Genomic DNA, 57671 nt, shown 5'->3' on the forward strand with positions numbered 1-57671 from the left:
AGAATCATAAGCACCGCAATGACCATGACCAACATTTTTTTCATTAGGCTAAAGCCTCCCTTTTAAATGACCTATCTATTATTCTTTGACGCCGCCTTCCATTACTCCGCTCGTGTAGTACTTCAGGATAATGGGGTACAGCATAAGAATCGGAACCATGGCAACCACGATTGTAGCCGCTTTCAATGAATTAAAGTCAAGCTGGGCGATACTGCTGTTCTTCAGAAGATCCGAGATTCCCACAAGGGTTGAGGTATCCCGCTCGACGACAAATTGTCTGAGGAGCACCTGCAGCACCGTCTTGTTCGGACTGGATAGAAAAATGCTCGATTTGAAAAATTCATTCCATTTGGCAATCGCATAGAACATTCCGATGGTGAGCAGCGGTATACGGGACAACGGCAAGACAATTCTCACAAACACCCGCATATGCCCTGCACCATCAATCCGGGCGGCTTCCATCAGTGATTCCGGAATATCCTCGATAAACCGCATCATGATGACGAGATAGAATACGTTGATCATCCGGTACATAACCATGGACCACAGACTGTCGAGCAGGTGCAGATCCTTCATCACGAAATATTCCTGAACGTAACCGGGCTCGAAAATCATGATAATAATCAGAAAAATCATAATCGGCGTTTTGCCGACCAGATTTTTACGTGTGAGCACATAGGCGGTAATCGTTGTGAAAAACAGGCTGAAGCAGGTGCCAACGACCGTGATAAACAGTGAATTTCCAATGGCCTGTCCGACGATCGGATTGCTCAGAACCACCTGAAAATTAATAAGAGAAAAGCCCTTAGGGATGACGCCAAGTCCTGTCAGCTCATGCAACTTGTCCGGATTGGAAAAGGCTCTGGCAAATATATTGATAACCGGGATAAACATCATGAGCGTTAACAAGGTTAAAGCAATGCCAATGGCCAGCTTCGGCAGTGTGAATTTTCTTCCTACCATTTCATTTCCTCCCTACCATGCGCCTTTGCCGGTCATTTTTTTCGATAAGAAATGGGTGGACAGAACCAGAATGACTCCGATCAGGCTCTTGAACAAATTCGCTGCTGTAGCAAGGGAATATTGACCATTGAGCAAGCCCATGCGGTACACGAAGGTATCGATGATATCAATATGGCTGGCGATAGAATCGTTCGTAAAGTTCAGGATTTGATCCAGTCCTGCGTTCATGATAAAGCCGATATTCAGGATAAAAATCGTTACCATCGGTATCAACAGATGCGGCAAGACAATCCGGGTCATGATATGCCAGCGGCTGGCTCCATCCACGCGGGCTGCTTCATAAAGGGCAGGATTAATGCCAATGATCGCCGCGAGGTAGATGATGGAATCCCAACCCATGCTGCGCCACGCTTCACTCGCCACGAGCACCCAGCGGATGCTGCTCTTGTCGGTCAGAAAGTCATGAGGCTGAAACCCGAAAAACTTAATGATTTCATTAATAGCTCCGGTTGATGGGGACAAAAATTCATACCATACACCGGCAATAACAACCCAGGAAAGAAAATGCGGAAGATAGGAAACGACCTGTACGGTCTTACGGAAGGCTCCATTCATGAACTCATTCAGAGCCAGGGCGAACAGAATCGGAATCGGGAAGAGCAGGAACATTTTCATCGCGCTGATAATCAGCGTATTCACGATGACTTTTGTGAAAATAGGCGTGCTGAACAGCTCTTTGAAGTATTTGAAGCCAACGAAGATATCGTCGCCAATGATGCGGTAATCATAAAAGGCGAGCTTCATCTCATAAATCGGCCAGATATGAAAAATGACATAGAAGAGGATGGCCGGCAGCAGCATCAGATACAGGATTTTGTCAGCACTGATCTGCTTGAGCTTGGAGGGCTTGGGAGCCGGGAGTGACCTCGTCCTGCTCATATCTCCACCTCCAGGTCCATTAGCGGCGCATGCTGCTGTGCTCCGTAAACGTCACGGTCCAAAAAAGAACCGGATGACACGCTACGGGCGAAGGTTATCTTGAAGCCCATGGCCTGATCAAAAAATACAATCTGCGTGATATGATCGGGCTCAATATTGTAAAGTCTGGACACGGTATCTTTGTTGATGATTCCGGACTGTTTGATCTTGTTGTATGTATCAAAATGATCAAACAGCGCATCTACAGTGATTTCAAATGGTCCGCTGTTCTTGCTGCGCAGTACGGCGGCAGCATCATAGAGCTTCATTTCGATCCCCCCTGAATGAATTCGCAGGTGAACATCTCAAGAGCGTCTCTCACTTCCATTAGATGATAGATGGAAAATTCATAGACAGCACCAAACGAAATGTCACTTGGGGCAAATGGAAAGGCAAGATTGCCAGCCGTGGACTTCCGTCCCTCGTAACCGTAATGCAGGAAGGTAGAACGGACCGAGCTGCATATCGTGTCGGCGAGCTCCTGCGTATCGGCAACCACCTCGATCACAATCCCAACCTCATGCCCCGGTATTGGAGTCGGCTCCAGCTGTCCCATCACACCGTTAAAACCGTAATTAATAAAATTAATTTGGTAAGCGTTTACAGGTATATCATCGTAGTATTCATGGACCTGCTGCTTGACGAGTTTTTCCACTTCCTCGATCTTGGAGATCAGAAGCGGATCGCGGACACCTGCCACAACAATCGTGCGGTAAGCGGTTTTCATGGCTCCCTCAAGCTTGATTTTATATACTGGCGTTTCATGGATTCTGCTGCCGCTTACCTCGACGCTGCCGTCTCCCAGCTCCTTGAATTCGCATTGCTCCAGATCCAGAATCGAGCCGGGACCGTGCAGCAAATACGGATGATCCTTTTCGTAAAAGGTATGCGCCGCCACTGAGATGGTCGTACATTTCCTCTTGTCGTTCAGTGGCTTCACAATAAAAGAATCCTTCTTCAGAATGCCAAGCATGCAATCTTTCGTAGTTCCGGGATCCGCACAAAGCGCCGCACATTCCAGGATTTTGCCGAGATGATAAGCGAGCGCCGTATCAAAGCCGTTATGAATGGCTGCCGCCGCGAACGGTGACGGATCATAGGCCCGGCCGCAGATAATAATGTCGGCACCAGCTTTCAGCGCTTTGACAATGGGCTCATGGCCCATTTGGGCCACGATGCGGCTCGTCTCTTCAAGGCGCTCCTCCGTTAATGGCTTTACCGTCAGGTTAAGGGGCTCACACTTGCCTGCCGCAAGACTTGCCTTCACCACTTCATGCGGAATGTCGGCCCAGATCACCGCGATATTCAGGTCGCTCAGCTGATGTTCCTTCACAATCTCCATCACGATAGACTGTGTCCATTCCACGTGAATCCGGGCACCGCTGCCGCCTGCAGATCCGATAATAACCGGAATGCCGGACGCAGCACCTGCCGTAATCATAAGCTCCAGATCTTTCTTGCATGCCTGTTTACTGACAATCGCCGTCCCTGCGCCCAGCTTATGCGGACCGGCATCCGTCGAACCCGCATCGACCACAATAGCGTCAGGCCTCTGCTCCATTCCCTTCTGGAATGAAGCCTTCGGAAATCCATAGCCCAGCATGCCGCAAGGTGCTAATATTCTGTATTCATCCATGCTCACCTTAGCCTCCATCTTATGCATTTACATATATATTCGGATTGTGTCCTGATCCGGCAGCGATGGCTGCGCACCTTCCCTGCTTACGGTAATGCCTGCCGCCAGCGAACCATAGCGGATGGCTTCAATCATGTCCTTTCCTTCGGACAACGCCACGGTCAGGCCACTGATGAACGAATCGCTTGCAGCCGTCGTATCGACAGCTCTGAAATCCGCAGCCGCGAAGTACTGCTTCGTGTCCCCGTTAATCAGCAAGCAGCCTCTTTCACCCAATGTCACAATCACGTTCTGATAGTTCATATTCAGCAGCCGGTACGCTTTCTCCTCAATGGACTGCTCGCCTGGTAACATCAGGGCCAGCTCAGTTTCGTTGGGAACGATCAGGAAGCCTTCCTCAAAGTTCTCGAAGTTGAAATTATGCGCGGGTGCGGGCTTGATGATGAGCTTTACGTTTTTACGCTTGCAGATGCTCGCGACATAACGGATCGTATCCGCTGGAATCTCCATCTGTACCAGACAGAATGACACTTCATCGAAGATCCATTCCACGTTCTGTACCTGCTCCAGATTCAGCCGGGAATTTGCCCCCGGGTTAACAACGATATTGTTCTCCCCTTTATCCGAGACATGGATATACGCATTGCCTGTGGGTAGAAGCTCATCGAAGATGACGCCACTTGCATCCACTCCATTTTTAATCAACCCGTTGTAGAGCTCCCGTCCATATAGGTCATTCCCGACCCTGCCAATCATGTAGACCTTGCCTCCGAGCTTGCCAGCCCCAACCGCCTGGTTCGCTCCCTTGCCGCCGGCAGCATTCTTGACGTCCTGCGCCAGAATGGTCTCTCCAACCTTGGGAATATGAGGCACCCGCATGATGATGTCCATGTTCAAGCTACCTACGATCGCGATTTTCTCCTTCGGTGTCAGATCGATATGAGGGGCATCTGATACACTGTCACGAACGACAACGGAAGGCTGAAATACCAGCTTCTTCCCTCTCTCCTGATGACGGATTTGGCCGAGCAAGGTCATGACCGCCGCGAACCCGCTTTCGTAAAGTGGATACTGAACCGAGCTTAGGGACGGGATGACCAGCTCGCAGATATCCGAATCACCGAAACCGATCACAGACAGCGCGTCCGGGATACGGACGGACTGCTCCGCCGCCGCAGTATAGACACCGCATGCGATAATATCGCTGCATGTCACGATCGCTGTCGCACCCATGGACAGAAGATACTTGGCTCCTTCGTAGCCGCTGGACTTTTGATTGCCCGATGCGCTTTCATAAACAAGATTTTTATCCAGGTTAATATGACTCTCATACAGCGCCTTCTTGTAGCCTTCCAGCTTGGCGAGCTCAGAAAGATTCGTTAATGGACCACCGATATAGCCGATTCGCTCATGTCTGCCTTCAATCAGACCTTGCACAGCCAGATAAATACCTTGCTCAACATCCAGTGTGATATGCGAAATATCCGCTTCATAGGTATGATGATCCACGATCACTACCGGCAGTTCCTCTTCCGTCTGAGCGGCCAGCGTATCTCCTCTGCGCTCTGGAGCAGGAACCAGCAGGATACCTTCTACATTGCGGTCCTGAAGGATTCTAAGATAATGCTTCTCCTTCGATTCAAGGCCTTCCGTATGGCAGATGATGAGGCTCATCTCTTCCTGGTAAGCCGCGGCTTCGGCACCCCGGATCCATTCTCTGCTTGCAACATCACCGGACGAGATCACAAGCCCGATCGTGTCGCTCTTCGCGCCCATCCGTTTGACAACTTTGCGGTAGGGAATATAGTTGTGATCACTGATCACCTTGTTTATCTTCGCCCGGGTCTCTTCGCTAATATCCTGGTCTTTGCTATTAAGCACTTTGGAAACGGTTGCAATAGAGACTCCGGCAAGTCTCGCAATATCTTTAATTGTCATTGTGCTGGAACCTGAAGATTCTGAAGGACTATACCATTTATCCATCCTACAACCTCTTTTTAATATACTTTGGGAACAATTCTGGTAATCTGCTTCTCATACTGGTGGAAGTTCTGGTGAGTAAAACTGATGAGTTTGACTGTGAGTTATGTGGAAAATCGCGGCGAAACTATTTTAGTAAAATGATTTCGTGACACAAACTTAGCATGAAATATTTCTCAAGTCAATTGTTTCCTTGGATAAAAATCCCGTATTTTTCACCTTGTAGGAATAGAACATTCCAGGTGATTTCCGAAGAAAAAAACTTATTCAAATTGGAATTACATCATACATTAATACAACAAAAAACTACATTCGACATGTGGTATAGGAGAAAATATCTACATGCCAATACATAAAATTTTAGTTATTTAAGCCCCTGTACAAGCAGATTATTCTCCTGTATGCTCTTGCTACATCATATGTAGATGGAGACAGACCTACAGATTTAAGAATCCATTCCTTCTGCATATTACGGACTCTTTTTCAGAAGCATAGGTGTGGTTTCTCTCGGCCCAAAAGTTTAGGCGCTTAAACTAATGTGAAAAATGGAAGGAGCTGATTCATCCTACAAATGTCATCTCAATATTTTCAGCCTGAGTCGGAAATTCAGCGGTGATTTATTTTCGCCTAAAAGTTAAAGCGCTTTTACTTAATTAAAATTCAGGAGGAATTTAATAATGAAAACAACGAATACTGGATCAACCACCACCAAAGGAAAATTCATTGCGATTTTGCTGAGCTTTGCTGTTCTTGGTTCGATTACCGTCATGTCCGGTCCTGTGCAAACAAAGGCTTTTGCTGATGAAAATAACGCTCCTGTTGAGTCCTTGGATGGAGCAGAGCTGAGCAGCGATCCGGAAATCGGAACCAGTGAGTCCTTGTCGGCCGAAAGCGCTGATTTCAGCGCTCAAGCTGTTGCAGCTGCTACAGATCATGATGCCAACTTCTCTCCGAGCACCCTTCAATTCCTGAAAACCAATACGGGACTTGACGGTGAACAATGGGATAACATCATGAAGCTCGTGAACAAGCCTGAACAGGATGACCTGAACTGGACAAAATATTACGGATACTGCGAGGATATCGGCGACAACCGCGGATACACGATCGGCATTTTCGGCGCGACGACCGGTGGTTCCAATGACACCGGCCCGGATGGTCCGGATCTTTTCAAAGAATATGACAGAATCAGCGGAGCAAGCAGTCCGTCGGTTGAGGGCGGTCTGAAGCGTATCGGGGTCAATGGGAAGATGAGCGGTTCGATTTTGAAAATAACGGATAGCAAAAGCGTATTTATCAAAAAAATTAACGGACTCCAAAACAACGCGGCCTGGAGAGAAGCCATGTGGCGCACCTTCTATAATGTATATATCAAATATAGTGTAGACCAAGCGAAGAAACGCGGCTTCACCTCGGCCCTGACCATCGGTTCTTTCGTGGATACTGCTTTGAACCAAGGCGCTGACGGGGATTCCGGCAGTCTGGAAGGCATTCTCTCCCGTTCCGGCAGCAGCAAGGACGAAAAGACCTTTATGACCAAATTCTATGCCGAACGCACCAAGATCGTGGACACGAACGACTATAACCAGCCACCCAACGGGAAAAACCGTGTAAAACAATGGAGCTCTCTCCTGAGCTCAGGAGAAACGGATCTGAAGAATGCCGATGCGGCTGTCAAAAAGGCTACCAGCTGGACCATGCAGTAATTTAGTATATTTGTACATCATCTGATAGCGAAAAATAAAACAGGAAGCATCTCTGGATGCTCCCTGTTTTATTGCTTCACCGGTTCAATCTTCCTTGCTCTCCTGCAATTCTTTCCACACCTTTTTATTGCTGTATTGCTTCTCGGTGCTGATATCCTTGCCAAACCATTCCGGCGGAATAAAGCTTTCTGCCTCCTCAACCGAGTCAAATTCCACTTCAAGCACCATGAGGCGGATCTGCTTGTAGTCGTCGATTTCAATCACTGTATCGCCCCACACAGCAGTAGTCCGTTTTTTGATCAGCGGAATTGCCTGATGCTTAGTTACCATTTGCTCATAGAGCCCCTCCGAGATCGAGTATTCCACCTCTTCACGCGCAATACCATGCCCTTTTTTGAATGTGTGGGTGAATTCCAGTTGATCATGGGTAAGATCTTTGATTTTGCGAACTCTCAGCTCCTGGTCTCCTGCCATGGCCAAATAGGTTTGCTCAATCAACTGCTCCTTTTTAATCTGGATGACATTTTCCTGAATGAGAGCTTCCGGATATTCCGGCAGCAGGAATTTACGTTCAATTTCAAGCGTCATATACTGTTCCTCCTGTTCGCTAATCTGGACCTTGTAACTTACATTATACGAATGAATACATAGGGGGACAATCACTTGAAATGGATTCAGAACAATATAAAAAGGCCGCTCAAGGATGATTCCTTGAAACGGCCCTTTGGATTACACCCTTAGGCAATAAATGATTCCTTACAGCTTCAACGCCTGACCGCATCGGCCGCAGTATCTGGAGCCCGCAGGTGAGACGGTTTTACATGCATCGCAGACCAGGGATTGAACGGCTTCCCCCTTCGCTTGATCATGGCTAACGGCTGCCTTCAATCTTTCTTCCAGCTGCTGTTCCGGATTGACGGCATACAGCATGTATTTCTCATCCCGGGAACCCCGGCGGATCAGCATATAAAGCAGTGCCACGCCTGCAACGGCGACAACCAGCATCCCGATCAGCTTCAACGCTCCGGTGTTATATTGAAAATCCCATAAGGCATGCAGCAGAATACTCATGAGCAGCAGAGTGATCATCGCCAGTATATTCTTCATCTGCATCCCGCGGGCACCGGATGAATTCAAGCCTCGTCCCATTGCATACCAAATCCCGGCGGCCGCAATCGCCGTCCATGTTCCGTGACCGAACGGGGATATAAGCGCTCGTACCCATAGTACAGCGAGCATGCCTGAAGTTGCATGATTTTGCAGAAAGGTTAGTCCGTAAAGAATGCTCTCGATCGCTGCGAAGCCCATGCCTGCAGCAGCGCCGAATACGATCGCATCCATGAGAAAACGCTGCTTGCGGCTGCGCAGGAATATCAAGCAGACCAGCAGCTTCGCGAATTCTTCAATAACAGCAATGAGAATGGCCGCTCTGACATGCCCGGCCGGATCAGACTGCATCCCGGTAATGTCCAGCCACTCATGCTCAAGCAGCCAAGCGATGGGCAAAGCTACAACTGCCGAAGCTGCAAAAATTATGACTACACGCATAACCCGAAAGCCCAGCAGCTGGGAGCTGCGCATATACGCCACAAAGGATACAGGACCTACAAATCCACCGGACAGAAGGGCCGCATAGATCCAGATGGGCTGCTTCAGCCAGGCTGCAAGTACCGTGAACACTATGAAAATCCCGCCGAGTCCGAGGAGAATATCCATCCAGCGTTCCCTTTTAGCAGATGGAGGTGCAGGGATAGCCGCATCCAGGCCCGTTCCGCTCTGTGCTGTTTGTTCCTTGGGCTCCTCTGAGAACTGCAGCTTGGATTTCACGGTCTCATTCAAGAGATCAGGCCGGCGGATGCGCAGCACCTCATGGAACTGCCGTCTGACCGGTTCATACTGCTGGAGGACAAAATGAAATTCATCCCTGCCCATCACCATCAGCTCACCATTTTCCAGTGCCGTGATGGTCCCTGTATTCGCTGCGCCTGTCAGCAAATCCATCTCGCCGAAATAATCCCCAGCTTCATATACGGCCTTCTTCCGGCGTCCGGAGCGGACCTCAAATCGGCCTTCCGCGATCATATAGAACCTGTCAGCCATCACGCCTTCCGTCACTATCACGTCGCCTTTATAGACCTTCCGCCTTACGGTGACTTCGGCCAGCCCGCGAAGCTCGGCATTCGGAATTGCAGCCCAGATCGTCGCTTTGCTGAGCATGGCATGCATCGTCCGGATCCGTGCCGAAAAGGATAAGCTTTCATGAAACATCGGGCTTGCCGCAGCCAGTCGGCTAAAGGCATTCTGTTCCAGCCGGAGCGCTTTAACCTCACCGATTGCTTGCACGCCTGAGGTTCTCTTTTCCTCGAGAAAAAGAGCCACCTCGCCGATCAGCGCGCCTTCGCCCAGAACATCCAGCGTAACCGATTGTCCGACCAAATTTCGGGAGACCACCTGAACCTGCCCGTCCATGACGAAATAACATGAGTTACCGTAGCTGCCCTCCACAATCAGGCTGTCTCCGTCGTGGAAGCTCTCTTCATGCATTGACATAGCTGCCCCTTCCAGCTCGGGAACGGGTACACCACGAAAAAGCGGGTGGCCTCGTAAAAAATCTACCGCCATCATTGTCATTTCCATCTCTCCATACACGAAAAGAATCCGCCGTACGGCAGATTCCTCTCTTTGATCATTAATGTTTTAAACTTCATTTTATCTCATATTACCAATAATGCTGTTTCGGGAATCCTGCATCTTCTTAACGAAATTTGTCATCGTGTCAAAAGCCTCATTGCGTTTGTTGCTCATCGACTGAAGACGCAGCATATCCATCTGCTGGCTATTCGATAACGAGTCTATTTTACCTTTTAAATCCTGACTCATTTTGTCCAGCTCGTCCTTCGTATAGCTTGTCTTGCTTCCGTCCCCAAGACCTTGTTCAGACAGTTTACTGTTAATGTCGCTCGGAAGATCGTACTGTCCGGTTGCATTATCCTGGGATCTGACGTCATTGACACTGGACAGCAGGTCATTAACGCTCGCAATTTGTGAATTGCGATTCTGAACTTCCGTCATCTGCTGATTCAGCTGCTGCTCCAACAAAGACGTCCGCTGTTCCTGAACAGCCATCAGCGCCGTTTCAATATCCATGCTGCTAATATCAATCTGTCCAACGGAGTTGCTCGTTCCGCCGCCCACAGCCTGCTTTACCGACTGATAGGCTTGATCATTCATCATAATGCCTGTTCCTGCAACGACGCCAATCACCAAAGAAGCGGCTGTCGTTAAAATTATTCTACGATTCATCAGCCCTGACCTCAATTCATCGATTCTTAAATTCTACTATAAAAAATGATAGCAAAAACAGGAAATAATAACAATCCAATATGTACCATTTTTTCCCTTGATTAGACGTATTTTTCAATATAAAATGAGCATAATCTTTCAAATGGGGTGAACCGGATGGCATTCCGTATCGTTCGAGGTATTTAGTTGCCGGGCTGGGTTAAAACGCGTACCAGCTATCAAGGGGGCCGTCTGTCCTCTGATCGTATATCAACTGATATTTTTGAAGGATATATTACAGCTATTCAATCCACTTGGAAGGCGGTATACAATATGAAGGCAATCGATTACAAGCAATTTTACAATACAGTTGGACGCATGAACGGATGGGACTTCAGCAGATTGAATGTGACTGTGGATGGAGCGGCGTGGGATTTCTACGATGAAGTGACCTCGTTATGCAAACCTGGGGATATCCTGCTGGATATCGGTACCGGCGGAGGTGAATCGCTGTTATCCATTTCGGATTCGGCTTTACTGCTGGTCGGAATCGACCACTCTAAGGGCATGATGGAGACAGCGGCCAGCAATCTTAAGAAGTCCGGCAGATCTAATGTACGCTTTTTGCAAATGGAGGCATCTCAGCTGCAATTCCCCCCAGACTTTTTTAATATGATCTCCTGCAGACATTCGGAATTCCATGCCGGGGAAGCCGCGAGGGTACTCGCAAGCGATGGTGTATTTCTTACCCAGCAGGTCAGCGAGCATGACAAAATGAACCTCAAGCAAGCCTTTGGAAGGGGCCAAGCATGGGAAAGCGGGAAAGGGAAGCTCAAGGCTCGTTATATTTCTGAGCTGAAGGAAGTCGGTTTTTCCCGAATTCAGGCTCTTGAATACAACGCTACCGAATATTATCAAACCGCCGAGGATCTCGTCTTCCTGTTAAAATATACTCCCATTGTGCCGGGCTTTGGACAAAATGAAATGGATTTTCAAGTTCTGCGCCAGTTTATTGAAGAGCATCGAACAGAAAAGGGAATTCGAACGAATTCAGAGCGCTTCATGATTATAGCCAGAAAATAAAAAAACAGGCTGTCTGCTGACGCAGACGGCCTGTTCTTATTCAGCTGCAGCTTGGCTCAACATTGGCAAGCTGCAGTTATAAAGCTTGTCTTATCTAATTGAATCTGCTCGCTTTGCTGCCCTTCCGGCTCCAATCGGTTTTGGGCTTGCGCTCCGGATTTACTCTGGGCTTGCGCTCCGGATTTACTCTGGGCTTGCGAGCCGGATTTTCTTCTGTCTTACGAGCCGTGCTTTCCTTGGAATTACGGGATTGGAATCCTTTGGAGCTGCGAGCTGAAGCATCCTTGGAATAACGAGCCTGGCCTTCATTCGGCTTACGAGCTGTATTATCCTTCGAATTTCGAGCTTGGCCATCATTTGGCTTACGAGCCGGGCTTGCCTTGGGCTTGCCTGATTTAGCTGTTCCTGAATTCGCTGGCCGTTCTGACTTTGCAGACTTCGAGGATCTTGGCATCGGAAATTCATGATCCTTCACTTCCGGAATGCTCTTTCCGATCAGCTTCTCAATATCCTTCAGGAACGGAAGCTCGTCCACTTCACAAAAGGAGATCGCAGTCCCGCTCAGCCCTGCTCTACCGGTACGGCCAATCCGATGCACGTAGGTTTCGGGAATATTAGGCAGGTTAAAGTTGATAACATGAGAAAGCTCATCAATATCGATTCCTCTAGCGGCGATATCCGTCGCAACCAGCACACGCGTTACTCCACTCTTGAAATTCTTTAATGCAATCTGACGGTCTGTTTGAGATTTATTTCCATGGATAGCCTGAGCCGCCACATTCACTTTCTTCAAATCACGTACAACCCGATCTGCACCGCGCTTTGTGCGCGTAAACACGAGCGCCGAAACGATCGATTCATCCTTCAGCAATTCGTTCAGCTGCTTCTGCTTATTTCCCGTGGCCAGCAAATATACAGATTGCTTGATCCGATCCGCAGTTGAAGACACAGGGGTAATTTCTACTTTAACCGGGTCCACCAATAGAGTTTTTACCAATTTGGATATTTCCGGAGGCATCGTGGCCGAGAAGAACAGTGTTTGCTTTTTGCTCGGCATTTTGGTGATGATTCTCTTCACATCATGAATGAAGCCCATATCGAGCATCCGGTCCGCTTCATCCAGCACTAATATTTCCACATGCTGCAGATCGATACGTTTTTGATTAATCAAATCGATAAGTCTGCCCGGCGTTGCAATAATGATATCTGCACCTTGCTGAAGCGCCCGCTCCTGCACTTTCTGGGAAACGCCGCCAACAATCGCGGAGCAGCGTATTTCCGTAAATTGGCTATACGCCTTGATATTATCGGCAATTTGCAGGGCAAGTTCTCGGGTTGGTGTCAAAATCAATGAACGAATACGGCGAACCGCACCGGGTTTATTAGGCTTTTCACTTAATAGCTGGATCGTCGGAACCGCAAACGCGGCCGTTTTCCCCGTTCCCGTTTGAGCGCAGCCAAGTAAGTCTCTGCCAGCCAGTACGGCCGGAATCGATTGTTCCTGTATAGGTGTTGGCTTGGCATAGTTCTCTTTTGCTAAAGCTTTTAAAATCGCAGGGGCGATATTCAAATCATTAAATGTCATGTTATCTCCTTCATTTTGAACACAAGTATTCTGAAGCACGTCATGCGCCGTTCTTTTTTTCATAACACATAACGATACCATGACGAGTGCAAAAAAAAAAGCGGAATATTTCTCCGCCTCCATCATGAACGCATGAAAGTCTGATACTTCGCTGCTGACAGATCGTATATGTGCGGTTAAAAAAAGCGAAGCACCGGAATTACTCCCGATGCTTCGCTTACTTTTATTTATTCTCGTATGAGCCTAACCGATTGATCCGCGAGCCGTTGATCCGGAATTCCTTGGTCTTCCCCTTTTCATTCTTCAGGGTGTTCATCCGGTCCGTCAACTCGTTAAACCAAGCTTCATCAGATGTCGACAAAGCAAGATCAATCAGACTTTCGAGGTTCTTCTTATCTCCAAGCGGATTTACCGGAAGCTGCTTCAGCCAGGAACCGCGCAGAGCAATGGATCTGCCTACCGCCCTCGTATTGTCCGATTGAACGATGCGTACTCGAACGATCTCTTGCTGGGTACCCACTGTTTCAATGTATCCGTGAACGAACTCACCTTCTACCGTCTTTCCTTGGACCCAATCGCCAATATCGAATGTCATCATCATCCACCGCCTATCTCAAAGTTTTTATGGTAACTGTAATTAAAGTAGTAACAAAGGATGTACTGTAATCATACTAAATACAGTTATTAATGTCAAATTCAATGGCCTACGTTAATTGATTACCTTCTTAATAGTATTTACCCAAAAAAAGACATCAAGCCTCATCCGCTTGATGTCTTTTTCACTTTAATTAGAATGAACTTGGCCTTACTTAACTGGAAATGCCATCACACTCATGAGGGCATTCTCTGCTTGAGTGGCATCGAGCCGGCTGTACTGCACATACACAGGAGCGCTGCCGATAACCTCCATCGCATAGGGCACGCCTACCGGAATATGCTCTCCCCCCGCATTCAAGGAAGCCGTATGGATATGCTTGGTCCGCTGCCCAGGAACAGCAGCCGTCATGCCAAGCAATGGTTCCCGGTCTTCAAAAAAGACATTGACCGTCACCGTCACTTCTTCCTGGCTTAGATTCAATACACATACGGATTCATGACTTTGCAGCTGTCCGCTGCTGACCGGAGGGATATATCCATCCGGGATAATCCACTGCAGCTCGCCTTTTGACATGTTATCTTCACTCCGCTTCTTAAAGATTCGAGTGTTCCTATTCAAAGATTTCGTGTCAAAAACCGATTATCCTTTACATACTATGCAGATGAATGCACGATTCCGTTCTACTTGTTTAAAAAACAGACTCCGGAATGGATCTCCTCATATTGACAGCGTTTACATGACGGTGACATAATGTGTACTAAATTCCACATCAGCAGGGAGAAGGTAGCCGTGCAGAAATGGTTTGTGAATTTCAAGCATATGAAAATCAGAAACAAACTGTCTATTCTCATTGCCTTTATCGTTGCGATGACCTTTGCATTTGCGCTGATCGTGCAGCAGTATGCCTTTTCAGTCTATGACGAGCAGCTATACCTTAAATCCTCACGGGTGCTGCACCTATCCTCCTCTGCCATCGAAAAGGAGCTGGAACGGATCGAGCAGCTGTCCTTCAACATCATTACCGACACTCAAATCCAATCCCTGCTCCGCTCCATATCAGACAGTGTAGAGTGCGACAAGCAATATTCAGCAGCATCTCATTTAAAATGGAATTTCAATCCACGCACCCACGTAGGGTGCGACGCCTGTGGTAGCCCGACAAGACTCGGCGAATATATTTCAATCCACGCACCCACGTAGGGTGCGACCTGGATCGTCTACACTTAGTTGGACAGAAAAAATAAGGGCTTGTAGAATAAAATTATCAAGCTAAGGAGCGGAATTCTACAATGCCAAAACAACAACGACGTACATTTACAGCCGAGTTCAAAAAACAAATGGTGCAGCTCTATGAAAACGGGAAATCCCGAGCAGCGATTGTGGAGGAATATGACCTCACGGCATCTGCTTTAGACCGCTGGATCAAGCAATCCAACAGCACAGGCTCCTTCAAGGAGAAGGACAACCGCTCTGCAGAAGAAAATGAGCTGATCGACTTGCGTAAAGAGATTCAACGACTCAAGATGGAGAACGACATTTTAAAGCAAGCCGCGCTGATCATGGGACGAAAGTAGCTATCATCCAGAACAACCGTGATAAATACTCGGTATCAGCAATGTGTGACGTCCTGCAAATCGCAAGGAGTACATTCTATTATGAAGCCAAAGAACAAGTGAATGAATACGATCTCACCGAATTTGTTGCGGAGATCTTCCACAAGAATCGTAGAGCATACGGTACATGCAAGATCAAAGTAAAACTCCATGAGCGCGGATTCGTCGTATCCAGACGTCGAATTGGCCGAATCATGAAAGAGAAAGGTTTAGTCTCAACGTACACGGTAGCTCAATACAGGCCCCATCAAACGGCATGTAATGAAGCAACGACGACGAATGTCCTGAATCGTGAGTTTGAGCAAACGGAAGCCAAACGCTTCGTCGTCAGTGATCTGACGTATGTGAAAGTCCAGGACCGTTGGCATTACATTTGTGTGCTGATGGATTTGTTTAATCGAGAAATTATTGGCCATAGTGCAGGTCCGAACAAGGACGCTGCTTTGATTTCCCGCGCCTTTGCGACGGTACAAGGCGATCTACGACAGATTCAGTGGTTTCATACCGACCGTGGTAGCGAGTTCAAAAATCAAAAGATGGACGAGCTTTTGAAGACGTTTAAAATTGGACGATCGTTAAGCATGAAAGGCTGTCCGTATGACAACGCTGTGGCTGAAGCCACCTACAAGATCATGAAAACCGAGTTTGTGAACCAGATGAACTTCCAGAGTCTTCGTCATCTAGAGCTGGAGTTATCCGATTACGTCAACTGGTTTAACAACCATCGTATTCATGGAACTTTAGGCTATATGACGCCTATTCAGTATCGCTATGAAGCCCTTAAAAAGGTTGTTTGATTTACTGTTGACAATCCAACCCTGGATACACGAGGTTGTCAGATAATCCGGATGTGAATTTCAATCCACGCACCCACGTAGGGTGCGACTCAAGCGTGGTTTGATGCTAACCCTTATTATGTTCCATTTCAATCCACGCACCCACGTAGGGTGCGACATAAATCAGCCACAATCCATATCCGAACATAATATTTCAATCCACGCACCCACGTAGGGTGCGACACGTATTTGTCGCTGAAGAGATCGGACGTTTCCTATTTCAATCCACGCACCCACGTAGGGTGCGACAAATCGAGAGGAGCAATAATCCATGGCTAAAAATATTTCAATCCACGCACCCACGTAGGGTGCGACAGTAAGCCAACCGAAATAGAGGTTATTGAAGCTTGATTTCAATCCACGCACCCACGTAGGGTGCGACTGGCGAAATGATCACCATCAAGGACGATACCGGCAATATTTCAATCCACGCACCCACGTAGGGTGCGACGGATATGGAGGGCGTCCGGATGTCGGTTCCAAAATTTCAATCCACGCACCCACGTAGGGTGCGACCAAAATAAAAGGCAACCATACTTATTACTATCCAATTTCAATCCACGCACCCACGTAGGGTGCGACGTGTGACGAACACACCGTATAATCCATCATTTGCTAATTTCAATCCACGCACCCACGTAGGGTGCGACTGGGTCTAGATTGACACTCGTCACCGTATATGCTAATTTCAATCCACGCACCCACGTAGGGTGCGACTATTGGTGTTCGGGGATTGGTTACTAGCCATTTTATTTCAATCCACGCACCCACGTAGGGTGCGACGATCTATTCCCGAACGTTCAGCATGTATCTGATGTATTTCAATCCACGCACCCACGTAGGGTGCGACGGATCGGCGGTGGATTTCGCTATCTCCCCGGAATCATTTCAATCCACGCACCCACGTAGGGTGCGACGGCGGCTTCGGTATCAATTCCTCAATTGTTCGTAGATTTCAATCCACGCACCCACGTAGGGTGCGACGTATCCATCATCAACGGTATTGGCTCTAACGCCGTATTTCAATCCACGCACCCACGTAGGGTGCGACTCTAAAAACCACAAGCGTTGACCTACTACCAGAATTTCAATCCACGCACCCACGTAGGGTGCGACAAGGGTGATCGTTTCACCCTGGTTAGTAACCAGGAATTTCAATCCACGCACCCACGTAGGGTGCGACTGCGGCAAATGCCGTAATTGGAACAATCAGGAGCAATTTCAATCCACGCACCCACGTAGGGTGCGACAACAGCGTCAGTCAATGACTTCCCAGCACCAATAGATTTCAATCCACGCACCCACGTAGGGTGCGACGCCGAGATCGGAGCGAGCTGCCGCGGTATTCATGATTTCAATCCACGCACCCACGTAGGGTGCGACTTTGAGATGTGATATTAGTGTATCTTTTATTGTTATTTCAATCCACGCACCCACGTAGGGTGCGACAATGGCGGGGTACAATGATACCATTGCACAGCTATTTCAATCCACGCACCCACGTAGGGTGCGACTGCACAGCAGCCGGTTGAGGTTCCGATCCAGGAGATTTCAATCCACGCACCCACGTAGGGTGCGACCGATTGCGGTTAGTAGCATGTCGGTGACATTCAATTTCAATCCACGCACCCACGTAGGGTGCGACACCTTCACCCGATGAAGCCAACACGGATAAAGACGGATTTCAATCCACGCACCCACGTAGGGTGCGACCCACCTTTGGAGGATACCTGTGTAACCTTCATCGATTTCAATCCACGCACCCACGTAGGGTGCGACGCCCATTTCTCACCCCATCTCGTGCTAGAAATCGGACTATTTCAATCCACGCACCCACGTAGGGTGCGACCCGAAAGTGGTGTCAAAGATAAGCACTAATATAATATTTCAATCCACGCACCCACGTAGGGTGCGACAGAGAATTTTTTGATAGCATAAATCATGATCATTGTATTTCAATCCACGCACCCACGTAGGGTGCGACCCCGGCCTCCATAATTTTGGCACAGGCGTTGCTTATTTCAATCCACGCACCCACGTAGGGTGCGACTCCGATTTTAAAGCAAAAAATCTCAAATAATCGGATTTCAATCTAGAAATAACGATAAATTCATCTAACAATGTCGAAAACACTTACTTAAATTGTAAAATAAATCTTTTTTTGATATTTTCTCGGTGCGAATCCCCCTAGAAAATCATGTTCGCTTCTCATTCGCACTACAAAATCAATGGACCCTCTAGATCCATAGATTCCTTAATACCTACATGCTCTACTTTGCTTTTGTAATTGTTGCCTATCTGATAAAATCTAAGGCTGTCTTCTTCTTGGTCAATGACATCGATCAGTTTCATTTTCAATACCGCAAACTGCGTAGAATCTACGATGCATTCAAATACAGAATGCTGAACACGTTGGCCGTAGTCTTGGCATATTTTTGATACTTTGCGCAATCTACGCTGCCCTTCGCTGCTCATTGTACTTACATCATACGTAATGAGGACAAGCATACACTGCACCTACTTCCATAGAAATGGAGGATACTCATCAAGATCATTGCGCAAATAGCGCGCTAATAACAAGGCCTGTGCATGTGGAACTAATCCCCAAGAGATTCTCTCACCTAAATAGGGATGTGTAATCTTCTCTTGCTTTTTATTTTGCCAAGCGGTCAGAAACTTCTTTCTACCCTCATCTGTCATGATAACTGCTCCATTTTCTTTACGGACAAAGTCTTCTTTATTCATCACCTTTTTATTAACGAGAGACAAAACGAACCTATCCGCATACACACCGCGTAGTTCCTCCATCAGATCTAGCGCCATTGAAGCACGGCCAGGACGATCCCGATGTAAAAATCCGACATACGCGTCCAATCCAACTCCCTCTAATGCAGATGCTGTATCATTAGCCAAAAGGGTATATGCAAGCGATAGCATGGCATTCACGTTATCAAGGGGAGGTCTACGAGATCGGCCACGGAAATAAAACTCCTCTTTTTGCTGCAAAATCATCTGATCAAACAGCTTATTGTAAATTAATGCCGCTTGCCCCTCTAGTCCCCTGATTCGCTCCAAATCTTCACATTCTTTAATACTCATCATGATGGAAGACAATTGCCGGGAGGATGCTTTAAACTCCCCTATATCCACACGAAGAGGGTAATCTCGGGTCATTCGCTCAAGAATCCATTTATGGTTATAAATTTTACCTATGATAAAATTACGGGCAATCTTCGCTGAAAGGTTCTCACTTTCCGATACCAGACATTGCTTTTTTCGCAAAATTACATTTCCCTTGCTCGCACCGATCACTCTTGCTAGAAACCGACCGTTCATCGTCATGAACACAATCGAGATGTTTCTTTCTGCGCAGTAGCCCATAAATGCTGGGCTTGCCCCTGTGTAGCCGAAAGCGACAATCGACTCCAGATTATGCAGGGGAAGCCTACCCAGCTTCTCCTGTTCCTTCAATAAAACAATATTGTCACCATCGAGCGATAAATACACATCTGGTTGTGTAACAAACAACGTGTTTAAGAGTTTTTTCATTCTCTAATTTTCCCCTCAACATAACTTCTGACTGACCGCTTGCTCATGACCTCCGGCAAACAAATCGAATGAAGAGAGCAGCTTTGGCAAAAGGGACCTGTTTTCACTTTAGGTGTATGACTCCGTTTATAATAATCCTGCATTTCAGTGACAATGGACTTCACTTTATCTTTTATATCCTCTGTTAGCTGCACTTCAACCCGGTGTTTGATTTCATTATAAAATAAATAGCCGGTTTCGATCCTGCACAGCAGCATTTCTTCCAAACATAAGGCTTGTGCCGCTAACTGCAACACATCTGCATCGCTAACTTTTGGTTTACCCCTTTTGTACTCCACGGGATACGCTATATACTTCCCTTCGGCCCCATGGATTTCAACACCATCATTGTCTTGGAGAAATTCTACCACATCACAAATGCCCGTAATCTGGAGCTCCTCTGACTTCACAGGCATTGCGCGCACGGTAAGCTTGTCACCCCGCTTCTCTCTGACAAAAGGCTGATCTGCCTTGCGATGAAGATGCTGACCTTCCACGGTTCGCACATTCTCTTCCCATTGTTGTTCAATATGAATAAGCGCCCACTGGCGTTTACAAAATTCAAAGTGCTGGATACCAGAAAGCATCAAGTAATGCTCATCTTCATTAGCGTCCATCGACAGTATCAATCTTTAAACCGGCTAGCTCGTTTACTTCAATCGAATAATCCTCAAAGGTTCTTGGTTCATCCGTCCGTGATTTCACGGTTAAAGAACGATGCACTTTAGCCGATGAGTATTGTCCCAGTCTGGAGTTGTGTTCCCACCAATACACTTTATGGACTTCCATGCTTCCTTCTGGCCTTGCGGAGGACAGGTCATTTTCAAAAAGAGTGCACAGTGCTTGTTTGATCTTCTCCGCATCCTCGTTCGTGAATCCGGTTTTCTCAGCCAGTTGCGTATTAATACTTCCGTAAAAAACATAAAGGCCAAAATCCACGCGATGCTTCATGCCCATGGTATCGGATCCTCTGTCTTTGCCTGGCTCAGAGTTGACGCTTTTCGTAATCTGCATGCTTGTAATATCAATCGGATCCACGCTTTTAGCTGTGTGGATGGATACCGGCCCTCTTACACCTACAGAGACGCCCCCTCCACTTCCTGTTCCTTTGAAAGCAAACACTTGACCGAAACTGCGAACATCCAGCCACTCCTGGCAAGCAATCCGAGCAAATTCATCGCTTGAACTCGTTTTAGATTTTAAAATTTGATTCAGTTCCGCATTGCCGTCCGCTCGCTCTCTTAAACTATTATATGCATCGGTCTTACGGTCATTTGATTGTACAAAAATAGATTCGCCTATGTCCTGTAGACGATTTCTGATTTTCCGTTTGATTGCCACGTCAGATATTTCCCCGTAACCATCGTAATTCTGTCTCGGACGATTTCCATTCAAGGGGTCTCCATTGGGATTGGCGGTATTCACTGACAAGACAACCGCAAAATCAATTTTATGATCCAAAATGCTCATATTTATCTCTCCTCTTCATAAGATGCTTCGACTGCATCTTCCGTTTTATCTTTCTTTTGATAGAGTTCATGCCGCTGACTGTAAAATCCTAATAAGTATTTTCCGGACAAAGGCTTGTTATTAAAATCTTCTATTTCAAATCTGGAAGCTACTTCATCGATGATTTTAGATAAATAGCTGCCTTTCATACCCAATCGAGCCTGGTAGGGTTGCAAACTCTCTTGAATAGTCTTCCAGGTCCTAGCGGGGTGTTTTGAAAATGAATTCATATACCGAATCGCATTACTCGAACGTGTTTCTTCCGATCCCAAGGCACGTCTTTCCAATACATCCGCCACCGCCAGCAAGCGACCAAACAAGTAATCACGGTCATTGTTCTTCATATCTAATGCCAATTGAAATCCCTCCTGTCGGTTAATCAAGGCACATGCAATGCTAAGCGTCTTCTCCCATTCCCATTTCTCCACCGATAAAGGACTGGATGCGTGGTGAAACGCACTGTTCACAATATCTTGTGGAATCCGAATGTCGTCGATAATACAAGGCACCATGCGCTCCATGATTCCTTTGACGATTTTATCGCTTGCCCTTGGCCCATATGCAGCAAATGCAATATCCTTAGTGGATGGAGCTCCGTAAAACTGGACAAATTCCCCCTGCTCATTTTTTCGATAACGGTGAAGCCATACACAGGAAGAATGCCACTTCGCGAGCCTGTCCAAATAAAGTTCTTTGTTCATATTTCGGTAGTACAGCACGGCCATACGCCCCGTGGTTGCCGAATCCAGTACTATAATATTGACTTCCGATCTGAAAAGCTGTTCGGACTTCGGGCCTAACTTATTTTTATAGCCATCCAGTGCTTTAGCTACCTCAGTCGCAAGCGCTTGATTCGTATTGGACTTCATAATGGCAACAGGAATAGCTTCAGGATCCAATGAAAAGGTGTCTTCCGTAGGGTCTGGAAGATCAAGCGCATCATTCCCCCACACCAGAAACACCCGTTGGTCAATAATTTTCCCTTGTCGGTTCACCAGCCACTTCAATGCGTTATGGGCTTTTTGCGATACGTCATAGCTGATGCTAGCAGCGTCTCTGCTCTCTTTAAAACGGCCTCTAAATGTAAATCCGGACGTATCGTTTGCCGAAATCAGCTTGGCTTTATCTGCCGCATTTCGGATCTTATTCGCATGTTTGTCCGTACTTGGCAGCATTTTTCCTGTAACATAGCAAAGATCCTCCCCGCCCAAATGCTCCCGGTAATAGCGGATGAACGAATCGTACATCTCTGCATCCTTCCACACTTTCGTTAAGATGCGGCGAGGAGAGTATACATTAAACCGGATAAAAGCACTGTCTTGTTCGCCCACCAGCACACTGAAGATCCCTGGTCTCTCTGGATACAATAATTCGTATTTCTTATCCCATTTTGCAATGAGACGGTTATCCTCATCGACACAGAGAATGTTGTGTGCTGCTAAATCCTGAATTAATTGCTTCTTGCTTAAATAGTTATAAATACTTTTTACTTTGGGATGCGCGTGTGGCGACTCCGCCCAGTTCTGAAGTTCTTGTATGTAGGTTGCAAAAGGCTCGTCTTCCTTAACTTTGCCGCCGTAAGCCCTGAAATCACCCGCCACGTAGCTTAACTTATCATGGAGTGGATAAGGAGCTATCACAGCCCCTGCCCGGCTCGCTGACTTTTCTGTACTTGGAATCAACGTACTCGCATCACACTTGTCAATGACCTCAGCGGAATGAAATTCGCCATCCTCTGTGATTTCCACTTCAATATGTGCGTTTTGGGTCGTATGCGAGACGGGCAGCAGCGTATATTCACGATCGTTGTTTTTCTTTTCTATGACGCCCACTAGATCCAAATTTGATTCATACGTCTCATATAAGTTCAACAACCAGCTCATGGATTGACCTCCTCTCCCCACTTGGTTAACAGCTCATCGGCAGACACCACATTAGTTTCATCAAAATGTTTTGGCTTCATATCTGAAATTTTGCGCACCTGTGTGCACTGATCCGGCCGCGGAAATGTAATCACGCCATCTTTCATAACAGGATTCCATAAACGCACTTCCATTTGGTCTCTGCCCGTTTCATCCGGGTAGTTAATGCCATGTACCATCGTGCCCATGTGGATATCGCCATAGCCATCATAAAATCCTTTATTCTCTCCAAAAGTGCAAGGTTCCACATACCCTTGACATTCCCGTGCACCTAGGAAGATATCTCTGCGACCTCCCGCCACAAGAGAACGTTTGAGAATGTTATGATGCTTATTTTCGTTACGGTCAAAGGCCATATCCGGACGGTTCATGTTGAATTCAAAGTGAGCTCTCACTTGGTATACCGGTTCTTTCAAATACGTGTAATTGGCGAGTGTATTTCCTCCGCTATAATCCATTGGCCGAATACCCTTGGACTCCATACGGATCGGGCTCATAATGCGAACCTCGTCGACAATGAATATTAAAGTCGGTTTCCAATAAACACTTTCAATGATTCCTTTGATTGCTTGGTACGTAGGTACCTGATATGAAAGCTTCTCCCCTCCAAGTTTCGTTAAAGGATCCGTGAACAGTGCATAATCGCCGTAAACGACAAAATCAATGGAGTTTCTCATAGATTCACCTCCTTTCAAAATATCTACTAGAATAAGTTTATTCCCATCCAGCTGTCATTCTCAGTATCAATTCCAAACTCCTCACTATACGCCCCTTCTTTCAGCACAAGCATTTGTCCGTCCAGAATACGTTCGAGACCGTCGTTCTTTTCTAATTTTCGAAGTTCATATTCGAACAAATTCACAGTATACTGCTGAGCTCTTCGCAATAATCTGGAGAAGTCCTCAATTCGTTCAGCACCATTTAACGCCGCAATGATTTCTCTCCCCTCATCTCCATAAGGTACAATGACAGGTGTGGCAAGGTTATCTATTACTTGAAAATACTCTGCTGCTGTGTGGTAACTGTTTGCTAGAAATAAGGGAAGTCTTTGATTTTTATTTCTGTAATAATCTTGGTAATATGTGTTTTCTGCTTTGGTGGCCGCCAATAACGAAGTCATGTCGACTCTTAATTTTGGAATAAAATAATTCAAACTTGTTGCAAATTCCGTGTAAAATTCCTGAAAATACCGTTCCATAGCTTGAACAGAGAGGATGTGACCGCCGTGGCTCGACGAATTAAATTTTAGATCGATCAAAATTTTTTTCGAGATGTGTTTTCCTTTTTTAACTTCCTTCAGATGATTCAGATTTTCTTCTTCATGATCAATCACATACACCTGCTGCATTTCACGCTCACCATGCCGGTTACATCGGCCTGCAGCTTGTGCGATCGAATCCAGTCCTGCCAGAGAACGAATGACACACTCAAAACTGACATCAACTCCCGCTTCAATCAACGGAGTACTGATGCATATGATTTTATCTCCATTTTTTAAAAGCTGCCTTATTTCATCCAGTTTTCTTTTCCGGTGTGCGGCGCACATGGATGTGCTTAAGTGATAGATCGGAATGCTGCTAGCGGTCAACTGTAGCTGCTGATACAATCTTTTCACCACAGTCTTCGTGTTTAAAATGACCAAAACACTCTGTGCCTCTGTCATTTTTTCATTTACAAACTCCACGAGCTTGTTATTGTTAAACACTTCATTCGTCGCCAAACCCCTAATTTCCACACGTTTAAACGCTTCAATGACCTCATCCAGGTGGTTAATCATTTCAGCATCCGGGCTAAGATTCAGCTTATTCTCCACGAAATCCAATGCAGGCTGCGTGGCTGTACATAGCACAAGACTGGAGTGGCCGTACGCACTCAAAAAGTTTAATGCTTCATTAAACAAAGACACACATGAGACCGGAACCTTCTGCACTTCATCAAAGACAATGACTGACTCACTCAAATTGTGCAGCCTCCGGATGTTCCTGCTTCCTTTCGCATAAATCACATTCAAAAACTGCACCATCGTTGTGAAAATAATCGGAGAATCCCAGTTATCTTTAGCTAACTTTAGCTTTTGTCGCACATTCATCATGCCGTCCATAAACTCATCATCATCCAGATCCTCAATCACATTGGAATGATGCTCTAGAATATTGGATTCATCCTGAAGAATTCGTCGTACTTCTGCCGCATTTTGTTCAATAATCGTCGTGTATGGCAAGACATAAATTATATGTTTCTTATTATAGTTTTTGGCATGTTTAAGCGCATATCTGAGACTCGCTAAGGTTTTGCCGCCACCAGTCGGAATAGATAATGTATATATGCCGGACGGCTTGTCCGCAAACCGGTCACACTGTTCTGACATTCGACTTCTGAGTACATTGATGGGAGTATGGAAACTACTTCGACCTGCAAAAGAATTCATTTCAACCATTAATCTGCCGTAATAGGCATTAAAAAGCTCTTGGGAATGTTGCAGTTCAGGTTCTTTCACGACGTTCTCTTCAAACATTCTCGTATTCGTCCGATCTGCATCAATTAGTGCACTAAACACAAACTTAGTTAAAAACATAAACTTAGTCTCACTACGAAGAGGTGAGGGCTTATCGCGAAATGACACAAGTTCTGCTGCAGCTTGATCTACATAAGAATGGAAATCCTTTTCATTCATCACATGATCAAAAAACAACCGGACGCTCTCTTCAAATTCTATCAATTCTTTGTCCTGTACACGCCGCAAATAATCTGATTCCATATCTGAATTTAAAAAGTCTTGGAGGTAAGCGTGATGCGATATAATTGCGTTCCCAACTACTTCAGCCAAGATACCTTTGCTCGGGTCTATTTTTCCGGTATGAAATAAGGTATACAGTATTCGTCCACCTGCGGTTGAATGATCTACACTCCCACGCTTAGGCGGTGAATTAGGATTTTGGACGGCCTCTAGGATATATTCCCTAAATGCATTCGAGTATTTCCCCAAGTCATGGAGCATACCAGCCAGTCCAGTGATGTGCTTGATCCCCAAACTCTCTCCATAGATTTCAGCTAAACCTTTTACGCCCAGCAGGTGCTGTTCAACAGATTGCTGTACGTAATCACTTTCACGAATATGGGCGATATAGGCCATCGTACTCCCCCTTGCATACATACAGAATCATAAAATGGTTCTCTATTCCCATAATAATTCGATAGTTTCATTTAATATCCTCCAATAATTCCACAAAATAGAACAAAATAAATAATCTTGATTGTTAAATGCACTTGATTCGATTTTTTTAATAGAAAGAATACGAAAAAAGCACTCGCTACACTGCGAATGCTTTCTATGTTGCTTCTTTCAGAGCTACAACGTGTTGGGAGCATGGGGAATAATAGCCAGTGATTTCAATCCATGCCCTCGTGCAGGGTGGGATAGCAATTAATCTCACTTCTTCGCACTATGTCCAAATTTCAATTCACATACCCGCGTAGGGTGCGACTATTTCTTTGTCGTTGTTACCCTCTTTATCGAGACATTTCAATCCACGCACCTGTGTAGGGTGCAACTGACATATTTGATTTCATCTGCTGTAGCGCTTGGATTTCAATCCACGCACCCATGTAGGGTGCGACGTTTATTAAGCAGGCGAAGAACGGGGTTGATCAGATTTCAATCCACGCACCCATGTAGGGTGCGACCTTAAGGACAAAGACATAAGTGTGTATGTGCTATTTCAATCCACGCACCCATGTAGGGTGCGACTTCTTGCCCTTTTTCGTAAAGGATTGGATCAGAGTATTTCAATCCACGCACCCATGTAGGGTGCGACTTTTGGGATGCGTTATGCTGGTTCATTTGCAAGCATTTCAATCCACGCACCCATGTAGGGTGCGACACTTGTAACACCATCGACTTTCCTTAGTCGAACAATTTCAATCCACGCACCCATGTAGGGTGCGAACATTGTGCATGTCTCCGTTATGACCTTTTACATATTTCAATCCACGCACCCATGTAGGGTGCGACGCAGCAGAGAAAAGGGATTTAACCTAATCTCTGTATTTCAATCCACGCACCCATGTAGGGTGCGACAAGATCTTTGCTCTTTTCATTGCTGCTGTCTGCACGGCTTCAATCCACGCACCCATGTAGGGTGCGACGTTAGTTAAATAATTCCATTATAAGGGGATATAGGCTTCAATCCACGCACCCATGTAGGGTGCGACTTTCTTAGTTTTGTGCGTTACGGCGTTTTGGTTGCTTCAATCCACGCACCCATGTAGGGTGCGACATCGCTTGTGTATCCTTGGACTGTTTGGTTAGCATGCTTCAATCCACGCACCCATGTAGGGTGCGACACCGCAATTTTCAACGTGGTTATTTAAAATTTTGCTTCAATCCACGCACCCATGTAGGGTGCGACTGCCAACGGTGGTATTGCAGACGGATCACTCACCGGGCTTCAATCCACGCACCCATGTAGGGTGCGACGAAGTATAATTAATAATTTAATTCCATATGATAATGGCTTCAATCCACGCACCCATGTAGGGTGCGACTTAGTGCTTATCTTTGACACCACCTTTGGGGATGCTTCAATCCACGCACCCATGTAGGGTGCGACGGTTGACCAAAATAAAAACTTCACTGACCAATTGCTTCAATCCACGCACCCATGTAGGGTGCGACCATGATGGGTACGACATTAACTTGGTTGACATGCTTCAATCCACGCACCCATGTAGGGTGCGACGAATTTAGCGGCCTTTAAGTGGCCTTTTCGGATATGCTTCAATCCACGCACCCATGTAGGGTGCGACTTGCTAGGTTCAGTAGCTTTTATCTATAAACTTGTGGGCTTCAATCCACGCACCCATGTAGGGTGCGACCTGCGGCGTCTTTAATGAGGGAAGATGCGGAGTTGCTTCAATCCACGCACCCATGTAGGGTGCGACTCCGATTTTTCAAACGATTAGCTGAAAAATTGTTTCTAAATTAATGAATACCGCACGATATGCCAAGAATCAAATATCGATTTACTATTTAAATGGTTTAATTGTAATTTAAATGAATTTTTTTCGGTGCGAATGTACCTGAGATTTTATGTGCACTTGACATTCGCACTAAACAAACCAATTTATCATAATTGATTAAATAATATCATAAATCTCATACTCGTAAACTCATTATCCTTCATCAAACAACGTCACATACTTACCGTACCCCTCCTGCTCCAATTCTTCCTTCGTTATGAAACGCAGGGCTGCGGAGTTCACCTGATAATGCAAGTCTCCCGGCTGCGGACCGTTATGGAATACATGTCCCAGATAGGAACCTGACAACCTGCCCCGCAGCGCGGTACGTATCTTTCCATTGCTGAGATCTGCCCTTTTGCTGATCAAGCCCTCGTGAATGGGTTTCGTAAAGGCCGGCAGCCCGGTTCCCGCATCAAACTGATCACGAGAGCAAAATAAGGGGTCGCTGTTCACCCGATCCACGTAAATACCTTCCCTTGTGTTATTCCAGTACTCGTTGTCAAATGCAGGCTCATCTACCCCATTTTGCGTCACTTCAAATTGAAGACGGGTCAGACGTTTCTGCAGCGTTTGCTTGTCTTGTTTCGTATTCCAGTAACGCTCGGCAAACGAGGTTCGTCCTGAACCTTCTTGATAGAGATTATAGTGAAACCGATGGGTTTTGTAATAATTTTGATGAACGGCTTCCGCCGGATAGAACTTCCCTGCAGACATGATTTCGGTCACGATTTTACCTTTAAACCGGCCGCTGGCCTGTAATGCCCGTTTGGAGGCTTCCGCTTGTTCACGCTGCTGTTCGTTATGGACAAAGATCGCTGTGCGGTACGATGCCCCGCGGTCCATGAACTGGCCGTCCTTATCGGTCGGGTCAATCAGCTGCCAATAGATTTCAAGAAGTCTTTCGTACGGAAACACTTCCGGTTCAAAGGTGATTTGCACCGCTTCGGCATGTCCCGTTGTTTCCGTCCCCACTTCCTCATAAGTCGGATTGTCCGTATGTCCGCCCGTGTATCCCGAAACAAGTGAAAGGATGCCTGGAAGCTCGTCGAACGGCCTCACCATACACCAGAAGCAGCCTCCTGCAAACGTGGCCAGCTCCGTCTTACGATTCGAATGTTCCATCGCTGATCCTCCTCTCCGGAATCTTAAGTAACTTTCTTATGATTGCCGTTGAAATCAGCTTTTCGCCTACTTCTGCGTCTGCTCCTGAATGGAGCTGTCAGACAAGTACGTATTAGGTCTTTTCCCTTCAGCCTTATGATCTTAAAAGAAAAATAGCTGAAGCATACCGAGTACAATGGATGCGGAAACGAATAGCTTGGCCAGAGCAGCCCTTTGCATGAATTTCATGACAACTCCGATGACCGTCAACAGGCCAAAAAATCCCGCGGCCATTCTGGATACGATAAAATTACCGGGAAGGGAAGTAAACGCCAGATAGCTAATGACTATCCCCAATACGGCGGTGACAAAAAATACGATATTGTTAATTTGAGGATCTTTAACCAGAAATAACAACCCTATAGTGAGTATACTAACAACTGTCAAAATAATAAATAAGATCAATAGAGCTCCAAGTGCCATGTGAACTTCCTCCTTGGTAAAAAAGGTTCATACGTGCTTCTTAACCCATGTCGGTTCATTCGAAGCGATCTTATGCTTCTCACCTGGCCTCCCCTCCCTCCTTTGTTTCCGAATAACAAAAAAGGCAGAGAATGAACATAGGTTCATCTCCGCCTTTTAGCAAAACTGCTATTCTGTAATCAGCCCATAAGCTGAGATCCGCTTGATCCTGCGGGCCACCAGCATCGAGACGAGATAGGCTAACACGACAAGCCCGATGCATAACATGACGATCAGGGGAATCTTCACAATGAACTGTACGTTGTGTATGCCTGCCCCCGACAAGAGCAGCGTTAGCATGGAGTTGGTGTACAGGCAGCCCAGCACCCCACCGATGAGGACGCCGATGATCACAATCGGAATAAAGCTCATCGCGATCTGAGACATCAATTGAAGCGTCGTATATCCTGTAGCTTTTAATATCCCAAATTCCCGTTTACGTTTGAGAATCATCGTTTTAATGACGAGGTATAGGATCATCATGACAACTAACACCGTGATCGCAAGAACCATAACCATAACGGCAAAAACCGCTGAAATATAGATACTGCTTTGGCCGTTTATCGTCTCATCGACGTTTATGATATTCGCTTGTGTATTCCCGTATTTAGCTTTGATCTCCTCGATAAAACGGGCAGTATCTACATCCTTCAGATATACGTTGATGACAGAGCTCGTATAGTCGGGAACGATCTGCTGTATTCCAGACAAGGTTAAATAGGCTGCTTGCCCCATGTTGCTAATGGACTGGCTTAGACCCGTAATCAGGAATGGATGGGATACATTATTGATCTCAACCTTTACCGTATCGCCGATGCCTTTATCAAGCAGCTTGGACACTGTCCAAGATACGGCAATTTCATTGTCATATTTCGGAAATCGGCCTACATACACCGGCTGGTTTTCCAGCTTGCTGTAATCGTCCGAGATGTTCATATAGATCGCTTGCCCATCAATCCTCGTCGGTATGAAATCAAGGATAGCCGTCTTGGCTACGCCATCCATATGCTCAATCGCCGGAAACAGTTTTTCACTGTCAGTGGCTGTCTTCGCCTGAATCATAACATTCGATGTCTCCGCACCAACCAGATGGAAAAATGCTTTTTTATCAGCTGCTACATTGTAATACAACACAACGGAGAAGACGGATGCAAACGTAATAGCGGCAATGATAAAAGCAATCATGATATTTTGCTTACTATTCATCATCATCGTTTTGCAAGCGAGCACAAACTGGAGTCCACCCCTCGCTTTCTCCAGCGGGAAAGGATTCTTTTTGAAGCTGTGCGTCATAATACCTCCGCGTAGAGCCGCAACAGGATGGAGCTTCTGAATGCGTATACCCGATAGTAAGGTCACGGCTAGCACAAGTACAGCAACAATAAGGATACTGAGGATAATAGATACGATATCGAAACTCCGTGTCCACAGCAGCCCCGATAAAGTCGAGACAATCCCGCCGAATACGGGAATCACTGCATAGGAGACCGCAACGCCGACGATACCGGCGGACAGCGTAATGAGCATAAATTGCAGCACAATAGAAGCAAGAATCTGCCTGCTCGTGTAGCCCACCGCTTTCAAGACGCCGATATTCACAATGCCATCATCAATACTGTTCGTCACACGGAACTTAATAACGATCAAGGCGACAAGTACAATGACCGCTGCGAACGCAACCAAGATCATGGAGATAATATTGATCGTCATCGTACCTATGCTTTTCATCGTCTCAATATCCGTTTCCCAAAAAGTAGGGTCAATCGCATTCATGCTCGGATCCGGGAACTTCTTATTATAATCATTCATCACCGTCGTCGATTGCCTGCTATCGTTAAGGGTTGCGGACAAATAGGTTCCTCCTGCCGCCACCCCTACTGTATCAGACAACTGACGATACGCAGCATCCGGTAAAATGAATTTCATAATGCCCATACTGGGCGTGCCCAGCATCGTTGATTCAAAGAATCCTGCGATACGGTAGCTATATGCCTTATCCTGATAGGTTATGGTGAGCGCATCACCTAGCTTGTAGCCACCGCTTGTTTTAAAACTAAAAGATACATAAATATCATCTTGATGCATTGGGTCCAGCTTCTGGATCAGCTTCAGAGGGGAAAACCCCCGTTTAGCATCCGCATTGAATATCGCTGCACCACTATCCATCTGGCTGTCGCCATAACGGAACCTGGCCGCATCCAGCAAAATCATCGATTCCATTTCGATTTGTTTCACACCTGAATTGTTCTTAAAGAAGTCACCATAGGCTTCTTTATAGTTTGCATTTTTCATCATGAGGCTTAGATGCGGATCATGTAGTTCTTCAACCTTATCATCATAGAAGGTACTCATTTTGGAGATAACCGTTATGCCTACATTGAGAAGCAGGGCAGCAGCAAAAATCAAAATAAACAATGAAAATGCCGCACTTTTACCTTTTTTAATATTGGCTAAGGCAAGATTAACGATTTTCATCCTACCACCCCATTTCGGCTAGAAAGGCTTTTAACTTCTCATGCCTTTCATGATTGTGCTCCATATCGAATGCATCCAGCTTCAGGTCTCCACAAATCACACCATCACGCAGATAAAGCACCCTGTTTCCTCGTAAAGCCGTTTTGATATCATGAGTAACCATGACAATGCTCTGTCCATTTTGGTTCACAGCGGTCATGGCATCCAGCACGCTATCACTGGCAGCTGAGTTTAATGCACCCGTCGGCTCGTCTGCAAAAATAATTTTCGGACTGTTGATTAATGCCCGAACGATACCTGCCCGCTGTGCTTCGCCGCCGGAAAGCTGAGAGGGGAATTTCCCCCATGCTGCTTCATTTAACCCGACCTCGGCAAGCAATTCCTTGGCTTTGGTAACGATGGCCCGTTTATTCCTGCTTACCAGCAAGCCGCTCGCTAACACATTATCCAGAACGCTCATATTGTCCAGCAAATAGACCTGTTGAAATACAAACCCGCAATGGTTTCTTCTGAAAATCGCAAGCTGATCGTTATTCAGCTTGGAAATATTCTTCTCTTCAAAGTGAATCTCGCCTAATGTGGGTTTATCCATCCCGCTTAGCGCATAGAGCAGAGTCGATTTACCCGAACCGGAGCTGCCCATAATAACCGTAAAGTCGCCCTCCATCAGGCTGATGTCCAAATTCTTGAGCACATGCTGCTGATTTCCCCCACTGGAAAAGGTTTTGCATAATTTCTCCGTCCTTAATAGGCTATTTTGCATGTAATTAACACCCTCCTAAACAAATAAGACTGTAATATGAATTACAGTCTTATCATACAAAAGCAATTCTTATTTAATCTTTGTTCAATCCTTAACTGTTTCTTAAATTGGTTAGGCCAGCCTTATCCGGAGAATCACGGTAAAACCATCATCACGGTTATGACATTCAATATCGCCCAGCATTTTCTGCATAAAATATTTAGAAATGAACAGTCCAAGCCCCGTTCCGCTTTGCCCCTCGACGTTATGGCCCCGATAAAATTTATTGAACAAAAGCGGTAATTCGTCCTCATGGATGCCCTGCCCATAATCCATGATATGAAGTACCAGGAACGCATCAATGATTTGAGAGGTTATCTTAACGGAAGTACCCGCATATTTGTAAGAATTACTCAGAATATTATCGAATACCTGCTGCAAACGCGTTACATCCGTTACAATCATGCAAGCCGGAATCGGATCGCAGCTAATTTGATCATCATAATTCACGTTCGCAATGATTCTGCCCAGAACTTCACTTAATTCCTCGGAAACTGTTACCTTAAGCTCTTGCAGCTCTTCCAGCGTCGCATGGAACATATCCGTAACCAATAGATTAATTTGCTCCGCCTTGGTGTAGATCATGTTTAACTGCTTGATCACCTTGTCATCACTGGCCCGGATCAGCATCAGTTCACTCACAGCTTTAATGGAGGCCACCGGCGTTTTGATATCATGGCTTAAGCCAGCCACAAGCTCCTTCTTGCTGCGGTTTGCGGCATATTCACTCTGCCTGGCTGCCGCCAGCTCTTCACGCATGATATCGAAGCTTTCGGTAAAAGCGCCAAACGGGTTATTTTTATCCATTTTCAGCGGAATATCCAGATTGCCTCTCGCTACATTGACCGCAAAGTTCTGCAGTTTTTTGAACGGTTTAAATACCCTATGATTTAAAAATAGGATGTAAAAAATGCATAATGCCGTTATGGCCATGAAAGTGGTCATCATTACGATCACAAGCCGGCTCCTGCTCTGCTCGATGATGGCTTGATAATTATTATGAATGATCATTTTCCCCGCGAGCCTACCATCTATCATGATGTCTGTAACGGTATCCCGGTTTTTCATGGCATCATACAGGGTCGTTGAAAGCCCCTCCGCCGTTTGATACAGTATGGTTCCGTCATTATCAAGAATAACGAACTGCAGCTGCGCTGCATGATAATCTTCAGGCTTCATATTTCCCCAGCGGCTTTCGGTTATCTTTACCACTTCATTCACCGCGACAACATCCACATCGGTATTTACCTTCGTGTTAATCACTAGAAGTGACAGAATCATGCCTGTCACAAACACGATAAGGATCGTCAGGAACATCCACTTCATTCTCATGCCTTGCTATCCTCTAAGACGTAGCCTGTTCCCCATACGGTTTTGATATATTGCGGCTGATTGGGATTCACTTCGATTTTTTCGCGCAAGTGACGAATATGTACATTCAGCGTGCCATCGCCGGCAAAGGAATCGCCCCATACATTGTGAAACAGCTCTTCTTTGGTGACCACTCTATTTTTATGATTCACCAAATAGCAGAGCAGTTTATATTCAAGCGTCTTGAGTTTAACCTCTATACCATTCACACGGACACGGCATAAACTGCTGTCGATCTTCACTTGGCCAAACTCCAGCATTTCTGCGGGACCGTTGTTCCCGTATCTTTTGAGCACTGCTTTCACTTTTGCCAGCAAGATACTGAGCGTATACGGCTTTTGTATGTAATCGTCTCCGCCAATATTGAGGGCAATGAGAACATCGTCATCACTGGAGCGAGCGCTAATAAACAGAATAGGTATCTGCGTTATTTGCCGCAGCTTTTTGCATAAGTCAAAACCCGATGTATTACCCAGATTGATGTCGAGGAGGATCAGTGAAACTTCATGTTCTTTTAAAAATTGCATACACGCGTCTGCGTTAGTCACATAAGCGGATTGGACCTCAAACATATTAAAATACTCACATGTGGTTTCTGCCAGGACGGTTTCATCGTCCACAATTAAACAATCAACATTCATATTCGATCTCCATTGGAATTCAGAATAGGCAAGGCTTGGATACTTTTGTAATATACCATGAGCATTGGTGAATTGTAACGCAGCACTTCCATCCCCTCGCCTGGCAAGCTCTTCATGAACTAGGCTATAATAAGGGAACATGCCTCATCATATTTGAACCCAAAGGACGGTAAGCCATGCCTGACAATACAAATCCCATCGAACAAATGAAAGCCATTCAAAAAAAGCTCATACGGTTTATGATGAAATATAAATTCGCTTTGCAGGAAGTCGAGACTAAAATCGAAATCCTGCAGGAGGAATTCCAACTGCTCCATGACTACAATCCGATCGAGCATACAAAATCGAGGTTGAAGTCACCGGAGAGCATTATGAAAAAGCTGCTGCGTAAAGGCGGAGCTGGCTCGCTTGCCGATATTAAAGACAACATCAAGGATATCGCGGGCATCCGGATTACCTGCTCCTTCATATCCGACATTTACCGGATCAGCGAGATGCTGCAAAGGCAAGCCGATTTGAACATTCTGTCGGTCAAAGACTACATCCAAAATCCGAAGCCCAACGGTTATAAAAGTCTTCATATCCTGGCTGAGGTCCCCGTGTTCATGTCCGATCGCGAAGAAGCGATATGCGTTGAGATCCAGATCCGTACCATTGCCATGGATTTCTGGGCCAGCCTGGAGCATAAAATCTTCTATAAATGCAATGAAACCGTGCCGGAACGCCTCCTTCAGGATCTGAAAAAGGCAGCTGACACGGCGTACGAGCTCGATACGAAAATGGAGCAGCTGCAGCAGGAGATGGAAGAGGTCAAGCTGGCGCATCAATTCGATGCCAGAGAGGACTATCAGCTGCTAATCGATAATCAGCAGTTCAAAATCCCGGAAAATCTGCTGAAGCTGATTTCGGGGGAGGGGTAGCGGCCCAGCAAGCGATGCTGTAGTTTCCAATTCGAGAGCTGCCTGCATGGAGCTGCTAAGCTGTGGTTTACGTACGGAAATAGATAACGCCGAGAACTGTTTACTACAGAATTCTCGGTTTTTTTTATCTTTCGACTAATTCTCCGGCATAAATACATGGTAAAATATGATTTTAAAAAGGAAATATATTCTATGCATGTTTCTGATAACAATCATTTGAAATGACGGAGGAAAGCATGAAGAAAACAGTACTCGCTTTATTTTGTACGATCCTATTTTTTTTAACGACTGAAAGTGCATTGCATGCGCAAACGCTGCAAAGCACTCTACCTGAACCCATTTGGGTGGCCTCTACCCCTAACCTGCTTCCTGCTGATGTGTATGTCCGAAAGGTTAATAATCACCTCTACGTTATGGATGCATACGGGAAGGTCTCCATCCTGAATGACGGCACGGGCAAACAAATCGCTGAGGTTGATCCGACATCCCCCACATCCAAAATGGCCTATTCAGGATTTTTCGGAGGCAATCAGGTTGGTAAAAACGGCAACATATATCTGACCACAGCCGAGAATGATACCAAAAACAACCGGCTTACTCGTCGTCTTCAGGCATACAATTCTTCCGGAAAGGCGTTATGGGTTCGTGAATTTTCCCGGCCGATTCCTAAAACATTTGCTGAGAAGGTGAGCGATAACAGCGGGATTTTTATAAATAACGACGGAACTTTGTTATTTTACATGAGTCTTGAAAGATATAAGTCCATTGTTTACCAGATTGATCAACAAGGGAAGCAACTACAAAAGAAAGAGATCAATGAATTCGTGAACAGCCATCATAATAATATGATGACTACTCTTCTAAACTGGTCCGGCAAAGCGGCAGACTATTCGGACTATAAAGCAACGCTTACGGTATACGATTCGAAGCTGAATCGTTTATTCAATCAAAAAATCGATGGCCTGAAATTCAGAGGCATTTTGCCCGACAAAACACTGTTGTTCTATAAATTCAATAAAACGACGACAGACGTCATCGCCAAAAACAGCAAGGGAGCCATACTCTGGAAGAAATCCGTCCCCGGCAAGATCACTCTGGACAATTTCGCACAGGATGATGAGGCATTCAACAGCGAATATTTGGTAGCCTCATCCAACCAGACGCTGTATGTATTCAATTCGAAGGGTCTCTCTGCCCAGTCGAAGGTAGCCTTGAACAATCAAACGGCCAATCTTTCCTTTACCATGAACGGTGACGGGAATATCTTGATCGTGGACGAGAAGAGCTCCTTTCCGAAGGATACGCCGGAACAGATCATTATTTTAAAAGGCAGCGACTTAAGCAGGATAGGCAAAATCGCTATGCCTGCCGGAACATTCCTGGAAACCGCAAACCTGTACACGGGCCAAGGCTGGTTGTACAGATGGTTCGATGACATGAACAATCCTGATTTAAAAAACATCGCCATACAAAAATACAACCTGAATCTTTGATTCCGTTCAAGGGCCGCTCATTGGAGCGGCCTTTTACATGCCGTCTATCTACCCCACACCATATTCCACATCTGAGCTTGTGAAGAACGCATTCAAATTCCATAGGCGGAAAGGGACGCCTGCGGCGATCGAAGCGTTCTCAGGTCCTGTAGAAAAAGGAATTACGAGAACAGCTAAAGTTAGTTTACTCTGAAGTATATAAAAAAGTGCAAACGTATGAAACAGCGGCAGACTAGGGCTTTATTTGCAAGTCCTAGTCTGCCGCTGTTTGTGTTGAACTAACGTGTCCCGTTATGCTCGCAGGAAATTGTTATCCCAACACTAACTCAAAACGAGCGAAAATATCTTCTTCATACCACATCGTGAAATTAGTTCCCCATGTTGTGTTCAATAGTGTAAACGTAAATTTATTGTTGTCTTGATGGTATTTGTTGTTATAACTTAGATTGTTATTTGTTCCGATTCCCAAAAGAGGGGCATCAATAGGTTTAATATTGATTTTTTTATCGCTACCATTATAAATTAATTCTTCAATCATGTGTTGCAACTTATTTCCGTGACCTACCACTTCAAAAGGTGAAATAACGGTATCAATTTTACGAATCTTAGTTAAATACGGCGAATTCAAACGTGGTGTAATGTCAAAAGAATAAATTTCTGGATAACGAATGGCATCTTTATCCTTTAATAAAAGTGCAATTTCAACTTTATCTCCAAATTGATATTTAACCTTTACAACTCTTGGGGCACCATACTCTTCCACAGCTCTTTGGCTATACTTTAAAGTTGCTATAATCGAATCATCTTCCTTAACTAATTTCACAACATGTGGTGTGAAATTTTCATTCAATTGAATGCGTTTTTGAATTTCCATTCCTGGCTTTAAGAAGTCAATTGCCCACCAATTATGCTGTAATTCACGCAAATAGTTATAACGCAGGTTATCATAGTCATTTTGCCCAGCAATGGTATAGCTCAGAACCCCGAGTTTGTTGTCCTGATCAAAGTAAAGTGTTCCATCCTTTTCTAAGTGGTTAATGGAACCATCGCTAGCAAACATAACTTGATACCTGTTAACCGAAATCAATTCTTCCAAACCACATTCAATACCTTGGTTTTCAAAGATATGATATGGAACTTCGATTAGTTTTTTAATGTTATGTTGATCTTCAGGCTCCAAACAAGCTATTGCACGATCAACGTTCTTGCGCTGTTCTTTCCATGAAGACTCATAAAATTTGTAAGAACGATCAGTCCACTCATTATAAGTGTATTTCATTTCGCCAACAGTTTGATCTTTAACAATTCCATAAGCGTAGGTTAAATCAAGATCGGTAATTTGGTCTAAACTACGTGCTCGCTCAAAGTCTTTCTTTTCATAATTCATATAGTCACTGAAATAGCGTTTGATATCCATTCCCCAAGTATGCTCCGGAACTAACATCGCATAGAAATTAGCATCATCATTTTCTATTTTGTTATCAAACATGTAATTCGTTAAAATACGATAATCACGAATGATTTTCGGATCAGACATCATTCCGTGAATCCATGTATCCCCAATCTCCTCTGTAATAACTGGCAGTTGGTCACGTACTTCCCAAATTTCATTTGCAAACTGATCCATGGAAGTCATTTCAAGCTCATAGTCTGGATACTCATTCGCCATTTTTGACAAATAAGCGTTAATTTTCTCTTTTGTTCCTGGACCACTATTATCATGAGTATGCATAAACGCCAGCTTGTTATCCATGCAATCCACTCCGATTACGCCGCCATAGTCGTCTGAATAAGAGACAATGATCTCACTTTCGCCATTCTTCCATAGAAATGTATCAGGAACTTCTGGAATGGAACTCGAGCCATTTACACCAATGTGCAGGAATTTAATTCCTTGACGATACAACTCATCAACAATCCCGATCGTATGTCCTGGGACGTCAGTCATCTTTGCGCTTGTTGTTTTGTATCCATAGCGAGCATCTAACTTTTTTGAGATGGAAATGAAGTAATGTAAAGTTTGAGATGTCATCGCTTCCGATTCAAACGTACACGGGATGGCGTGCCAGCGAATGTAACCTTTCTTTATGGCGTCGTCCAGCTTTTTACAAGCTTCTTCATCCATGTTTTTGAAGTAATATTCAATAATAAAGCTGCCTGTTGTCCAAACAAAGTCTTTGCCCTCTTTTCTTAAGTCTTCAGCTAAAGTGATCGCGTTTTGAATGTAATCATGGCAATACTTGTGCAGGACATTTTCTGCCAAATCGGTAAAACCAATGTCTAAATGAGTTTTGTTTACCACATAGATTTTTTTCATTTCTATCATCACGCCTTTCTTAGTCATCATACGTCGTGAAATAATTGCTTTCAGGCTTTTACTCCACTTTTGTTTTTACAAGGTTCGGCCATTCCAATTCGGACTCTGAATCATGATATCTCATAAAACACCTCTTAATAATTAACTATTGGTATTTCACTTAATATCCTCCGCATATTTTGGGGTATTCGAAGTAATAATAGGTCATTCCATACGTCTAGTATTTATCTTATAAGGACACATCTTTATAAAATCCTGACATTTTAATGTGTCTACCTCCTGTTTCATACGATAAAATCTGATAAAACCATATCAATCGCGAAAAAGGTCATTAATACTCTAGTTGAATTGTTTAATTAAACTGCCCGTTAGCTTAATGCCTGCTGGCAATTTTTCAAAATCATACCTCCATGCTCCATTCTTCTGCTGCTCCGACTGAATACGGACTATATATCGGCCGATCTCAGCTTGTACTTTCTCCAGCAATTCTGTTATCGTCTCACACCCTGCCTTGCTGCCAAAGAAAATCCGCGATTGTTGTCAGTGATGTTCATATCGCATGTCGGAGAATCGTCATTGGTGGAGGTGTATACCCAAGCCATTTTTATATTTAAAGGAACCATTATCACATTTGCAAACAAGAACTGTGACAGGTATCACGGTAGGACACATGAAGGAGCAGGCATAGTAGAGAGATAAGCAGGAACTCTGTATATTGTGCTATTCATATGAGCAGCTGGATCAGACTTTCATACTCGTGAAAAAAGGAGCATAACAGTGTATACGATTCTTTCCAACGAACGCATCTGTGCGGGCATTTACCTCATGACGGTGGAGGGACAATTCCAAGAGGCATGTATGGGACAATTTTATATGCTGAGGGCTTGGAACGACGTCCCCGTATTATCTCGGCCAATCAGTATTTATAACGTGGAAAATAACAGCATTCAGTTCCTGTATAAAATGGCAGGCGAAGGCACCCGCTTGCTGGCAAAGCTGCATGAAGGAGACAGCATACAATTGGAAGGACCTTTAGGACATGGATTCCCGGATGTAAAGGGACGCGTTGCCCTGATCGGAGGCGGTATCGGTATGGCTCCCCTGCTGTACACTGCCAAGCAGCTGGATAAGCCCGATATATATCTTGGTTTCCAGGATCAATCCTATTTGACGGAAGCGTTTGAGCCTTATTCGAATAAGCTCGTTGTACAGATCGGCGGAAGCGTGCTGGATGATCTGGATCCAAGCTCATACGAATATGCACTGGTTTGCGGTCCGCTTGGCATGATGAAGGAAGCTGCACTGAGGGCGGAGGGCCTGAATACGAAGATGTATGTGTCTTTGGAAAAACGGATGGCTTGCGGCATCGGGGCCTGTTACGTATGCTCGGTGTTGAACAAGAATGGTCATCGTAAAGTATGTACGGATGGCCCTGTATTTCTGGCGGAGGAGGTCGATTGGCATGGGCAGCTTAGCTTGTAACATCGCGGGCATTCCCTTCATTAATCCCATCGTAATGGCATCCGGAACGTTCGGATTCGGACAAGAATATGCCAAGCAATACGATATCAATAAGCTAGGAGGGATCTCCAGCAAGGGATTAACCCTTGAGCCTCGTGCAGGAAACAGCGGAACCCGAGTATGGGAGACGGCTGGGGGTATGATGAACAGTGTCGGTTTAGAGAATCCAGGCATCGATGCCTTCCTGACCGAGGAGATGAAGTTCTGGGAAACGATTGAGCCCGTCAAGATTGTCAACCTGGGTGGGAGTAATATCGAGGAATATGTGCTTGGTGCATTGAAAATCACGAAGGATACGGGGGAACGCCGTAAAGATCATCTCCGCGCCGTAGACATGATTGAACTAAACATATCCTGTCCCAACGTAAAGGAAGGCGGTATGGCCTTCGGCATAAAAACGAACGTTGCCAGAGAAGTCATTCGTGAAGTAAGACAAGCCACATCGCTGCCGCTTGCCGTGAAGCTGTCGCCAAATGCGGAGAATATTGTGGAGATGGCGGTCATGTGCGAGCAAGAAGGCGCGGACTGTGTGTCGCTTGTTAACACCTTTTCAGGCATGAAGATTGATATTCATAATCGCCGGAGTGTATTCTCCAATATATACGCCGGATTATCCGGTCCGGCCATCAAACCCATTGCCCTGCGTATGGTACATCAGGTCGCCCGGCAGTTAAGTATTCCCGTTATGGGTATGGGAGGGATAACATCCGCAGCGGATATTATTGAATTTATTATGGCGGGCGCCGAGGTGGTTCAGGTCGGTACTTACAACTTCATGAACCTGCGCGCTGGCGAGGAACTGCTTGCCGGACTGCAGAGCTTGATGCTGCAGGAGAATATAAGCAGCCTCGATGAGATTCGCGGGATTTCGTACTAATGCAAAAAACCTTATCTTAAAGGATAAGGTTTTTACATTTCCAAGTTACGGTATTAATAAAGGGACAGTATATTCATAGACATTTGAATAACTAGTTGTAATATCATTGGATACTTTCATTCTAAAATAATAATGTTGGCCTGGTAATAAATCTTGTACATCGATAAAAGAAACCTTTCCAGTAGATATTGCTCCGTTCAGTGAAGATGCTTCAACCCAATCGATTCCATCTAGTGACTGTTCAATCACTTCTGATGTAGCTCCTTGAACTGAAGTATATTGTAGCATTATTGAATCCTCCAAAAAATCGGAAAGACCTAGGTCTTTTATTTCTAACGTGCCATTATCCTCTTCTTCGGTGCCGTCGGGTTGATTGATTGTCACAGAGATAGTTGTTTCATTTGTACCGCCATGCCCATCACTGACCGTAATTTTAAATTGTGCATTTCCAGCAGCCACCGGATGAATTGTAGGTTGTGTAGTTGCTTCTCCAGAAGTTACATCTGCTACATCTGGATCTAATGCTTCAATTGAATAGGTTAATGTATCGTTCTCATCTTCATCCGTAAATAGTCCTGTTAAGTCCATAGGTTTGTCAGTACCTACCGAAAAGCTGGGGGCAGCCCAGGTATTATTAATCACAGGAATATGATTGTTATCTGTAACCGTAATATTATTATGCACCGAATAACCTACACTTTTCTTATCCTGATCAACATATATAAATAGAACTTGATGATCTCCTTTCTCTGATTTCAGATTCAGAGGCTTGGATGTAGGAATATTGAAGAAGTACTTCGAGTCATAACCCGCAGTTTTCTTCATTATTGAATAAATATTAGAATTTGTGAAAGGGTCATCCATCGTTGTAGCAAACGAAATAACTTTACTTGCACTTGCTACATTAAACTCCATAGGATCGATTAGTAAATGATATTTAAGAATAGCTCCGCCAACAGTTATTCCTGTTGTTATTTCTTTGTCCAGAGTAGCATTTACATCAGTAACCATAGCAGCTATTTTATCAGAAGAATTCAATTCCAAATCCTCTGCATTGCTTATTGCAACTCTATAGACATCTAAATTCTCCTCAAGGATCGAGACTAATTTCCCTGATAACGCAGAGTTAATATCGTTTAAAGTTATTCCACTTGCATCTGCGTTTTTGATTATACTGTCAATTTTATTTATCGCTAATTGTTGTGAAGATAAAGTTACATTTAAATCAAACGTTGTAGTTGTTACCCCGCCTCTTCCATCGTTAGCGGTTAATGTAATTGTACACGAGCCCACACTTATTCCTGACACGTACAAATCATTTCCGTCTAATGAAACAGTAGCAACATTCGAATTTGAAGAGCTTGCTGAAAATGTTAACGAGTCTCCATCTCTATCTGTAAAAACTCTGGATACATTAAGTACATTTACATGTTGCTCAATTTTAATAGATTTTGCTTCAATCACACTAGCAACCGGAGCATGGTTTTTTACCGGAACAGGTTCTGGATTTGGTGTTGATACAGGGCTTGTCGTTGACACAGGGCTTGGTGTAGGTACAGGGATTGGTGTAGGTGTCGGGTTAGGGGTTGGTTCAGGGCTTGGCTCTGATTTTGCTAATTCAACTTGAACCATTAAGAATTTTGATGCAACCGATGCTACATCCTGGCGATTAGCCACTCCTTTAGGGTTAAAAGTATTATCGCCTATCCCTTGAATTAACCTAGCCGTAACTGCATAGCCTACTGCATCCTTTGCATATTCGGAAATAGCATCATTATCCGAAAAAGTGAGCTTAGCTGCATAGCCTGTGGAATCTACTCCCAGTGCCCTTACAAAAATAACAGCCATATCTTGACGTGATAATGTCGTTCCCTCGCCAAAGAAGCCACCCCCACGTCCATTAATAAGACCGGCACGTGCAGCAGCTTCCACGTATTTATATGCATAGTTACCCGCTGGGACATCTGAAAAAGTTGGAATTGAAGGAGGTTTACTCACGTCTAAGTTTAATGCCTTAGCAAGAATAATGGCAAAATCCTGACGTAGAATTACTCCTCTTGGATCAAACTGACCAGATGATACACCATTAACTATTCCTTTTTCCGCCAGCTGAAGTATAGCATCCTTGGCATAAGAATTGGAGATGTCATTGAACGTACTGGCAGCGAATGCTTGCGGTCCCATCGCGCCGAAGAGGAGAGCAGTTGAAATAATTGTGATCGATTTCTTTTTGAATTCATGTTTCTTACCCATTTATTCTTTCCCCCTATAAAAATTGACACCACATTAATCGACAAAATGTGTCAATTTATTATAAGGTGTTCTTCTGAACCGATTCTGAACAATGCACGAAAAAGATCTGCCTCGCGCCCCGGATCGGTAAACGCATAAGCAGATCTTTTTCTTGTTCAATCGGAACTCATGATTTATTGTTCAGCTTTTTTCCATTCGCCTTGGATTTTCGCTTCGTTAATCAGGTTGTTCACATCTTCAACGACCTGTTTGCCGCCTTTAGCCATATATTCGTCTACGAATTTATCCCAATCTGAAATAGGTCTCTGTCCAACAATCATTTTGGTTAGTTCGTTCGTAGCGAATTCATTTAGCGCCGTGATTTTACTATCATAAACCGTGGAATGGATACGGCCTACTGGACTAATGTAGAAGTCTGATTTTTGCAGCATATCAACCATATTCTTATTGAATGCCTTGGATTCAGGGGTTTTGGATTGGATTTCATAATCCTTCATCGATTTATCCCCTTCAATCCAGCCTCCTAATTTCTCGTTGAAATTGGCAAGAGGAGCATATTTGCTAAATTCTTCTGTAGGTTCTGCTGCACCATCTGTCACTTTATAGCCCTTGCCTTCGCCGCCATTCGTCCAGTCAAAATACTCATTGCTCGAGTTTTGTTCTTGCGCCGGAACATATTTCTCCATATAATCCATCATCTCTAATATCTTCTTCACTTTGTCATCGTCATTCTTCAGAGCAGAACTGAGCATCCAGATTCGGTAATACCCGGAACCTCCCACATATCCCTTGGAACCATCCGGAGCATCGAATGCAGGAATAGCCGCAACTTCAGCACCTGGAGCATTTTTGGTCAAAGTCGGGATATCGAGGTTTCCTGACTGAGCTCCTTTGTTTATGCCTACTTGCTCATACCAAATTCCGACTTTACCCGCGTTGAAGGCTTTAAATACTTCATTATAAGGTTGGGTAGGCCAGTCCTTATCAATAGCGCCTGCTTGATATAATTCATTGAGCACCGTGATTTTTTCTTTGCTTCCTTTACCAATTTGTCCTGGAATCAACATACCATCATCATTTTTATGATACCAGGTACTGCTGCTCCAAAACGCTCCAAATGCCGGGTCATAAACAATACCTTTCGCTAAACCTAGCCCAACGGTATCGTTTTTTCCATTGCCATCCGGATCTTTGGTGGCGAAAGCGGTAGCCACTTCCTTTAATTCTTCGTAATTTGTCGGCATTTTCAATCCGAGCTTGTCTAACCAATCCTTCCGGATAATCGGTTTCTTGCCTCCGCTGGAAGGGAAGTACAGAGGGATCCCGTAGATTTTTCCGTCCACGCTTACCGCATCCCATACGGATTGGGGAATGGCTTTAAACGTGTCATACTGTTGGACATAATCATTCAGAGGCAAAAAGGCACCTTGCTTGGCCCACTTGACGTAATTCGCATCAGCACCTTCAGTACCGATCACATCAGGAATATCCCCTGAGGCCATTTTTACCGTGAGCTTATCATCATATAAATCAAATGGAATGAATTGCGGTTTAAACGATATGTTGAATTTCTCATTAATTTTTTGAACACCTTCATTACCGGGTTCAGGTACCGGAGTTGACCAAGTTCCGTCAAACCAGGTGATTTCAGTTTTTTTGCCGCTATCCGTAGATGAAGCCTTATCCCCGTTAGATGAAGCTTTATCCTCCTTGGATGAACATGCACTGAGTACTCCGACGCAAAGAACAGCCGCTAAAAAAAGTGATACATACTTTTTCATTTCCCATTTCCCCCTTTATATTTTTCCAAATCTTTCAATCCTGAAATATGAGGTACATAGAGCAACCTTATTCTTTTACGGAACCGAGCATCACCCCTTTAGCGAAATGCTTTTGCAGAAACGGATAGACGATCAAAATAGGTATTGTAGCCACTAAGATGGCAGCCATCCCGATCGTTTCCGCAGGTGGAGGATTCACGACCCCGGCTTGTGACCCAGGGTCCATTAAATTTCCCTGATTTAATATGACCATCTGTCTAAGAATGACCTGCACGGTCCATTTGGCCGGATTGCTTAGATACAGAAGAGATGTAAAATATGAATTCCATAAACCCACCGCATAAAACAGGCCGAAAGCGGCTAATGCGGGTTTAGATAAAGGGAGGATAATCCGCGTAAAGATTTTGATATCGTTGGCACCATCGATAATGGCTGCTTCCGTTAAGTCATAAGGCACACTCCGGAAAAATTCTCTCATGACAATTAAGTTAAAAGAGCTTATGGCCCCCGGAATAATGATCGCCCACAGCGTGTCCATTAAACCTGTAGACTGAACGATCATGTAAGACGGAATCATACCTGCACTGAACACAAATGTGAACAGTACCATGAACATGAATAACTTTTGTCCCAAAATATTTCTGGACATCGCATAAGCCATCGCTGCCGTTAGCAGGAGGCTGACAGCCGTACCTACCACGGTTACATAAATGGTCACTCCGAGAGAGCGAATAAATGCTTTGGAGCCCAGAATATATTGGTAAGCATCAAGCACCCAGGTTTTAGGCCAAAGAAGCAGCTTCGTATTCACAAATTCCTCATACGTGGCGAACGAAACAACGAACATATAATAGAATGGAATGAGCATCGCAAGAGCAATGAGAGCTAATAGAATGATGTTCACATAGCTGTACATTTTATCTCTCATTGTATTGTTTTGGAGCATTGGTCCCCCCCCTTTCTTTTTTAGTAGACGCCATCACTGCCAAATTTCTTCGACAATCGGTTCGCACCCACAATCAGGATCAAACCTACAACAGACTTGAATAACCCCACAGCCGTTGCAAAGCTAAAGTCAGAATCCTGAATACCCTTAAAGTAAACAAATGTATCAAGCACGTTACCAACTTCCATCGTAAACGGTGTCAGCATCAGATAGATTTGTTCGAATCCAACATCCAGGACGCTTCCCAATCTTAAGATTAACAAGATAAAAATTGTACCTTTTAAAGCAGGCAGTGTGATATGCCACATTTGTCTCCAGCGGCTCGCACCGTCGACCGCTGCTGCTTCGTAAAGGCTTGGATTGATTCCCGAAAGAGCGGCAAGAAAGATAATCGTCCCCCATCCGGATTCCTTCCAGATAACTTCCAGCACAACCAAAGGCATAAACCAATGTGGATCTTGCAAGAAAGCAATCGGCTCCATATGAAAAAGACTTACCAGAACGCTGTTCACGATCCCGTTGGATTTCAAAAGAACCGTCGCGATGCCAATGATAATAACCCATGATAAAAAGTGAGGCAGATAAACGATCGATTGTATCAATCTTTTGTACACACTATTTCTGACTTCATTGAGCATCAGAGCCAGAATAATCGAAACGGGAAAGGCAAATACGATTTGAAGAAAAGATAGATATAATGTGTTCCACAACACACGGATGACTTCTTGGTCCTCGAATATCGTCTTAAAGTGTTTCAGTCCTACCCAGTCACTGTGAAAAAAGCCTTGGAAGGGGCTGTAATCCTGAAAGGCGATAATATTACCAGCCATCGGGATATAACGATAAATAATGAAATAGGCAAGCCCTGGTAATAACAGCAAGAAGAGATAACGCTCTTTCCACAGCCGATTCCATTTCTTGTTCTTTTTTGTCGAAACCTTGGGGTTATCTATAACTGGTGTTCCTGAGTCTGACGTTGGTACCACATTCATCTTCTCTGTCACATCCTTTTAGATCAAAGAGATCGTTATTCACATGATTTATTAATCAGCGGCTGGCAGCTGTTTTTTAGCTAACATGGGAGCTTCACCTAAAGTAACACTCGTTTGGCTGGTTCCATGAAGCTCAAACATGATGATTTCATTCTCGCCGGCTTTAAGGAAAGGAGCTGGTATATACAGCGTTTCTTGCGGTCCTATCTCCCAATACCTTCCGATGTTAGCCCCGTTGATATAAGCTACGCCTTTCTTCCACCCGCTAAATTGCAAGAACGTATCTGCAGGTTGATCGATATGAAATACCCCTTTATAAAAGGCAGGCATTGTACTCGCTTCTGTCATTTTCTTAAAAGCCAATGTGGATAAATCATGTAAAGGAAGCGGATAGATCGTCCAATGAAACAGAAACTGTCCATTTAATCGTACGCCCTCTGTGATCCCCTTATAATCTTTTATAAGCGGGCCGTAATTGACCCTCCCCATATTCTCGACCAGAATCCCTAGACGACAGCCATTCTGCGGGATATCGAAAAACAAATCTTGCGGATTCCATCTTTCGACGGTTCCAATATATTTGTCATCCAAAAAAATTAATGCGCGGTCATGTACATCCTGCAAAACAAGCTTGTTATTTTTTCTGGGCCCGCTGATCGTTGTTTCGTAATAAATAAATCCGTAATCCTGCCCCAGTTCTTCCATTGTCTCCGGACAAGTTCTTTCCAGCGGAGATGACAGGGCTTGTAATGAATCCAGAAGAGCAGCGCATTCCGTGAATTGAACTTCTCCAAACGCCTTCACGGGAATCGGATCCGGCAAAGCTAACGGTTTTAGCGTCATGTATTTTTCAATGACCTTTCTCACCGCAAAAAACTTGTCTGTCGGTACTCCATGCTCACTCAGCAAAACATCGTAGTCATAGCTTGTAATTGTGGGTTCATATTGGCCGCCATGATTGGCCCCGTTATAAAAACCAAAGTTGGTTCCGCCCTGGAACATATAAAAATTGACGGATGCATTTCTTTGCAGCATCTGATCCAATGTATTGGCTACATCTTCTGCATCTCTGGTATGATGTTCTTCGCCCCAGTGATCAAACCAGCCATTCCAAAATTCCATGCACATGATCGGTTGATCCGGCTGGTATTCCTCCAGCTTATCGAAATACTCGTTCACGCCTGATCCAAAGTTAACCGTTGCCAAGACGCCTTCGGTCATCCCGCCTTGCAGCATAGCGTCCGTGGGGCCATCGGAAGTGAACAGTAAACAATCGACACCTCTGCTCTCCATAGCTTTCTTGATATACTGCAAATACTTTTGATCATTTCCATAGCTTCCATATTCATTTTCGATTTGCATCGCGATGATGGGTCCATCATTTGTACACAGATGCGGAATCAATAAAGGCATTAATGTATCGTAATAGGCATCTACTTTTTCTAGAAAATGAGGGTCAAAACAGCGTAATCTCATTCCCTTGTCTTGTAACAGCCATGATGGCAAACCACCAAATTCCCATTCTGCGCAAATATACGGGCTTGGGCGAATGATGACCAATAAGCCAACCTTTTGGGCGAGAGTGATAAATCGTTCCAGATCAGCGATCCCTTCAAAACAGAAGTTTCCTTCAGCGGGCTCATGCAAATTCCATGGAACATACGTTTCAACCGTATTAAATCCGCATTCTTTCAGTTTCAATAGCCTGTCTTCCCAATATTCGGGAACCACCCGGAAGTAATGCATGGCACCGGATATGAGTTGAATGGGCTCCCCATTGAAAATGAATTGGTTTCCTTTAACTGAAAAATCAAAACTCATGGCTAAATCCCCCCGTTTATGATTTCAAACCATCTTAGAAGATGCGATTTCTTGATAATAATCTTCCAGCTCGATCGATTTACCCTTATGCAGACGGGATTCTTCAGCAGCAAAGGCCATTAAATGACTGCGTAAGGATACGGTTGCGGAAGATAAACTGGTACCGCGATCCTCGTAATTTCTGACTTCATCGAGAAATGATTTCACGATTTTCGTGTCTCCGCCGCCATGTCCACCCACAGGTGTATCCAAACGAATAATCGTTTCATGTTTCGTCAGGAAGTCATAGATAGACAGGCTGTTGTCATCCATATTCCCGCGAATTTCTCCCTTGGTGCCCATGATTTGGACTATTCTTGTCTGTTCTCTTGTGAAACCACACATGCTGAACGTAGCGGTAATCCCGCCCTCAAACTCCATATTCACCACTTGATGATCGACCACATTGTTATCGGATTTATAGACGCACTTTCCATACTCAGTCGTATGCAGAGCGGATATAATTCCTTCTTCGGTATAGTCTTCCGTGATTTTTTTGGCCCAGCCTTTTCCTTCACCCAAATAATATCTGCCAGCATGGAATGGACAATCATTCTCTGCCGGGCATCCATCAAGGCAGCGTTCAGGTGCGCCTTCGGGAGCATTGCTCTCCTTAAAATGCATGAGGGAACCGTAAGAACTCACCCGCAAACAAGGCTTATCGATAATCCATGAAAGAATATCCATATCATGACATGACTTCTGCAAAATCATTGGACTTGATTTTTCTTTATTATTCCAATTCCCACGGACAAAACTGTGAGACATATGCATGACTTCGACATTTTCATTCAATTGAACCGAAACGACTTCCCCGATTTGTCCCTGTTGAATGACCTTTTTAACGTTGGACCAAAAATCGGTGTACCGTAATACGTGGCAAATCGTTAGCATCCTATTGTGTTCCCGCGCTGCTCTTTCCATTTCGATGCATTCAAGCGGGTCCGGCGACATCGGCTTTTCCAAAAGAACATGGTAGCCTGCATGTAATGCTGAAAGAGTTGGCTTATAATGCATCCGGTCTAATGTACAAATAATGGCAACATCAGCTCTTTTGGGACCATTTAGAAGCTCTTCCCATGTGTCGAAACCATTTTCCTGCGAAATATGATGCTGCGTCATTACCTTATCCCGACGCTCTGCATTTGGATCTGCTACGGCAACAATTTCGAGTTCATGCGGATTTTTAAGCGCATACGGAGCATATCCACGCGCTCCTCGGTCTCCTGCTCCAATTAATACGGCAGTAATTTTTTTCATGTGAACTTCCTCCACTTCCATCTGTCATTCTTTTATGTGAAAAGGCAATTTCTTGCCGGCGATAACAATGGATGAAACATGCGTTTTTGATCATTTTTTATTTCAATACTTTAAAGCATTAAAACTAAATGCAGTAAAAATCTATGAAACTCGGATCATTATAGATATGTAAGGAATAATAACAAGCATCCTTATTCTGGATATAAAACAAAGAATTATATATACATTAAAATTTGGATATCAATTGGAACTCATATTGGAGTGTTCTATAGTTAAATGAACTTGATCATGAAGTAAATAACGGAGGTAAAACTTAATTTCCCAAGAGTGAAATCGCTATCATTCTATTCATAAATAAAGGTTCGCTACAAAACCCCTAGCCAACTTTTTGGATTTTATATCCAAGCAAATCGTATTTTTTACATCATAATATAGCCCCATTTGGATTGTCAAACATTATTTGGATTGATATAGGGAAAAATGTCGTATAGAGAGTGTTATTCCGGAGAAAAAGTTGACATAAAAAGTCATATTTTGTGGGTTTCACGCGAAATATATAACGTCTCATGTTGCATTATATGTCATTAATTGAGTAATACACCCAATTTCGCCTGTCTCTATTTAGATATTTGGATATTTTGGTTCCAAACACCATTCAGGGATTTTGTGGCCATTACTAGGCTGCTAGCTGACCTAAATAATCTAAAAAAAAGGCGCCTCTCCGGTATGAATCCAGAGAGACGCCTTTATACGAGTTATGATTGATTCGAATACATACGCGGATCATTTATGACTTAAATCAGCTTGCGTCTATACCACTTGTCGCCCCTGAACCGCCACCAGAAAATGGCCCCTCTTACGCCCCATTCGGATACCATCGCGATCCAGACGCCCATGATGCCAAAGTGAAACGTAATTGCCAGAAAATATCCCAAAATCACGCGCAGCACCCACATCGACAGTAAGGACGTAACCGACGTAAAGTTGGAGTCCCCTGCCGCACGCAGTGCCGAAGGCATGATAAAGCTGACGGACCAGAAAATCGGCTGCGTAATCGCGATCAGGAGCGTTAGCTTAAAGATGTCCGGCACGATCTCGGCCGGTGGAGAAAACAGCTTAATAATATACGGAAATAATGGCAAAATCACAGCTGCGATCACGATAAAGAAGGCCGTAGACAACCCGATAAAGGATTTGATAAACTTCCTGGCATCCTGTATGCTTCCATTTCCTATACACTGGCCTACTACCGTTACGACGGCGATACTTAGCGCACTCCCTCCGATCTGGAACAGCAGCGAAATTGAGCCGCTAATGGCATTCACCGTAATTGCGAGCGTACCCAGCTGCACGATGAAGGTTTGCGTCAGCAGCTTGCCGCCGTTAAAGAACATTTGCTCCGCCGCAAAAGGAACGCCAATGACCATAATCTTTTTGAGAATCGAAAAATCTATTTTCAACGCATTCTTGATACGGTACTTTAGCGTATGGTTCATTTTAATCATGTAATACAGCGAGACCGCCATCCCGAGAACCCGGGCAGTAATCATGGAGATCACGAGGCCTACGATGCCCATATCCAGTACGGTAATAAACAGGATGTTAAGACCAAGATAGGTCAAATTCATGATGAGCGAAAGTCCAAGACAAGCCTTGGTTTCTGCTACCCCTCTGAGCGCCCCCGTGACCGCCTGAAAGACCGCAATAAACGGATACGAAATACAGCTGCCGATCAGGAAAATCCTCGCATTCTGGAACACATCTGCATCCGCCTTCCCGAACAGCAGATTGAGCACAGGTGTGTGAAAGGTAATTACCGTGACGCATAAAAGCACGGACAAAATCGCAACCGCGGTAATGGCCTGCGCCGCAGCCTTGGATACCATCTCCTGGTTCCCGCTGCCCTTGTACTGCGCTACAATGACCGTTCCCCCTGTCGCTACAGCGATAAAGACGTTGATCAGGAAAATATTCAGCGAATCCACCATGCTGACCGCACTAACGGCTGCCACGCCCGAGGAGGCAATCATCGCCGTGTTCATCAAACTCATTAAAATAATAAAAGCTTGATCCACAAATATCGGAATAATGATCGCGATAATTTGCTTATAATCAAGCTTACTTCCAGTGAAGTACTTATTCAGGAAACCGTTCGTTTTCTGTTTATAATATGGAGCTGGGGTACCCAAGGGATCATCTCTTTTTCAGTGTAGTTGAATGCGTAGACTATTATAGCATGGTTTCGGCGGATGGGATGTGATGGACACAAAAAAAACCGAGGCCCCTATAAGGAATCCTCGATTTTAGTTGTACATATGTTGTGAATCGCTGCAAACCTAATCCACCAGTCTTATCAGACTGTATTTCTTCTTACCTTTACGAATAATGATATACCGGCCATCAAAGGATTTGTCCACGGTTACTTCCGTGTTCACATCCTCTACGCGTTCACCATTCATGCTAATCGCACCATTGGTAATATCTTCTCTTGCCTGACGCTTGGAGGGTTCGATCCCCAGATCCACTAACCAGTCCACAATATTTTTGGCTTCCTTGGCTGCTTCGAATGTAGGCATTTCTTTGAATCCCTGCTCAATTTCATCGGCAGTCAGTGATTTAACGTCTCCACTAAATAAGGCTTTTGAGATTTTAACGGCCTGTGTCAGCGCTTCTTCATTATGAACGAATTTGGTCATCTCTTCGGCGAGTACATGCTGCGCTTCACGTTTACCCGGTTCTGTCGTCACCTTATTCTCAAGTTCACGAATCTCTTCCTTAGATAAGAAGGTGAAGTACTTCAGGTATTTAATGACATCACGGTCATCTGTATTTAACCAGAACTGGTAAAATTCATAGGGTGATGTTTTATCCGGATCCAGCCAGATCGCTCCGCCCGCCGTTTTACCAAATTTCGTGCCGTCTGCTTTCAACATCAATGGGATGGTCAATCCGAATGCCTTCGCTTCTGAACCTTCTTTTTTACGAATCAGGTCCAGACCACTTGTGATGTTACCCCATTGATCCGATCCGCCAATCTGTAATTGAACCCCTTCTTCTGAGTACAGATGATGGAAGTCCATCGCCTGAAGAATTTGGTATGAGAATTCAGTAAATGAAATTCCGCTGTCCAGGCGGCTGGATACGATATCTTTGGCCAGCATCGCATTGATGCTGAAGTTCTTCCCGTAGTCGCGCAAGAAGTCGATCACATTGACCGTATGCGTCCAGTCATAGTTATTTACCATTTTCAGCTGAGCATCATGATCCGTATCAAATAGCTTCTTCATCTGTGCTGTCAGTGCATCCACATTGTCTTGTACTTGCTCTAACGTCTGTAATTGACGCTCGGATTGACGTCCACTCGGATCACCAATGGTTCCAGTCGCTCCGCCAATTAAGATCACAGGGAGATGCCCAAAGGATTGAAATCGTTTCATCACCATGAATGGAATCAAATGTCCGATATGCATGCTATCTCCGGTTGGATCGACACCGCAATACAGTGCAATCTTCTTCTCGCTCACTAATTCGCGCAAACCTTCAGCATCGGTCTGTTGGTTAATCGCATCGCGCCATTCCAGTTCATCAATAATATTCATGTTACTCATGATCTTCCAGCCCCTTTATAAATAAGTGTTGAATCATCCTTTTATACGTATCAAAGCTGTTTACGCAAAAAAATCGTCCCTACGTCTACGATAGACATAGGGACGATTCATTAACCGTGTTACCACCCAAATTGCATAAATAGTGCTGCAAAGACTATTCATACCACTCTTTAGCCATCCTATCGTTGGCTAGTCCGCTTAGTGTTACCTAAGATACTCCAGAGTGTAATTCGCAAGTCTGTTTGTGCCGAGTCACATCAACCCCCAGCTTTCTGAATAACAGTGACAGCCTGCTACTGATTCCTTCAACGTATACCGTATATTCGATTACAGTCAGTATAGAGAATGGAAAGACCGTTGTCAATTCATCACAAGAATGATATGGTCTATGCTCTGCCGGTATGTGCGGAAGTCGCTGCGTCCAGCATGGATGCCCAATCCGGAAAATCCGTCTCCCTTGCAACATGCCGGTCAAAAAGCTCTTCAGGAAGGTTATCGATATCTTCCCGCGTGCTTACTTGAAAGTTGCCTTTCTCCAAAAACTCCTCAAAACTCTTACAGCTTGAATGTTGAGACATAAACGATTTATTGAACAGTACGTCCAGTGAAACAACATTCGGATCTTCTTCTACCGACTTTTGTCCTTGTAATTCTTTCAACAGATCGTCAAATGACATGGGCTTTTGCTTTCTCAGATGATCACTCCTAGATTAATTTTATATTTGGTGATTCCTATTCTTTATTCAATTATAGGTCATCCACGGTGTATTTCCCAAAACCTCAAAATTTTGCTTAAACCAAAAATTTCGTGATTTATCCAAGGTGTAGACGTACATTCTTTTCCCTGGATATTTCGCCTTGAGCCAGTTCACGAGTGAAGCGGCATACCCCTTGCTTTCAAACTCTTTTAGAACATCCAACGCTTCGATAAAAACAAAATCCTTTTTGTTTTTGATATCTGTATAGAAATCCTTCTCCAGATATCGTTCATCGGCGCTAAAATAATCTTGTTCTGCCTTCTGAATTAATTGCTTCCCGTTATCATATTCCCATACGACGCCATACCCGACCATCGTATCCTCGGCGTCAATGATATAAATTTCCTCCGGTAATTCAGACGGTTCCTTCGCACTCAATTCTCCCGCATGATACGCTGATGTTTCATTTAACAATCTCTGCATTTCCTGATCAAACGGCTTCGCAATAATCGTTGGCATTTCTGATCTCCTTCATAAGATATGTCACGACATATCGTCTCCAAAGAAAAGAAGCAGGGTGTCTGTCTGCTCCCTACTTTTCCATTTGATTGTGTATCATTTATTATCCTTCGTTATTTTATCATATATACGATGGATAGTAATCGAATTTTAATTATTGTTTTTGGAATACGCAAAGATCCCCCTACTTTTTTATCGGCTCTGCTAACGACTGTCTGCATGCATCGGGACTTTCAACCAAGTTTTTTCCTTCATGCAACAGAACATGAAAAAGAAGCTGCTTTCCCTAGGAAAACAGCTTCTTCATGATATGCCTTTAAGCTTCGCTTGCGGGTGGCGTGAACGTACGCTTCCCCAGCTCGGAATCGAGCATGTAGAATGCGTTGCTGTCATTGTCGATGCGGCGCAGTTTCTGGATAATGCTATCGAAGGTTGCTTCCTCTTCTACCTGCTCATCAATGAACCACTTGAGGAAATTAATCGTCGCGTGTTCCCGCTCATCCCAGGCAATATCGGACAATTCATAAATTCGTTTGGTCACTGTTTTCTCATGCTCGAAGGAATGTTCAAAGGCATCCAGCAAGGAGCTGTATTCATTCTGAGGATTTTCCATGCCCGTAACAATGGCGCGTTTCCCCAATGCATTTATGAAATGGAAAATTCTCATCCCATGATATTTTTCTTCTTCCGATTGCATGATGAAAAAATTCGCAAAGCCATCAAAACTCTCCGACGAGCAATACGCCGCCATCGCCAGATATACCTGAGAAGAATAAAATTCATAATTCATTTGATCGTTCAACTTCGCGAGCAGCTTCTCACTTAACATCGGTCATTCTCCTTTATCACTGGTCTTGATGGAAGGCAAGCCGCGATTCGACGATAATCGTTGTTATCCTGCACAATACGGCTTCCTTCTATACTTCTTGTAGTATGTTGGAAATAAACGGGGATGTAAAGGGTTAGTATGAATGACGGAACTGACCGTGGGAATGGGAACTAAAAAAACAGGGCCTTTTCGGTGGCCCCGTTCTAAAAGTACATAGTATATTCCTTATTTTTTAAACTGTGGTCCCTCATAACTACTTGTTCCTGAAGGGCCTGCTATAATTCCTTCTTCGAATGTTGCTGGAACCTTATCTTCACTGGCTGCAGACTCTTCGCTCTCTGGACCGGATTTTGTCCATACTACGTCATTGCCTAGAGCAGGGGACTGCCACCAGTAAAAATCACGATACACTAAATCTGTTGTCAAATAGAGCAAATTACTGTTGTTTTTATCGTTAATCGTTAGATCGTATTGAGAAATTCCAGCATCTCTGGAATCATTCAGAGATGTAATCCATTGCTCAATCTTGGGAACCAAACTATTTACTTCGGAAATTTCTGCCGTTAGCACGATTGAGGCCAGCT

The 57671-nt window shown here is 44.7% G+C and carries 46 protein-coding genes and 2 CRISPR repeat arrays (2 of these 48 cut by a window edge); of the genes, 8 read left to right on the forward strand and 38 right to left on the reverse strand.

Annotation, left to right across the window (positions count from 1 at the left end):
* The 6 genes in view from E6W40_RS26925 to rbsK are tightly spaced (at most 34 nt apart) and all read right to left on the reverse strand, a layout consistent with a single transcriptional unit that may run on beyond the window.
* Positions 1-44 carry the 5' portion of an extracellular solute-binding protein gene (locus tag E6W40_RS26925; protein WP_136608664.1) on the reverse strand. Its footprint begins 1432 nt before the window's first position, so 44 of the gene's 1476 nt are visible here — the first part of the coding sequence; it begins with the start codon at positions 42-44; its stop codon lies beyond the left edge, outside the window.
* A 34-nt stretch (positions 45-78) separates the two neighbouring features.
* The gene (locus E6W40_RS26930; RefSeq protein WP_136608665.1) at positions 79-963 is read right to left on the reverse strand and encodes a carbohydrate ABC transporter permease; all 885 of its coding nucleotides are present in this window, start codon (positions 961-963) and stop codon (positions 79-81) included.
* 12 nt (positions 964-975) lie between these two features.
* On the reverse strand, positions 976-1902 hold the full coding sequence (locus tag E6W40_RS26935) for an ABC transporter permease (protein WP_136608666.1): 927 nt from the start codon (positions 1900-1902) through the stop codon (positions 976-978).
* Positions 1899-2210, reverse strand: a complete 312-nt coding sequence (locus E6W40_RS26940) for a DUF4387 domain-containing protein (protein ID WP_136608667.1) — start codon at positions 2208-2210, stop codon at positions 1899-1901. The genes E6W40_RS26935 and E6W40_RS26940 overlap by 4 nt, the downstream gene beginning before the upstream one ends.
* Positions 2207-3577 carry an acyclic terpene utilization AtuA family protein gene (locus E6W40_RS26945; RefSeq protein WP_136608668.1) on the reverse strand — a complete coding sequence of 457 codons (1371 nt, stop codon included), beginning with the start codon at positions 3575-3577 and terminating at the stop codon, positions 2207-2209. Before E6W40_RS26945 ends, E6W40_RS26940 begins: the two co-directional genes overlap by 4 nt.
* Positions 3578-3604: 27 nt before the next feature.
* On the reverse strand, positions 3605-5560 hold the full coding sequence (gene rbsK / locus E6W40_RS26950; protein ID WP_136608669.1) for a ribokinase: 1956 nt from the start codon (positions 5558-5560) through the stop codon (positions 3605-3607).
* Between the two features lie 674 nt (positions 5561-6234).
* On the opposite strand from rbsK, the gene E6W40_RS26955 reads away from it, so the two are divergent.
* Positions 6235-7263, forward strand: a complete 1029-nt coding sequence (locus tag E6W40_RS26955) for a chitosanase (protein WP_246073212.1) — start codon at positions 6235-6237, stop codon at positions 7261-7263.
* A gap of 84 nt (positions 7264-7347) precedes the next feature.
* Here E6W40_RS26955 and E6W40_RS26960 read toward each other — a convergent pair whose 3' ends face one another.
* The 3 genes from E6W40_RS26960 to E6W40_RS26970 form a co-directional block, all read right to left on the reverse strand.
* Positions 7348-7851 carry a CYTH domain-containing protein gene (locus E6W40_RS26960; RefSeq protein ID WP_136608670.1) on the reverse strand — a complete coding sequence of 168 codons (504 nt, stop codon included), beginning with the start codon at positions 7849-7851 and terminating at the stop codon, positions 7348-7350.
* Positions 7852-8019: 168 nt separating this feature from the next.
* A complete protein-coding gene (locus E6W40_RS26965) occupies positions 8020-9894 on the reverse strand; it encodes a cyclic nucleotide-binding domain-containing protein (protein ID WP_136608930.1) in 1875 nt (624 codons plus the stop codon).
* 78 nt (positions 9895-9972) lie between these two features.
* Complete coding sequence (locus tag E6W40_RS26970) at positions 9973-10566, reverse strand: hypothetical protein (RefSeq protein ID WP_136608671.1); 594 nt, start codon at positions 10564-10566, stop codon at positions 9973-9975.
* Positions 10567-10878: 312 nt separating this feature from the next.
* Here E6W40_RS26970 and E6W40_RS26975 point away from each other — a divergent pair, with 312 nt between their 5' ends.
* Positions 10879-11628, forward strand: coding sequence for a class I SAM-dependent methyltransferase (locus E6W40_RS26975; RefSeq protein ID WP_136608931.1), 750 nt, complete (start codon positions 10879-10881; stop codon positions 11626-11628).
* A 94-nt stretch (positions 11629-11722) separates the two neighbouring features.
* Here E6W40_RS26975 and E6W40_RS26980 read toward each other — a convergent pair whose 3' ends face one another.
* From E6W40_RS26980 to E6W40_RS26990, 3 genes are all read right to left on the reverse strand, one after another.
* On the reverse strand, positions 11723-13213 hold the full coding sequence (locus E6W40_RS26980; RefSeq protein WP_136608672.1) for a DEAD/DEAH box helicase: 1491 nt from the start codon (positions 13211-13213) through the stop codon (positions 11723-11725).
* Positions 13214-13436: 223 nt separating this feature from the next.
* Entirely contained in the window at positions 13437-13814 is a 378-nt protein-coding gene (locus tag E6W40_RS26985; RefSeq protein ID WP_168929072.1) for a hypothetical protein, read from the reverse strand.
* 204 nt (positions 13815-14018) lie between these two features.
* Positions 14019-14384, reverse strand: coding sequence for a sensory rhodopsin transducer (locus E6W40_RS26990; RefSeq protein ID WP_136608674.1), 366 nt, complete (start codon positions 14382-14384; stop codon positions 14019-14021).
* Between the two features lie 216 nt (positions 14385-14600).
* Between E6W40_RS26990 and E6W40_RS26995 the strand changes: the two genes are divergently transcribed.
* Positions 14601-15011: a hypothetical protein gene (locus tag E6W40_RS26995; protein WP_246073213.1), complete on the forward strand. Its 411-nt coding sequence runs from the start codon at positions 14601-14603 to the stop codon at positions 15009-15011.
* An 89-nt stretch (positions 15012-15100) separates the two neighbouring features.
* Positions 15101-16221 (forward strand): IS3 family transposase gene (locus tag E6W40_RS27000; RefSeq protein ID WP_136608675.1). Its coding sequence is split into 2 segments (ribosomal slippage): positions 15101-15350 and positions 15350-16221, totalling 1122 coding nucleotides; the frame shifts between segments, so codons are not numbered across the junction.
* Positions 16222-16278: 57 nt separating this feature from the next.
* Positions 16279-18310: direct repeats of the CRISPR family, unit length 32 nt; unit sequence ATTTCAATCCACGCACCCACGTAGGGTGCGAC.
* 167 nt (positions 18311-18477) lie between these two features.
* Here the strand turns inward: E6W40_RS27000 and cas2 are convergent.
* The 13 genes from cas2 to E6W40_RS27065 form a co-directional block, all read right to left on the reverse strand.
* A complete protein-coding gene (cas2, locus tag E6W40_RS27005; RefSeq protein ID WP_136608676.1) occupies positions 18478-18768 on the reverse strand; it encodes a CRISPR-associated endonuclease Cas2 in 291 nt (96 codons plus the stop codon).
* A 9-nt stretch (positions 18769-18777) separates the two neighbouring features.
* Complete coding sequence (gene cas1c / locus E6W40_RS27010; protein WP_136608677.1) at positions 18778-19809, reverse strand: type I-C CRISPR-associated endonuclease Cas1c; 1032 nt, start codon at positions 19807-19809, stop codon at positions 18778-18780.
* The gene (gene cas4, locus E6W40_RS27015) at positions 19806-20465 is read right to left on the reverse strand and encodes a CRISPR-associated protein Cas4 (RefSeq protein ID WP_136608678.1); all 660 of its coding nucleotides are present in this window, start codon (positions 20463-20465) and stop codon (positions 19806-19808) included. The genes cas1c and cas4 overlap by 4 nt, the downstream gene beginning before the upstream one ends.
* Positions 20455-21318 (reverse strand): type I-C CRISPR-associated protein Cas7/Csd2, encoded by an 864-nt coding sequence (cas7c, locus tag E6W40_RS27020; RefSeq protein ID WP_136608679.1) that lies wholly within the window; start codon positions 21316-21318, stop codon positions 20455-20457. The genes cas4 and cas7c overlap by 11 nt, the downstream gene beginning before the upstream one ends.
* A 2-nt stretch (positions 21319-21320) precedes the next feature.
* Positions 21321-23240 carry a type I-C CRISPR-associated protein Cas8c/Csd1 gene (gene cas8c / locus E6W40_RS27025; RefSeq protein WP_136608680.1) on the reverse strand — a complete coding sequence of 640 codons (1920 nt, stop codon included), beginning with the start codon at positions 23238-23240 and terminating at the stop codon, positions 21321-21323.
* Positions 23237-23956, reverse strand: a complete 720-nt coding sequence (gene cas5c, locus E6W40_RS27030) for a type I-C CRISPR-associated protein Cas5c (protein WP_136608681.1) — start codon at positions 23954-23956, stop codon at positions 23237-23239. The genes cas8c and cas5c overlap by 4 nt, the downstream gene beginning before the upstream one ends.
* A 26-nt stretch (positions 23957-23982) precedes the next feature.
* Positions 23983-26412 carry a CRISPR-associated helicase Cas3' gene (gene cas3, locus E6W40_RS27035; RefSeq protein ID WP_136608682.1) on the reverse strand — a complete coding sequence of 810 codons (2430 nt, stop codon included), beginning with the start codon at positions 26410-26412 and terminating at the stop codon, positions 23983-23985.
* Positions 26413-26799: 387 nt separating this feature from the next.
* Positions 26800-28220: direct repeats of the CRISPR family, unit length 32 nt; unit sequence GCTTCAATCCACGCACCCATGTAGGGTGCGAC.
* Between the two features lie 231 nt (positions 28221-28451).
* Positions 28452-29423: a peptide-methionine (S)-S-oxide reductase MsrA gene (gene msrA / locus E6W40_RS27040; RefSeq protein ID WP_136608683.1), complete on the reverse strand. Its 972-nt coding sequence runs from the start codon at positions 29421-29423 to the stop codon at positions 28452-28454.
* A gap of 141 nt (positions 29424-29564) precedes the next feature.
* Positions 29565-29885, reverse strand: a complete 321-nt coding sequence (locus E6W40_RS27045) for a hypothetical protein (protein WP_136608684.1) — start codon at positions 29883-29885, stop codon at positions 29565-29567.
* A gap of 168 nt (positions 29886-30053) precedes the next feature.
* Positions 30054-32399: an ABC transporter permease gene (locus E6W40_RS27050; RefSeq protein WP_136608685.1), complete on the reverse strand. Its 2346-nt coding sequence runs from the start codon at positions 32397-32399 to the stop codon at positions 30054-30056.
* Position 32400: 1 nt separating this feature from the next.
* Entirely contained in the window at positions 32401-33162 is a 762-nt protein-coding gene (locus E6W40_RS27055; RefSeq protein ID WP_136608686.1) for an ABC transporter ATP-binding protein, read from the reverse strand.
* A gap of 111 nt (positions 33163-33273) precedes the next feature.
* Positions 33274-34533, reverse strand: a complete 1260-nt coding sequence (locus E6W40_RS27060) for a HAMP domain-containing sensor histidine kinase (protein ID WP_136608687.1) — start codon at positions 34531-34533, stop codon at positions 33274-33276.
* Complete coding sequence (locus E6W40_RS27065; RefSeq protein WP_136608688.1) at positions 34530-35213, reverse strand: response regulator transcription factor; 684 nt, start codon at positions 35211-35213, stop codon at positions 34530-34532. Before E6W40_RS27065 ends, E6W40_RS27060 begins: the two co-directional genes overlap by 4 nt.
* Before the next feature lie 176 nt (positions 35214-35389).
* On the opposite strand from E6W40_RS27065, the gene E6W40_RS27070 reads away from it, so the two are divergent.
* Positions 35390-36133 carry a GTP pyrophosphokinase gene (locus E6W40_RS27070; protein ID WP_136608689.1) on the forward strand — a complete coding sequence of 248 codons (744 nt, stop codon included), beginning with the start codon at positions 35390-35392 and terminating at the stop codon, positions 36131-36133.
* Positions 36134-36369: 236 nt separating this feature from the next.
* A complete protein-coding gene (locus tag E6W40_RS27075) occupies positions 36370-37626 on the forward strand; it encodes a hypothetical protein (protein WP_136608690.1) in 1257 nt (418 codons plus the stop codon).
* Between the two features lie 310 nt (positions 37627-37936).
* On the opposite strand, the gene E6W40_RS27080 is transcribed toward E6W40_RS27075, so the two are convergent.
* Entirely contained in the window at positions 37937-39943 is a 2007-nt protein-coding gene (locus tag E6W40_RS27080; protein WP_168929073.1) for a DUF5054 domain-containing protein, read from the reverse strand.
* Between the two features lie 777 nt (positions 39944-40720).
* On the opposite strand from E6W40_RS27080, the gene E6W40_RS27085 reads away from it, so the two are divergent.
* Both E6W40_RS27085 and E6W40_RS27090 read left to right on the forward strand, forming a co-directional pair.
* Positions 40721-41425 (forward strand): dihydroorotate dehydrogenase electron transfer subunit, encoded by a 705-nt coding sequence (locus E6W40_RS27085; protein WP_136608692.1) that lies wholly within the window; start codon positions 40721-40723, stop codon positions 41423-41425.
* The gene (locus tag E6W40_RS27090; protein WP_136608693.1) at positions 41406-42341 is read left to right on the forward strand and encodes a dihydroorotate dehydrogenase; all 936 of its coding nucleotides are present in this window, start codon (positions 41406-41408) and stop codon (positions 42339-42341) included. Before E6W40_RS27085 ends, E6W40_RS27090 begins: the two co-directional genes overlap by 20 nt.
* 45 nt (positions 42342-42386) lie before the next feature.
* Here the strand turns inward: E6W40_RS27090 and E6W40_RS27095 are convergent, their stop codons facing one another.
* The 12 genes from E6W40_RS27095 to E6W40_RS27150 all read right to left on the reverse strand — a co-directional run.
* On the reverse strand, positions 42387-44594 hold the full coding sequence (locus E6W40_RS27095) for an S-layer homology domain-containing protein (protein WP_136608694.1): 2208 nt from the start codon (positions 44592-44594) through the stop codon (positions 42387-42389).
* A 173-nt stretch (positions 44595-44767) separates the two neighbouring features.
* Positions 44768-46375 (reverse strand): extracellular solute-binding protein, encoded by a 1608-nt coding sequence (locus tag E6W40_RS27100; protein WP_136608695.1) that lies wholly within the window; start codon positions 46373-46375, stop codon positions 44768-44770.
* Positions 46376-46442: 67 nt separating this feature from the next.
* Positions 46443-47321 carry a carbohydrate ABC transporter permease gene (locus tag E6W40_RS27105; protein WP_136608696.1) on the reverse strand — a complete coding sequence of 293 codons (879 nt, stop codon included), beginning with the start codon at positions 47319-47321 and terminating at the stop codon, positions 46443-46445.
* Between the two features lie 20 nt (positions 47322-47341).
* Complete coding sequence (locus tag E6W40_RS27110) at positions 47342-48313, reverse strand: ABC transporter permease (RefSeq protein WP_136608697.1); 972 nt, start codon at positions 48311-48313, stop codon at positions 47342-47344.
* Positions 48314-48364: 51 nt separating this feature from the next.
* Positions 48365-50134 (reverse strand): glycoside hydrolase family 35 protein, encoded by a 1770-nt coding sequence (locus E6W40_RS27115; protein WP_136608698.1) that lies wholly within the window; start codon positions 50132-50134, stop codon positions 48365-48367.
* A 24-nt stretch (positions 50135-50158) separates the two neighbouring features.
* The gene (locus E6W40_RS27120) at positions 50159-51433 is read right to left on the reverse strand and encodes a Gfo/Idh/MocA family protein (RefSeq protein ID WP_136608699.1); all 1275 of its coding nucleotides are present in this window, start codon (positions 51431-51433) and stop codon (positions 50159-50161) included.
* 794 nt (positions 51434-52227) lie between these two features.
* Entirely contained in the window at positions 52228-53622 is a 1395-nt protein-coding gene (locus tag E6W40_RS27125; protein ID WP_136608700.1) for an MATE family efflux transporter, read from the reverse strand.
* A 147-nt stretch (positions 53623-53769) separates the two neighbouring features.
* Entirely contained in the window at positions 53770-55032 is a 1263-nt protein-coding gene (gene tyrS, locus E6W40_RS27130; RefSeq protein WP_136608932.1) for a tyrosine--tRNA ligase, read from the reverse strand.
* A gap of 395 nt (positions 55033-55427) precedes the next feature.
* A complete protein-coding gene (locus tag E6W40_RS27135) occupies positions 55428-55718 on the reverse strand; it encodes a hypothetical protein (RefSeq protein ID WP_136608701.1) in 291 nt (96 codons plus the stop codon).
* Positions 55719-55784: 66 nt separating this feature from the next.
* Positions 55785-56258, reverse strand: coding sequence for a GNAT family N-acetyltransferase (locus E6W40_RS27140; RefSeq protein ID WP_136608702.1), 474 nt, complete (start codon positions 56256-56258; stop codon positions 55785-55787).
* A 316-nt stretch (positions 56259-56574) separates the two neighbouring features.
* Complete coding sequence (locus E6W40_RS27145) at positions 56575-57087, reverse strand: ferritin (protein WP_136608703.1); 513 nt, start codon at positions 57085-57087, stop codon at positions 56575-56577.
* A gap of 225 nt (positions 57088-57312) precedes the next feature.
* Positions 57313-57671, reverse strand: the final stretch of a protein-coding gene (locus E6W40_RS27150; protein ID WP_136608704.1) for a hypothetical protein. It continues 487 nt past the right edge of the window; the window shows 359 of its 846 coding nt (coding positions 488-846); its start codon lies beyond the right edge, outside the window; the stop codon is at positions 57313-57315.

Origin of the sequence: Paenibacillus dokdonensis (genome assembly GCF_004916975.1) — a bacterium.
Classification (GTDB): Bacteria; Bacillota; Bacilli; order Paenibacillales; family Paenibacillaceae; genus Paenibacillus_AQ; species Paenibacillus_AQ dokdonensis.

Excerpts from the sequence above, each read along its gene's own strand:
- E6W40_RS26930 (WP_136608665.1), bottom strand. The coding sequence starts at position 963 with ATGGTAGGAAGAAAATTCACACTGCCGAAGCTGGCCATTGGCATTGCT.
- E6W40_RS26935 (WP_136608666.1), bottom strand. The coding sequence starts at position 1,902 with ATGAGCAGGACGAGGTCACTCCCGGCTCCCAAGCCCTCCAAGCTCAAG.
- E6W40_RS26940 (WP_136608667.1), bottom strand. The coding sequence starts at position 2,210 with ATGAAGCTCTATGATGCTGCCGCCGTACTGCGCAGCAAGAACAGCGGA.
- E6W40_RS26945 (WP_136608668.1), bottom strand. The coding sequence starts at position 3,577 with ATGGATGAATACAGAATATTAGCACCTTGCGGCATGCTGGGCTATGGA.
- rbsK (WP_136608669.1), bottom strand. The coding sequence starts at position 5,560 with ATGGATAAATGGTATAGTCCTTCAGAATCTTCAGGTTCCAGCACAATG.
- E6W40_RS26955 (WP_246073212.1), top strand. The coding sequence starts at position 6,235 with ATGAAAACAACGAATACTGGATCAACCACCACCAAAGGAAAATTCATT.
- E6W40_RS26960 (WP_136608670.1), bottom strand. The coding sequence starts at position 7,851 with ATGACGCTTGAAATTGAACGTAAATTCCTGCTGCCGGAATATCCGGAA.
- E6W40_RS26965 (WP_136608930.1), bottom strand. The coding sequence starts at position 9,894 with ATGACAATGATGGCGGTAGATTTTTTACGAGGCCACCCGCTTTTTCGT.
- E6W40_RS26970 (WP_136608671.1), bottom strand. The coding sequence starts at position 10,566 with ATGAATCGTAGAATAATTTTAACGACAGCCGCTTCTTTGGTGATTGGC.
- E6W40_RS26975 (WP_136608931.1), top strand. The coding sequence starts at position 10,879 with ATGAAGGCAATCGATTACAAGCAATTTTACAATACAGTTGGACGCATG.
- E6W40_RS26980 (WP_136608672.1), bottom strand. The coding sequence starts at position 13,213 with ATGACATTTAATGATTTGAATATCGCCCCTGCGATTTTAAAAGCTTTA.
- E6W40_RS26985 (WP_168929072.1), bottom strand. The coding sequence starts at position 13,814 with ATGATGATGACATTCGATATTGGCGATTGGGTCCAAGGAAAGACGGTA.
- E6W40_RS26990 (WP_136608674.1), bottom strand. The coding sequence starts at position 14,384 with ATGTCAAAAGGCGAGCTGCAGTGGATTATCCCGGATGGATATATCCCT.
- cas2 (WP_136608676.1), bottom strand. The coding sequence starts at position 18,768 with ATGCTTGTCCTCATTACGTATGATGTAAGTACAATGAGCAGCGAAGGG.
- cas1c (WP_136608677.1), bottom strand. The coding sequence starts at position 19,809 with ATGAAAAAACTCTTAAACACGTTGTTTGTTACACAACCAGATGTGTAT.
- cas4 (WP_136608678.1), bottom strand. The coding sequence starts at position 20,465 with ATGGACGCTAATGAAGATGAGCATTACTTGATGCTTTCTGGTATCCAG.
- cas7c (WP_136608679.1), bottom strand. The coding sequence starts at position 21,318 with ATGAGCATTTTGGATCATAAAATTGATTTTGCGGTTGTCTTGTCAGTG.
- cas8c (WP_136608680.1), bottom strand. The coding sequence starts at position 23,240 with ATGAGCTGGTTGTTGAACTTATATGAGACGTATGAATCAAATTTGGAT.
- cas5c (WP_136608681.1), bottom strand. The coding sequence starts at position 23,956 with ATGAGAAACTCCATTGATTTTGTCGTTTACGGCGATTATGCACTGTTC.
- cas3 (WP_136608682.1), bottom strand. The coding sequence starts at position 26,412 with ATGGCCTATATCGCCCATATTCGTGAAAGTGATTACGTACAGCAATCT.
- msrA (WP_136608683.1), bottom strand. The coding sequence starts at position 29,423 with ATGGAACATTCGAATCGTAAGACGGAGCTGGCCACGTTTGCAGGAGGC.
- E6W40_RS27045 (WP_136608684.1), bottom strand. The coding sequence starts at position 29,885 with ATGGCACTTGGAGCTCTATTGATCTTATTTATTATTTTGACAGTTGTT.
- E6W40_RS27050 (WP_136608685.1), bottom strand. The coding sequence starts at position 32,399 with ATGAAAATCGTTAATCTTGCCTTAGCCAATATTAAAAAAGGTAAAAGT.
- E6W40_RS27055 (WP_136608686.1), bottom strand. The coding sequence starts at position 33,162 with ATGCAAAATAGCCTATTAAGGACGGAGAAATTATGCAAAACCTTTTCC.
- E6W40_RS27060 (WP_136608687.1), bottom strand. The coding sequence starts at position 34,533 with ATGAGAATGAAGTGGATGTTCCTGACGATCCTTATCGTGTTTGTGACA.
- E6W40_RS27065 (WP_136608688.1), bottom strand. The coding sequence starts at position 35,213 with ATGAATGTTGATTGTTTAATTGTGGACGATGAAACCGTCCTGGCAGAA.
- E6W40_RS27070 (WP_136608689.1), top strand. The coding sequence starts at position 35,390 with ATGCCTGACAATACAAATCCCATCGAACAAATGAAAGCCATTCAAAAA.
- E6W40_RS27075 (WP_136608690.1), top strand. The coding sequence starts at position 36,370 with ATGAAGAAAACAGTACTCGCTTTATTTTGTACGATCCTATTTTTTTTA.
- E6W40_RS27080 (WP_168929073.1), bottom strand. The coding sequence starts at position 39,943 with ATGAAAAAAATCTATGTGGTAAACAAAACTCATTTAGACATTGGTTTT.
- E6W40_RS27090 (WP_136608693.1), top strand. The coding sequence starts at position 41,406 with ATGGGCAGCTTAGCTTGTAACATCGCGGGCATTCCCTTCATTAATCCC.
- E6W40_RS27095 (WP_136608694.1), bottom strand. The coding sequence starts at position 44,594 with ATGGGTAAGAAACATGAATTCAAAAAGAAATCGATCACAATTATTTCA.
- E6W40_RS27100 (WP_136608695.1), bottom strand. The coding sequence starts at position 46,375 with ATGAAAAAGTATGTATCACTTTTTTTAGCGGCTGTTCTTTGCGTCGGA.
- E6W40_RS27105 (WP_136608696.1), bottom strand. The coding sequence starts at position 47,321 with ATGCTCCAAAACAATACAATGAGAGATAAAATGTACAGCTATGTGAAC.
- E6W40_RS27110 (WP_136608697.1), bottom strand. The coding sequence starts at position 48,313 with ATGAATGTGGTACCAACGTCAGACTCAGGAACACCAGTTATAGATAAC.
- E6W40_RS27115 (WP_136608698.1), bottom strand. The coding sequence starts at position 50,134 with ATGAGTTTTGATTTTTCAGTTAAAGGAAACCAATTCATTTTCAATGGG.
- E6W40_RS27120 (WP_136608699.1), bottom strand. The coding sequence starts at position 51,433 with ATGAAAAAAATTACTGCCGTATTAATTGGAGCAGGAGACCGAGGAGCG.
- tyrS (WP_136608932.1), bottom strand. The coding sequence starts at position 55,032 with ATGAATATTATTGATGAACTGGAATGGCGCGATGCGATTAACCAACAG.
- E6W40_RS27135 (WP_136608701.1), bottom strand. The coding sequence starts at position 55,718 with ATGTCATTTGACGATCTGTTGAAAGAATTACAAGGACAAAAGTCGGTA.
- E6W40_RS27140 (WP_136608702.1), bottom strand. The coding sequence starts at position 56,258 with ATGCCAACGATTATTGCGAAGCCGTTTGATCAGGAAATGCAGAGATTG.
- E6W40_RS27145 (WP_136608703.1), bottom strand. The coding sequence starts at position 57,087 with ATGTTAAGTGAGAAGCTGCTCGCGAAGTTGAACGATCAAATGAATTAT.